Here is a 50,018-nt window from a genome sequence, read left to right as displayed (position 1 = left end):
GGGGGGGGGGGGGGGGGCCGGGCCGCCCCCCCCCCCCCCCCCCACGGGGAGGGACGAACCGGAGTGGGTCGACGGACCAGGAGCACCAGGCTCCCCGTGCGGGAAGTCGGTTCGGCCGACTTCCCACACGGGTCCCAGGTGAAGGGGGCGGGTCAGTGCTGCTCGCGCCAGCCGTCGTGGGAGGCGGCGACGGTGTCGAGGGCGTGGAGGTGGGCCGTGGTCCAGCCGTGCTCGGGGGGTTCCACGACCACCAGCCACTGGGCGTCCTCGGCGTCGTCCTCCCCGGCGAGGGCGTCCCGGACGATCTCCGGCTCGCCGAGGTCGGGGTGGTCCGCGCCGAGCTTCTCGGCGGCCTCCTCGGCGGCATCGCGGTCGGGCAGGACGAGCAGCTGCCGGGCGTGCGGGTCGAAGTCGTCCCGCGGGTCGGTGGTGGGGTCTTCGGTCACCCGCCCATTCTCCAGTGCGGCCGGAGCTGTCCGTGCCCCGTGGGATGCTGGTAGGCGATGGCCAGGAAGAGTGCACCCGACGACCTGCTCGCCCCGCTGACCCTCGCGGTCGGCCAGGAGGAGCTGCTGCTGGACCGCGCGGTGGCCCAGGTGGTGGCCGCGGCGAAGGCCGCCGACCCGGACACCGATGTGCGGGACCTCCCGCCCGGCGGCCTGCAGCCCGGCAGCCTGGCCGAGCTCACCACGCCCTCGCTCTTCGCCGAGCGCAAGGTCATCGTGGTCAGGGCCGCGCAGGACCTCTCCGCCGACTCCGTGAAGGAGGTCAAGGCGTACATCGAGGCCCCGGTCGAAGAAGTGATCATGGTCCTGGTGCACGCGGGCGGCGCCAAGGGAAAGGGTCTGCTGGACGCGGGCCGCAAGGCCGGCGGTCGCGAGGTGGCCTGCGCCAAGCTCGCCAAGGCGGGCGACCGGCTGGCCTTCGTGAAGGGCGAGTTCCGCACGCTCGGCCGCGCGGCGACGCCGGAGGCCTGCCAGGCACTGCTGGACGCGCTCGGCAGCGACCTGCGCGAGCTGGCGGCGGCGTGCAGCCAGCTGACCTCCGACGTCGAGGGCACCATCGACGAGACCGTGGTGGCCCGCTACTACAGCGGTCGGGCCGAGGCCACCGGCTTCGAGGTCGCGGACCTGGCGGTCACCGGCCGCGCCGCCGAGGCGCTGGAGCGCCTGCGCTGGGCCCTGGCGGTCGGCCAGCCGCCGACCGGCATCACCTACGCGCTGGCGTCCGGCGTGCGGAGCATCGGGCGACTGGCGACGGCCGGGCGGAACATGCGCCCGGGGGATCTGGCCCGCGAGCTGGGCATGCCGCCGTGGAAGGTGGAGCGGGTCCGCCAGCAGATGCGCGGCTGGACGGGCGACGGCGTGGCCGTGGCCCTGACGGCGATCGCGCAGGCGGACGCCGCCGTCAAGGGCGGCTCCGACGACCCGGCGTTCGCCCTGGAGCGCGCCGTGGTCGCCGTGGCGAGGGCCGCCAGGGCCGGTTCCCGGCAGCCCTCTTACTGAGCCCGCCCCGGCTACGGGCCGCCGATCGCCTTGAGCATGTCCCGGGTGTCGTCGAGCATGGCCTTGCGCACGGTCTCCCGGTCCAGGGTGTGGTTCTCGCCGACCTGGTAGTTGTCCGTCCAGTACAGCGAGTACGTCATGCCGCCGTCCCGGACCTGCAGGTGGTAGTTGATGTCGTGGAAGGTCTTGTCCGAGCTGGTCGGTTCGTCACCGTAGGCGAGGTAGGCCTCCTCGCCGAGGCCCGGTACGGCGGTGATCTCGTACTTCTGCTGCTCGAAGTACTGTCGCAGGGCGGCGAACTCCGGGGCCGAGTCGACGGCCCGGTGCAGTTCGGCCCGGATGTCGAGGGTGGCGTAGTCGGTGGTCTCGCTGTCGGCCGGGGTGCGCTTCATCAGCGCGTAGCAGCGCATGACGTCCATGGAGTCGGTGCGGCCGACGTGTTCCAGCGGGTAGTTGTCCACCATCTTGTACTTGCCGCGGAACGCCGTGAGCTTTCCGGCGTCGCAGATCCGGTCGACCGCGTGGTAGCCGCGCAGGCTCTTCGCCGCGGACCCGTCGTCGACGAGGCCGGGCACCACGAGCACGGTGCCGGTCCAGACCGCCGAGGCGAGGATCGCGCCGACGAATGCCCAGGTCGCGTTGCGCCGCAGTCCACCGCTCCGGCGGCCGCCCGGGGCGGGGGCGCCGGCCACCGCCGCCGAGCCGGGCACCGCGGGCGCACCCGGTGCGCCGGGTGCGCCGGGCGCGCTGGGGAGGCCGGGCGGCGGCCCGAAGCCGGGCGGGCTGTTAGGCGCCGGCGGCGGCTGCGGGAAGCCGGCGAAGCCGGGTCCGTTCTGCGGTGAAGGTGAAGATGAAGGCGCCGGTGAAGGTGATGACGGCGGCGGCGGTGTCCCCAATGTGTGCCCCCCTCGGGCCTGCGACGTGGGTGCCGGAGCCCCGACCCTATCGGCCGGACCGGGTGACCGTTCGAGGAAAGCGACGGCGGCCGGCCCGCCCCGGTTCCCGTCCCGCCGGGCCACCGCACGCGGGCCCGGAAACGCCGACTGCCCGCCCGGTGTGTACCGGGCGGGCAGTGGCGGGAAGTCCTGCGGGCAGGTACTTCCGGTCGTTCTCTGTGCACCGCACCCGCGTGGCGAACGCAGGCCGCGTGCGGTGCGAAGTCTGTTGTGCGCCTCGGGGGTTCCGGGTAGAGGGCCGGGCGTCCCGAGGGGTGGGGCCGTCGTGCGGCCCCGGGGGCGTCAGGCCTGGACGGCGGTGTTGACGCGCTTGGTGATGGCCGACTTCTTGTTGGCGGCCTGGTTGGCGTGGATGACGCCCTTGCTCACGGCCTTGTCCAGCGCCTTGGAGGCGGCGCGGGCCAGCTCGGTGGCCTTCTCGGTCTCGCCGGCGGCAGCGGCCTCACGGGCCTTGCGCAGAGCGGTCTTCAGCGAGGACTTGACGGCCTTGTTGCGCAGGCGCGCCTTCTCGTTGGTCTTGTTGCGCTTGATCTGGGACTTGATGTTCGCCACGAAAGTGCCTCAGTCTGTGAAATTGGTTCTGGGGGTCCCCCGGCCGGAGGCTGGGAGGGCTGCACCAGCGGCGCTCGGACCAGCTGAGAGGGCATGCCGGGGCCAGGTGCAGCCGCCCACGCTACCAGGGCCGACGGGCCCGGCCCAAACCGGCCGGGCGCGGAGTGGGCGCGCGGTGGAGCGGGCGCCGGGCGCGGGTGCCGGTCAGGCCCGCAGGAGCGGCTCGCCGTAGTGCTCGACCTCGGGGAACGGCCGGTAGAAGTGGTGCAGCAGCGCGCGCCACTGCTGGTACTCGGGGGAGCGGCGGAACCCCTCGGTGTGGTCGGTGAGGTGCTCCCACTCCACCTGGAGCAGGAACCGGGAGCCGCGCCCCTCGTCCAGGCAGCGGCGCAGGGCCAGGGAGCGGAAGCCGGGCCGGCCGGCGATCAGGGGCCGGGCCTCGGTGAAGGCGGCGAGGAATTCCTCCTCCTGGCCGGGCAGGACGTCGAGCAGGGCGCTTTCGAGGATCATGGCCCGCTATCCTGCCCCGCCGACCGCCCGTGCGGCCCCGGCGCACCCCTCGGCGCACCCCCGGGCACCCCTCGGCGCGGCCCCCGCGGGCTCCCGGGGCGGCCCGAAGCGGACGGGCGGCGCGCGGTCCGCCCGCCGGAGGTGGGAAGATGGGAGGAACTATCTCGATCGGACGACCGTCCGGTCGCCCGGGAAGCCGGTCAGCGATGATCCGGACACCCCCGGCCCCCGGACCAACGGAGAATCGGACCAAGGTGCCCGCGACCCCCAGCAATGTGCCAGAGCCCAGCCGTACCGACCCGGCGCTGATCCGCAACTTCTGCATCATCGCCCACATCGACCACGGCAAGTCGACCCTCGCCGACCGGATGCTGCAGATCACCGGTGTGGTCGACCCGCGGCAGATGCGCGCCCAGTACCTCGACCGCATGGACATCGAGCGCGAGCGCGGCATCACGATCAAGTCGCAGGCCGTCCGTCTCCCGTGGGCGCCGAGGACCGGTCCCCACACCGGGAACACGCACATCCTCAACATGATCGACACCCCGGGCCACGTGGACTTCACGTACGAGGTGTCGCGTTCCCTCGCGGCGTGCGAGGGCACCGTCCTGGTCGTCGACGCGGCCCAGGGCATCGAGGCGCAGACCCTCGCCAACCTGTACCTGGCGCTGGAGAACGACCTCACGATCGTCCCGGTGCTGAACAAGATCGACCTGCCGGCCGCGCAGCCGGAGAAGTACGCCGCGGAGATCGCCCACATCATCGGCTGCGACCCGTCCGACGTGCTCCAGGTCAGCGCCAAGACCGGTCTCGGCGTCGAGGACCTGCTGGACCACATCGTCAACACCGTCCCGGCCCCGGTCGGCGTCAAGGACGCCCCGGCCCGCGCGATGATCTTCGACTCGGTGTACGACTCCTACCGCGGCGTGGTCACCTACGTCCGTGTCGTGGACGGCCAGCTGACCAAGCGCGAGCGCATCGCGATGATGTCCACCGGCGCCACCCACGAGCTGCTGGAGATCGGCGTCATCTCGCCGGAGCCGAAGGTCGCCGACGGCCTGGGCGTCGGCGAGGTCGGCTACATCATCACCGGTGTGAAGGACGTCCGGCAGTCCAAGGTCGGTGACACCATCACGTCGATGCACAAGGGTGCCACCGTGGCGCTCGGCGGCTACAAGGACCCGCGCCCGATGGTGTTCTCCGGCCTGTACCCGCTGGACGGCTCGGACTACCCGCTGCTGCGCGACGCCCTCGACAAGCTGCGCCTGAACGACGCCGCGCTGGTCTACGAGCCGGAGACCTCGGTCGCCCTCGGCTTCGGCTACCGCTGCGGCTTCCTCGGCCTGCTGCACCTGGAGATCATCCGGGAGCGCCTGGAGCGCGAGTTCAACCTCGACCTGATCTCCACCGCCCCGAACGTGGTCTACCGCGTCGTGATGGAGGACGGCACCGAGCACACCGTCACCAACCCCAGCGAGTTCCCGACCGGGAAGCTCGCCGAGGTCTACGAGCCGGTCGTGCGCGGCACCATCCTGGCGCCGAACGAATTCGTCGGCGCCATCATGGAGCTCTGCCAGGCCCGTCGCGGCAACCTCCAGGGCATGGACTACCTCTCCGAGGACCGGGTCGAGCTGCGCTACACCCTGCCGCTCGCCGAGATCGTCTTCGACTTCTTCGACCAGCTGAAGTCCAAGACCCGCGGTTACGGCTCCTTCGACTACGAGCCCATCGGCGAGCAGACCGCCGACCTGGTCAAGGTCGACATCCTGCTGCACGGCGACGCGGTGGACGCGTTCTCCGCGATCGTGCACAAGGACAAGGCCTACGGCTACGGCGTGATGATGGCCGGCAAGCTGCAGAAGCTGATCCCGCGCCAGCAGTTCGAGGTGCCGATCCAGGCGGCGATCGGCTCCCGGGTGATCGCCCGTGAGACCGTCCGCGCCATCCGCAAGGACGTCCTCGCCAAGTGCTACGGCGGTGACATCTCCCGTAAGCGGAAGCTGCTGGAGAAGCAGAAGGAGGGCAAGAAGCGGATGAAGATGGTCGGCCGGGTGGAGGTCCCGCAGGAGGCCTTCATCGCCGCGCTGTCCACCGACGCCGAGACCCCCAAGGGCGAGAAGAAGTAGCCGGGGGAGGAGCGGCCGGGGAGACCCGGCCGCCGGCCTCCGCCACGAGGGGCCCGGGACGCGCACCGCGTCCCGGGCCCCGCGTGCGTCGCCGGGCGGGGCCCTCACCTGTGCGGGCGGACCCCCGCGTGTGCGTCAGCGCAGCGACATGACGACGCTCTTGAGGATCGCGGCCTTGACCAGCCGCCCGGTCCGGCCGGTCAGCACGGCGGGCCGCATCGAGTCGTCGCCGTGGATCAGCTGGACCAGTCCGTCGCGCCGGCCGAGGCTCAGGCACTGCACGACGTAGCGGAAGGCGAACGGCTTGTCGGTGCGCCCGGCGAGCACCTTGCCGAGGTACTGGCCCTGCGGCAGGGCGGTGGCGCAGCCCATCCGCAGGGTGCCGGTGCCGGGGACGGTGACCTCGGCGGCGTCGCCGATCACGTACACCTCGGGGTGCGAGACCGACCGCAGGTGGCCGTCGACGATCGCCCGGCCGGCCGGGGTGACGGCGAGGCCGGCCTCGGCGGCGAGCGGGTTCGGCTCCATCGAGGCGGCCCAGACGACCAGGTCGGCGTCGATCCGGCCGCCGGTGGTGGTGAGGCCCTCGGCGTCGACGGCGGTGACGGCGGTGTGCTCGTGGATCGCGACGCCGAGACCGCCCAGTACCCGGTGGACATGGCCGCGGCCCTTGGCCGAGAACCAGCCGCCGACCTGGTCGGCGGCGACGATCCGCACCGTCCAGCGGGGGTGGGCCTCGGCGAGTTCGGCGGCCAGCTCGATGCCGGTGGCGCCGCCGCCGACCACGGCGACGGTGCCGGGGCGGTCGGCGGCGCGCAGCCGTTCGGCGATCCCGGCCGCGTGTTCGGCGGCGTAGGCGTGCTCGGCGGCGCCGGGGACGTCGTGCCAGGCGGTGCGGCTGCCGAGGGCGTGGACGAGGGTGTCGTAGGCGACCACCTCGCCGTTGTCGAGGGTGATCCTGCGGCCGGCGAGGTCGATCCCGGTGGCGCGGGCCGCGATGTGGCGGACGGCGCGCCCGCGCAGCAGCTCGGCGACGGCGGGCCGGTGCCCGGGGTGCCCGGCGGCCGTCTCGTGCTGCCGGATGCGATGCAGGATCCGCTGCTCGGGGGCGATCAGGGTGACCTGGCCGCGCTTCCCGGCGCGGGTGGCGGCGGCGAGGCCCGCGTAGCCGGCACCCAGTACGACGATCTGCTTCTCGGTCATGTCGTCCCGCTCCTTCTTGGCGCCGTCGGCGGCGTCCGGTCGCGGCGCCCCCGGGGTGGCCGGGGAGCGCTCTCCGCGTGTTCGGAAGGGGGACGGCGGAGCCCGTCGGAGTGTGACCGTGGTCCGCGTCACACCGCCGGACGGGTGGCGGCGGGGTTGAGGTGGGCGAGCTTCTCCGGGTTGACCACGGTGTAGGCCGAGGTGATCCGGCCGTCGGCGACGGTGAAGCCGACCACGCCGCCGACCAGGCCCGGCTGCTGGTACCAGACCAGGCCGGGTTCGCCGTTGACCAGGGCGAACCCGATGACGGTGTCGGGTGTGCCCCACTTGGCGACCATGCCGGCGACGAGCCGGGAGACCTTGTCCGCGCCGAACACCGGGCGGGCGCCGGCGGTGACGAGGCCGCCGCCGTCGGAGTGCCAGGCCACCTCGGGGTCGAGGACGGCGAGCAGGCCCTCGATGTCGCCGCGGGCGGTGGCGGCGGCGAACGCCTCGACGGCCTGCCGGTGCTCGGCGGGGTCGGCGGTGGCCCGGCGGGCGCCGTCCTTGATCCGGCGGCGGGCGCGGGAGGCGAGCTGGCGGGCGGCGTCGGGGCTGCGGTCGAGGGAGGTGGCGATCTCGTCGAAGCCGACGGCGAAGACGTCGTGCAGGACGAAGGCGGCGCGTTCGGCGGGGGTGAGCTGTTCGAGGACGGCGAGCAGGGCCAGCGAGACGGATTCGCCGAGTTCGGCGAGTTCGGCGGGGGAGGCGGGGCCGCTCTGGTAGGAGACGGACGGCTCGGGCAGCCATTCGCCGAAGTAGGACTCGCGGCGGGCCCGGGCGGAGCCGAGCTGGTCGTAGCAGAGGCGGGTGACGACGGTGGTGAGGTAGGCGCGCGGGTCGGCGACGTCGTCGCGGTCGGCGGCGCGCCAGCGCAGCCAGGCTTCCTGGAGCACGTCCTCGGCGTCGGTGAAGGAGCCGAGCATCCGGTAGGCGACGGAGCCGAGGTAGCGCCGGTTGGCCTCGAAGGCGTCCGGGGCGGTGCGGCCGGTGGTGGCCGCGCCGGTGCTGTCGGTGCTGTCGGTGCTGCCGGGGCTGGGCGCGGCGGTGGTCGCCGACGGGTCGTCACTCACGGCTCCACGGTAGCGTTCCGCCCCCTGGCCCGGCCCGGCGGGACGGCCCGCGGGACGGCCCCGGACGTGCGGGAACCCGGGGCGGCCGGCCGGCTGTCGGGCCGGACGCCCCGGGTTCGAGGAGAGGTGCGCGGAGATGTTCGAGGAGAGGTGCGCAGAGATGTTCGCGGAGAGGCGCGCGGAGGTGTTCGCGGCGAGAGGCCCGCCGGGATGTGCGCGCGACCGCGCCGGGGGCTACTCGACCTCGGCGACCGCCTCGGCGAACTGCGCCTGGTAGAGCCTGGCGTAGGCCCCGTCGGCGGCGATCAGCTCGTCGTGGCCGCCCTGCTCCACGATGGAGCCGTTCTCCATCACCAGGATCACGTCGGCGTCCCGGATGGTGGAGAGCCGGTGGGCGATGACGAAGCTGGTGCGGCCGGTGCGCAGCCGGGCCATGGCCCGCTGGATGAGCACCTCGGTGCGGGTGTCGACGGAGCTGGTGGCCTCGTCGAGGACCAGGATCGACGGCTGGGCGAGGAAGGCGCGGGCGATGGTGATGAGCTGCTTCTCGCCGGCGCTGACGCCGGCGCCGTCGTCGTCGATGACCGTGTCGTAGCCGTCCGGCAGGGTGCGGACGAAGCGGTCGACGTGGGCCGCCCGGGCGGCCTCGACCACCTGGTCGCGGGTGGCTCCCTGGGCGCCGTAGGCGATGTTGTCGGCGATGGTGCCGCCGAACAGCCAGGTGTCCTGGAGGACCATGCCGATCCCGGAGCGCAGTTCCTCGCGGGACATGGCGGCGATGTCGACGCCGTCGAGGGTGATCCGTCCGGCGCTGACCTCGTAGAACCGCATCAGCAGGTTGACCATGGTGGTCTTGCCGGCGCCGGTGGGGCCGACGATGGCGACGGTCTGGCCGGGTTCGACCTTGAGCGAGAGGTCGTCGATGAGCGGCTTGCCGGGGTCGTAGCGGAACGCGACGTCCTGGAAGACGACCCGGCCGCGCAGGGTGTCGGGGCGTTCCGGCATGGCCGGTTCGGGGGTCTGCTCGGTCGAGTCGAGGAGTTCGAAGACGCGTTCGGCGGAGGCGACGCCGGACTGCACCAGGTTGGCCATGCTGGCGACCTGGGTGAGGGGCTGGCTGAACTGCCGGGAGTACTGGATGAACGCCTGGACGTCGCCGATGGACAGCGCGCCACTGGCCACCCGCAGGCCGCCGACGACGGCGATGAGCACGTACTGGAGGTTGCCGATGAGCATCATCGCGGGCTGGATGATGCCGGAGATGAACTGGGCCTTGAAGCTGGAGGCGTAGAGGGCCTCGTTGTGCTCGCGGAAGGTGGCGGCGGACTCCTGCTGGCGGCCGAAGACCTTGACCAGGGTGTGGCCGGTGTACATCTCCTCGATGTGCGCGTTGAGCTGCCCGGTGGAGCGCCACTGCTGGACGAACTGGGGCTGGGCGCGCTTGCCGACCCGGGTGGCGACGACGACGGACAGCGGGACGGCGATCAGCGCGATCAGGGCGAGCAGCCAGGAGATCCAGAACATCATGGCGAGTACGCCGATGACGGTGAGCAGGGAGTTGATCACCTGGCCGGTGGTCTGCTGCATGGTCTGGCTGATGTTGTCGATGTCGTTGGTGACCCGGCTGAGGACCTCGCCGCGGGGCTGCTTGTCGAAGTAGCTGAGCGGCAGCCGGGCGAGCTTGGCCTCGGTGTCCTGGCGCAGCCGGTAGCCGACGCGCTGGATGGCGCGGGCGGCGAGGCGGCCCTGGATGACGCCGAAGACGGCGGAGGCGACGTAGATGGCGAGGACCCCGAGCAGGATGCTGCCGATGGCGTCGAAGTCCATGCCCTGGCCGGGGGTGAAGTCGACCGAGGAGATCAGGTTGGCGAGGTCGCCGTCGCCGCGGGCGCGCATGGCGTCGACGATCTGCTGCTTCGAGGAGCCGGCCGGGAAGCGGGTGCTGACGACGCCGGCGAAGATGAGGTCGGTGGCGTGGCCGAGGATCTTGGGGCCGACGATGGCGGCGCCGATGCTGAGGACGCCGAGGCCGAGGACGCCGGCGATCAGGGCGCGTTCGGGGCGGAGCAGTTTGAGCAGCCGCTTGCCGGAGGTCTTGAAGTCCATGGACTTCTCGGCGCCCTGACCGCCCATGAAGCGGCCGGGGCCGGCGGGGCCGCGGCGGGCGGCGGCGGACTGGGAGTCACCGGCCGGCGCGGGGGGGCCTCCGGGGCCTCCGGGGCCGCCCGGCCGTCCACCGGGTGCCTTGGCGAAGTCCGGCCGTCCTCCCGGCGCCTTGGCGAAGTCCGGCCGTCCGCCGGGTGCTTTGTCGGACCCGGGTGCGGGCCTGTCGGGGCTGGTCACGCCGCCTCCTGCTCGGTGAGCTGGGAGAGCACGATCTCCCGGTATGTCGGGTTGCCGGCCATGAGCTCGCCGTGGGTGCCGGTGCCGACCACGGCGCCCTCGTCGAGGACGATGATCCGGTCGGCGTCGCGGATGGTGGAGACGCGCTGGGCGACGATCACGACGGTCGCCTCGGTGGTCTCGCGGGCGAGCGCCTTGCGCAGCTTGGCGTCGGTGGCGTAGTCGAGCGCGGAGAAGGAGTCGTCGAAGAGGTAGATGTCGGGTCGGCGCACCAGGGTGCGGGCGATGGCGAGGCGCTGGCGCTGGCCGCCGGAGACGTTCCCGCCGCCCTGGGCGATGGGCGCGTCCAGGCCCTCGGGGAACTTCTCGACGAACTCCTTGGCCTGAGCGATCTCCAGCGCCTGCCAGAGTTCTTCGTCGGTGGCGTCGGGCCGGCCGTAGCGGAGGTTGCTGGCGACGGTGCCGGAGAACAGGTAGGGCTTCTGCGGGACGAGTCCGACGCTGTCCGAGACGGCGCCGGGGTCGAGTTCCCGGACGTCGACGCCGCCGAGCAGGACCTGGCCGGAGCTGACGTCGAAGAGCCGGGGGACGAGGCCGAGCAGGGTGGACTTGCCGCTGCCGGTGGAGCCGATGACGGCGGTGGTCTCGCCGGGGCGGGCGGTGATGTCGATGCCGCGCAGTACGGAGGCCTCGGCCCCGGGGTAGCGGAAGTCGACCTCGCGCAGTTCGAGGTGGCCGCGGCGCAGCACCTCGGTGACGGGGTTGACGGGCGGGACGACGCTGGAGTCGGTGTCGAGCACCTCCTGGATGCGTTCGGCGCAGACCTCGGCGCGCGGCACCATCATGAACATGAAGGTGGCCATCATGACGCTCATCAGGATCTGCAGCAGGTAGGAGAGGAACGCGGTGAGTGCGCCGATCTCCATGTCGCCGCTGTTGATCCGGTGGGCGCCGAACCACAGGACGGCGACGCTGGAGATGTTGACGACCAGCATCACGCTCGGGAACAGGTAGGCCATCAGTTTGCCGACCTGCAGCGAGACGCCGGTGAGGTCCTCGTTGGCGTCGGCGAACCGGTTCTGCTCGTGGTCGTCCTTGACGAAGGCGCGGATGACCCGGATGCCGGTGATCTGCTCGCGCAGCACCCGGTTCACGGTGTCGATCTTGTCCTGCATGCTGCGGAAGCGCGGGCGGAGCTGGCGGACGAGCACGGCGACCACGACGGCGAGGGCGGGGACGACCGCCAGCAGCAGGCCGGAGAGCGGCACGTCCTGGTTGAGGGCCATGATGATGCCGCCGACGCACATGATCGGCGCCGCGACCATCATGGTGAACGACATCAGGACCAGCATCTGGACCTGCTGGACGTCGTTGGTGGTGCGGGTGATCAGGGACGGGGCGCCGAACTGGCCGACCTCGCGGGCGGAGAAGCCCTGGACGCGGTCGAAGACGGCGGCGCGGATGTCCCGGCCGACGGCCATGGCGGTGCGCGCGCCGTAGTAGACGGCGCAGATCGAACAGAGGGTCTGGAGGACGGTGACGCCGATCATTACGGCGCCCACCTGCAGGATGTAGCCGGTGTCCCCCTTGATCACGCCGCTGTCGATGATGTCGGCGTTGAGTGTGGGCAGGTAGAGAAGCCCGAGGGTGGACACCAGCTGGAGCAGCACCAGCAGGGTGATCGGTCGGGAGTAGGGGCGGAGGTACGCCCTTAGCAGTCTGATCAGCACTGGCTCACTCTTGTCGTCGGCGGCGGCTTTGGCATCCCAATTCTCGTTGTTCGGGGGGCTCGTACAGTCGATTCCGGGCAAGCGAGCCGGATCTTTGTCCGGCTCTTTGCCGAACGTTCCGGGCGGCGGGGTGGTGCCGTGCACCGATGGTTCGGGAGGGTGCCAGCTCGGCCCGCCCTCTTACGGAATGACCGGTTTCCCCCTAGGCTGCTGACAGCCCCCTTGTTACTCACTGGTACCGGCCCGGTTTTCGCCAGGCGGGCCGGCGACCGCCCCCACGGTCGCCGCGCGTCCCGTCCGCGGTGCCGGTCCCAGCCGCAGACCGTCCCTCCACGTCCATCGGACGGCCACCCGCCCCCGGAGGTCCTCGTTGAGTTCCGCGCAGTCCCTGATCGACTCCGGCCGTCCCGACCTCGTCGCCGGGCGTCCCACCTCCGTCGCCCACCTGTTCCAGGAGCGGGTCGCGCTGACGCCCGGCGGTGAGGCCTACCGCCACCCGGTGCCGGTGGACGAGCAAGCGGCGGACAGCACCCCCGGCGCCGAGCAGTGGCGGTCGCTGACCTGGGCGCAGGCCGCGACCCGGGTGTACGCGGTGGCGGCGGGGCTGCTGTCGCTGGGGATCGAGGCCGAGGACCGGGTCGCGCTGGCCTCCTCCACCCGGCTGGAGTGGGTCCTGGCCGACCTCGGCAACATGTGCGCGGGCGCGGCCACCACGGCCGTCTACCCGAGCACCAACGCCGACGAGACCGCGTTCATCCTCTCCGACTCCGGCTCCCGGGCCATGTTCGCCGAGAACACCGCCCAGCTGGACAAGGTGGTCGCGGAGCTGGACCGGCTGCCCGCGCTGGAGACGGTGGTCCTCTTCGACGCGCCCGACGGGCCGCTCGAGGCCGGCCGGCTGAAGGTGCTCTCCTTCACCGAGCTGGAGCGGCTCGGCGCCGAGCACCTGGCCGCGCACCCGGACGCGGTCGAGAAGGCGATCGCCGCGCTCGACAAGGAGCAGCTGGCGACCCTGATCTACACCTCCGGCACCACCGGCCGTCCGAAGGGCGTGCGGCTGGTGCACGACTGCTGGGCGTACGAGGGGCGGGCCCAGGAGGCCAGCGGGCTGCTGGCCGCCGACGACGTGCAGTTCATGTGGCTGCCGCTGTCGCACGTGTTCGGCAAGACGCTGATCTCGGGGCAGATCGCCACCGGGCACGTGATGGCGCTGGACGGCCGGGTGGACCGGATCATCCACAACCTCCCGGTGATCCGGCCGACCGTGATGGCCTCGGCGCCGCGGATCTTCGAGAAGGTCTACAACGGCATCGCCGGCAAGGCCAGGGCCGAGGGCGGCGCCAAGTACAAGATCTTCCTGTGGGCGGCGCGCACCGCCCGCGACCACGCCCGCGCGGTGCAGGAGAGCCGGGTGGCGACCGGGGTGGGCACCGCCCCGGCCGGGCTGCGGCTGAAGCACGCGATCGCCGACCGGCTGGTGTACTCGAAGATCCGGGCCGCGTTCGGCGGCCGGCTGCGCGGCGCGGTGTCGGGCAGTGCCGCGCTGGCGCCCGAGATCGGCTACTTCTTCGTCGGCGCGGGCGTGCCGATCCTGGAGGGCTACGGCCTGTCCGAGACCAGCGCCGGCTCCTGCGTCAACCGGGCCGAGGACATCCGGGTGGGCACGGTGGGCCGTCCGCTGCCGGGCACGGAGGTGCGGATCGCCGAGGACGGCGAGATCCTGCTGCGCGGCCCCGGGGTGATGCGCGGCTACCACAACCTGCCGGAGAAGACCGCCGAGGTGCTGGAGTCGGACGGCTGGTTCCACACCGAGGACATCGGCGAGCTGTCCCCGGACGGCTTCCTGCGGATCACCGACCGCAAGAAGGACCTGTTCAAGACCTCCGGCGGCAAGTACGTCGCGCCGAGCGAGGTGGAGGGCAAGTTCAAGGCGGTCTGCCCGTTCGTCAGCAACATCCTGGTGATCGGCAACGGCCGCAACTTCTGCACCGCGCTGATCGGCCTGGACGAGTCCGTGATCATGCCGTGGGCCGCCGAGCACGGGATGGCCGGCAGCTCCTACGCCGAGGTGACGGCCGACCCGCGGACCCACGAGCTGATCGAGGGCTTCGTGCGGCGGCTGAACGGCTCGCTGCAGCGCTGGCAGACGATCAAGCGGTTCCACCTGCTGCCGCGCGACCTGGACATCGAGCACGGCGAACTCACCCCGAGCCTGAAGATCAAGCGCCCGGTGGTGGAGCGGACCTACGCGGACGAGGTCACCGCGATGTACTCGGGTGCCAACGAGGCCTGAGCCCGGCCCCGCGCCACTGCGTTCCGCTCTTTCTCGTCCCGTCCCGTACGGCCCGGAGGGATCACTCCGGCCGTACGGGACAATGGGGTCATGCCCTCCGCACTCCCCGACGGTGAACCGGTGCCGTCCGACGGATCCCTGCCCGCGCACGCCCTCGACGGGCTGGGCTCACGGCCGTTCGGCTTCTACCTGCACGTGCCGTACTGCGCCAGCCGCTGCGGCTACTGCGACTTCAACACCTACACCGCCACCGAGCTGCGCTCCTCCGGCACGGTCGCCTCCCAGGAGACCTACGCGGACAACGTGGTCGCCGAGGTCCGGCTGGCCCGCCGCGTGCTCGGCGACGCCGCGCCGCCGGTGCGCACCGTCTTCCTGGGCGGCGGTACCCCGACCCTGCTGCCCGCCCGCGACCTGGTGGCGATGCTCGCCGCGATCCGCGAGGAGTTCGGGCTCGCCGAGGGGGCCGAGGTCACCACCGAGGCCAACCCGGAGTCCGTGGACCCGGCCTACCTGGCGGAGCTGCGCGAGGGCGGCTACAACCGGATCTCCTTCGGCATGCAGTCGGCCCGCCCGCACGTGCTGAAACTGCTCGACCGCCACCACACCCCCGGCCGGCCCGAGGCCTGCGTCGCCGAGGCGCGCGCGGCGGGCTTCGAGCACGTCAACCTCGACCTCATCTACGGCACCCCCGGCGAGTCCGACGACGACTGGCGGGCCTCCCTGGACGCCGCGATCGGCGCCGGCCCGGACCACGTCTCCGCCTACTCGCTGATCGTCGAGGAGGGCACCCGGCTGGCCGCCCGGGTGGGGCGCGGCGAACTGCCGATGATCGACGACGACGTGCACGCCGACCGCTACCTGATCGCCGAGGAGGCGCTGGCCGCGGCCGGCTACTCCTGGTACGAGGTCTCCAACTGGTCCACCACCCCCGAGGGCCGCTGCCGCCACAACGAGCTGTACTGGACCGGCGGCGACTGGTGGGGCGCGGGCCCCGGCGCGCACAGCCACGTCGGCGGCGTCCGCTGGTGGAACGCCAAGCACCCCGCCGCCTACGCCCGCGCCCTCGCCGAGGGCCGCACCCCCGCCCAGGGCCGTGAGCGCCTCACCGCCGAGGACCGCCGGGTCGAGCGGATCCTGCTGGAGCTGCGTCTGGCCGAGGGCATCCCGCTGGACCTGCTGACGGAGACCGGCCTGAAGGCGGCGCGGCAGCACCTGGCCGACGGCCTCCTCGCCCCGGAGCCCTGGGCCGGCGGCCGCGCCGCCCTCACCCTCCGGGGCCGCCTCCTGGCGGACGGGGTGGTGCGTGACCTGGTGGACTGAGACTCCTTAACGTGGTGTCAGCCGTCGGAGGGGGCGCGCAATGACCGCCGTCGATGACCGGACGACTGGGAGCTTCGAGAAACTCGACACCTCGGAGTTCCGGCCCTACTCCTGACCCGGCAGGCTCACGAAGTCGATCAGCTCCTCGACCTTGCCCAGCAGCTCGGGCTCCAGGTCCCGGTAGGAGTCCACCTTGGACAGGATCCGCTTCCACGCGGCCGGGGTGTCCTCGGGCCAGCCCAGGCGGCGGCAGGTGCCGAGCTTGAAGTCCTCGCCCCTGGGCACGGCGGGCCAGGCCGGGATGCCCACGGAGGACGGCTTCACGGCCTGCCAGACGTCGATGTAGGGGTGGCCGACGACCAGGACGTGCGGGCCGGTGACCCGGGCGGCGATGCGGTGCTCCTTGGTGCCCGGGAGCAGGTGGTCGACCAGGACGCCGAGGCGGCGCTCCGGGCCGGGGGCGAACTCGGCGACGATCGCGGGCAGGTCGTCGACGCCCTCCAGGTACTCGACGACCACGCCCTCGATCCGCAGGTCGTCGCCCCAGACCCGCTCCACCAGCTCGGCGTCGTGCCGGCCCTCGACGTAGATCCGCGACTCGCGGGCCACCCGGGCCCGGGCGCCGGGGACGGCGACCGAGCCGGAGGCGGTGCGGGCGGGGGTGCGGGCCGGGGCCGGGCCCGAGGGCCGGACCAGGGTGACCGTCCGGCCCTCCAGCAGGAATCCGCGCGGGGCCAGCGGGAACACCCGGTGCTTGCCGAACCGGTCCTCCAGGGTGACGGTGTACCCCTCGGCGGTCTTCTCGCAGCGCACCACCGCCCCGCAGAAGCCGGTCGACGCCTCCTCGACCACGAGGTCCCGCTCGGCCGGTACCTCGGGGGCGGGCGTCTCCCGCTTCCACGGCGGGGTCAGGTCCGGTCCGTACTGGCGGCTGCGCATTCCCCGGAGTCTACGGGGCGTCAGCCGGTGAACGGCGAGTTCACCACCAGCAGCTCGGCGATCCGCGCGCGCAGGGCGGCGGAGTGCGGCAGCGGCACCGGCACGCCGCCGCGTTCCATCCGGACGCCCCGGTCGGCGAGCACGTAGACGGCCCGCAGGGTGCGCAGGGTGTTGGAGACGACGGCGGGGACGGCGCCGGCGGTAGCGGAGGAGCGGCGCGGCGGCCGGTCGCCGATCGGGTCGAGCCAGCCGAGGGCCTGGCGCTCGGTCAGCTCCGGCCGGGTGAGGATCTGGGCGACCGCGCGGCCGAGCCGGTCGTCCTCCATGGCGTCCAGCACGTGGTCGGTGGGGGCGAGCAGCCGGGCGGTGACCAGGTCCAGCAGCGGGGTCGGGTCGGCGACCAGCGGGCCGCGGCCGAGGGCGGCCAGCAGGTCGGCGCCGTGGGCGACCGCGTGCAGCCAGCCGAGCCGGGGGTCGAAGCCGCGCAGGTCGCTCTCGCCGACGTACCAGCGGGCGAAGGCCTCCAGCCAGGCCGGGCGGTGGGCGCCGTGGTCGGCGAGCTCGGCGAGGACCAGCGGGGCGAAGGTGCGGGCCTGGATCTCGGCGTCGTCGAGGCGTTCGGCCATCTCGTCGCCGAGCGCGAGGCGCTGCTCGGGCGTGAGCAGGGGCACCCAGCGGCACAGCTGCTCGAGGGCGAGGCTGTCGCGGACGTGCGGGTCCGGCGAGCGCAGCGCGGCGCTGACGGCGGCGAGGGTGTCGGGGGTGGGGGCGGCGGATTCGAGTGCGGTCCAGTTGATCACGGGCGGACCCTAGGGGCGGGAGCGGCCGAGGGCCACCGAATTACCGGTGATGCCGGTAGTACCGATCGGCTGATATCCGGTCGCCGTGCCCGCCGGGCGCCCGGTTCACAGCCCCGGCGCGCCCCAGACCGGGAACCAGCGGGTGAGGTCCTTCTCCAGCCGCAGGTCGTTGCCGAGCATCGCGTTGACCTCCAGCTCCAGCGGGTTGTCGCGCTTCTCCCCGCCGCCGGGCACCGGTGCGAAGGGGTAGAAGGTGCCGCGCTTGTACAGGTAGACGAGGGCGAGCGGCCGCCGTCCCTCGGCGTCGCGGAAGCCGACCAGGGAGCAGAGCAACTGGGGGCCGAAGCCGTGCGCCTCGAGTTCGCTGTTGACGGCGTGCAGGTCGTTGACCAGTTCGGGGAGTTCGCCGGGCGCGTGCCGGGCGAGCAGCCAGGAGTAGCCGTAGGAGTCCTTGGACGCCTCGACGGGGACGCCGCCGCGTTCGGTGTCGGCGTCGAGCAGGTCCCGGACCTGCCGTTCGACCTCGTCGAAGGCGCCGCCCTCGACGGAGGCGAAGCAGACCGAGCCGAGCCCGGTGGGCCGGAAGCCGGCCGCGGCCTCCAGGGTGAGGGCGGCGGACGGTACGCCGAACAGCTGGTCGAGGTCGGGTTGGACGGGCTTGGTGCGGCCGAACAGCGAGTCCAGGATGCCCACGGCGGTCCTTCCGGTCAGAGGTTCGGGGGCGGGTCGGTGCGGTGCCGACGCGGTGCGGGGTCGATGCGGGGTCGGTGCGGTGCCGGATACGGGCGGAGCGGGCGGGCGGGGCGGGCGGTCGGGGCCGAACGGGCGGCTCAGCGGCCGAGGTCGGAGGAGATCTTCGCCAGCTGGGCCAGCCGCTGCTCCAGCGACGGGTGGGTGGAGAACAGCTGGGTGGCGGCCTCCCGGGCGCTGAGCGCCGGCGCGAAGTAGAACGCGTTGTAGGCCTGCGACTGGCGCAGGTCCCGGGTCGGGATGGCGGCGATCTGGCCGGTCACCTTGGTGAGTGCCGAGGCCAGCGCGCTGGGCCGCCCGGTGAGCTGGGCGGCGGCCCGGTCGGCGGCCAGCTCCCGGTAGCGGGAGAGCAGCCGGGTCAGCAGGAAGCTGATCGCGTAGACGGCGATCGACACCAGCGGGATCACCAGGGCGGCGATCGCGGCGTTGGAGTCGTTGTTGTTGCGCCCGCCGCCCATGAAGCCGCCGTACATGGCGATCCGGGTCATCGCGCCGGCCAGGACGCCGAGGAAGCCGGCCACCGTCATCACGGCGACGTCCCGGTGGGCGACGTGCGACAGCTCGTGGGCGAGCACGCCCTCCAGTTCCTCGGGCTCCAGCCGGCGCAGCAGGCCGGTGGTCACGCAGACCACCGCGTTCTGCGGGTTGCGGCCGGTGGCGAAGGCGTTCGGCATGTCGTTGTCGGCGACCGCCACCCGGGGTTTGGGCATGTCGGCGAGCGCGCAGAGCCGGTCGACGGCGCCGTGCAGTTGCGGGTACTGCTCCGGGGTGACCCGGTGGGCGCCCATCGCCCGTTCGGTGATCCGGTCGCTGAACCAGAACTGGGCGACGAACAGGCCGCCCGAGATCAGCACGATGATCGGCCAGGCGCCGCGCAGCAGCACGATCAGCAGACCGGTGAATCCCACGTACAGCAGCCCGATCAGGAACATCGTCCCCACCATGCGGCCGGTCAGGCCGCGGTCGGGGGCGAAGCGGGTGTGCTGGCCCGAGCTCGACATCGCTGCTCCTCCGTTTGCCGTCCGATTCCGATGCTGCCACCGGGCGGGCCCCGCGGCATCACCCGCGCGCCGCGGACAGCGAGCAGGATCACCCCGGCCGGGCCGTTCCTGCCGTCGGACCCGGGCCTTACACTGGCAGGTACGGTTCTGGCACTCGTGTGTTCAGAGTGCCAAGGCCGGGCCCCGCGGGGTCGGACCGGACAGCTCGAACACGGACACATGCCACGACGGTGTGACACAACGGACAACGCGTGAAGACGGAGGTGCGTGCCCATGGCCGGTGAGGTCCGCCAGCTCGACGACCGCAAACTCGCGGTGCTTCGCGCGATCGTCCAGGACTACGTGGGGACGGAGGAGCCGGTCGGCTCCAAGGCCCTGGTCGAACGCCACAACCTCGGGGTCTCCCCGGCCACCGTCCGCAACGACATGGCGGCGCTGGAGGAGGAGGGCTACATCCACCAGCCGCACACCAGCGCCGGGCGGATCCCCACCGACAAGGGCTACCGGCTGTTCGTCGACAAGCTGGCCGAGGTCAAGCCGATGAGCGCGCCCGAGCGGCGGGCGATCCGGCACTTCCTCGACGGCGCGGTGGACCTCGACGACGTGGTCGCCCGCACGGTGCGGCTGCTCGCCCAGCTGACCCGCCAGGTCGCGGTGGTGCAGTACCCCTCGCTGAGCCGCTCCACGGTGCGGCACATCGAGCTGGTCGCGCTGGCCCCGGCCAAGGTGATGCTGGTGCTGATCATGAACACCGGCCGGGTCGAGCAGCGGCTGGTGGACTGCCCGGGCACGGTCGGCGAGACCGTGCTGGCGGACCTCCGGGGCCGGATCAACGCCCGGGCCGCCGGACAGCGGCTCCCGGACGTCCCGGGGCTGCTGGAGGACCTGCCCGGGCTGTTCGAGGCGGCCGACCGGCCGACCGTGTCGACGGTGCTGGCGACGCTCTTCGAGACCCTCGCCGAGCAGCGCGAGGAGCGGATCATGCTGGCCGGCACGGCCAACCTGACCCGCTTCGGCCACGACTTCCCGCTGACCATCCAGCCGGTGCTGGAGGCCCTGGAGGAGCAGGTCGTCCTGCTCCGCCTGCTGGGTGAGACCGCGGACGCCGGGATGACGGTCCGGATCGGGCGGGAGAACGCCTACGAAGGGCTGAATTCCACCTCGGTCGTCTCGGTCGGTTACGGTTCGGGCGACGAGAGCGTGGCCAAACTGGGAGTGATCGGTCCGACCCGGATGGACTACCCGGGCACAATGGGGGCGGTGCGAGCGGTGGCACGGTACGTGGGCCAGATTCTGGCCGAGTCGTAGGAACGGCCGTCGTCGGACAGCCGACGGCGCCCTAAGTCGCAAGCACTCACACAGGCGGAACAAGCGGAGCAATTGGTGGCCACGGACTACTACGCGGTACTCGGCGTCCGACGGGATGCGGGGCAGGACGAGATCAAGAAGGCGTTCCGGCGCCTGGCACGCGAACTGCACCCGGACGTCAACCCGGACCCGAAGACGCAGGAGCGGTTCAAGGAGATCAACGCCGCCTACGAGGTGCTCTCCGACCCGCAGAAGCGTCAGGTCTACGACCTCGGCGGCGACCCGCTCTCGCCGAACGGCGGGGGCGGCGCGGGCGGCTTCGGCGCGGGCGCGGCGGGCTTCGGCTTCTCCGACATCATGGACGCCTTCTTCGGCGCCGCCTCCGGCCAGCGCGGACCGCGCTCCCGGACCAGGCGCGGCCAGGACGCCATGATCCGGCTGGAGATCACCCTGGAGGAGGCCGCGTTCGGCACCACCAAGGAACTCCAGGTCGACACCGCCGTCACCTGCACCACCTGCAGCGGCGAGGGCGCCGCGCCCGGCACCTCCGCGCAGACCTGCGACATGTGCCGCGGCAAGGGCGAGGTCTCCCAGGTCACCCGGTCCTTCCTGGGCCAGGTCATGACCTCCCGCCCCTGCCCGCAGTGCCAGGGCTTCGGCACCGTCGTGCCGACCCCGTGCCCGGAGTGCGCGGGCGACGGCCGGGTCCGCGCCCGCCGCACCCTGACCGTCAAGATCCCGGCCGGTGTCGACAACGGCACCCGGATCCAGCTGGCCGGCGAGGGCGAGGTCGGCCCCGGCGGCGGCCCGGCCGGCGACCTGTACGTCGAGATCGCCGAGACCAGCCACCCGACCTTCCAGCGGCGCGGCGACGACCTGCACTGCACGGTCACCATCCCGATGACGGCGGCCTCGCTCGGCACCCAGGTGCCGCTGCAGACCCTGGACGGGATCGAGGAGGTCGACATCCGGCCCGGCACCCAGTCCGGCCAGTCGATCCCGCTGCACGAACGGGGCATCACCCATCTGCGCGGCGGCGGCCGCGGTGACCTGATAGTGCATGTCGAGGTGCAGACGCCCACCAAGCTCGACGCCGAGCAGGAGGAGCTGCTGCGCCGCCTGGCGGTGCTGCGCGGCGAGGAACGGCCGTCCGGCCAGTTCGCGCCCGGGCAGCAGGGGCTGTTCTCCCGGCTCAAGGACGCCTTCAACGGCCGGTAGCCGTCCCGCGCGGGGGTGCCGAGGCTTCCTCGGCACCCCTTTCGCGTTCCCGTCCCCGTTCCCACCCCGGAGGTTCCCCGCATGACCGCGCCCGTGTTCGTCGTCGACACCGAGCGGATCGCCGCCGCCGCGCCGGGCGCGTCCGTCCGGCTGGACGGGCCGGAAGGCCGGCACGCCGCCGCGGTGAAGCGGCTGGAACCGGGCGAGGCCGTCACCCTGGCCGACGGCCTCGGCCTCGGCGTGGACGGCACCGTCGCGGCGGTGCACGGCAAGGACGCGATCGAGGTGACGGTGACGGCCGTGCGCCGCGAGCCGGAGCCCTCGCCGCGGATCGTCGTCGTGCAGGCGCTGCCCAAGGGCGACCGGGGCGAGCTGGCGGTGGAGACCATGACCGAGGTCGGCGTGGACGTGGTGATCCCCTGGGCGGCCTCGCGCTGCATCACCCAGTGGAAGGGCGAGCGCGGGGCCAAGGCGCTCGCCAAGTGGCGGGCCACCGCGCGGGAGGCCGGCAAGCAGTCCCGGCGGCTGCGCTTCCCCGAGGTCCGCGAGGCGATGACCACCCGGCAGCTGGCCCCGGTACTGGCCGGCGCCGCGTTCGCCGCCGTGCTGCACGAGGAGGGCGCCGAACCGCTGGCCGCCGCCGCCCTGCCGGCGGCCGGGGACCTGGTGCTGGTGGTCGGCCCGGAGGGCGGCGTCTCCCCGGAGGAGCTGGCCGCCTTCGCCGAGGCCGGCGCGAAACCGCACCGGCTCGGCCCCTCGGTGCTGCGCACCTCCACGGCCGGGGTGGCGGCCGGCGCGCTGCTGCTGGGCCGCACCGGCCGCTGGACCTGACGCCGTCCCCCGCAGGGGTTCGCGGTCCGCGAATCGCGGGCGCGCCGCGCCCCCGCTTGCCTAGGGTGGCGACCGTGAGCGAACCCGAGAGCACCCCCGAGGGCGCCTACCTGCGCCACCCGCACCTGCACGGCGACCTGATCACCTTCGTGGCCGAGAACGACGTGTGGCTCGCCCCGCTGGACGGCGGCCGGGCCTGGCGGCTGACCGCCGACCACCGTCCGGTCCGCCGACCGATGTTCTCCCCGGACGGCCGCCACGTCGCCTTCACCTCCACCCGGGACGGCGCCCCCGAGGTGCACCTGGTCCCGGTGGACGGCGGGCCGTCCCGGCGGCTGACGCACTGGGGCGACGCCCAGACCCAGCTGCGCGGCTGGACGGCCGACGGCCGGCCGATCGCCACCACCGCCGCCGGGCAGGCCTCGCTGCGCCGCACCTGGGCGCGGGCGGTGCCGCTGGACGGTGGCGAGGCGGCCCGGCTGCCGTACGGCCCGATCGGCGGACTGGCCTTCGAGCCCGGCGGCGACCGGGTGCTGCTGGTCTCCGCCTACGGCACCGAGCCGGCCTGGTGGAAGCGCTACCGGGGCGGGCGGACCGGCCGGCTGTGGATCGGCGCCGACCGCTTCGAGCGCGTCCACCAGGAGCTCGCCGGGAACATCGAGTCGCCGCTGTGGGTGGGCGGGCGGATCGCCTTCCTCTCCGACCACGAGGGCGTCGGCGCGCTGTACTCCAGCCTCCCGGACGGCTCCGACCTGCGCCGGCACGGCATCTCGCCGGAGGGCTTCTACGCCCGCAACGCCACCACCGACGGGAGCCGGGTGGTCTGGCACGGCGCCGGCGACCTGTGGCTGCTGGAGGACCTGGACGGCGCCGAGCCGCGCCGCCTGGACGTCCGTCCGGCCGGCCCGCGCACCGGCCGCCGCCCCCGCCCGGTGTCCGCCGCGCACTGGCTGGAGGGCGCCGCCCCGGACCGCACCGGGCGGGCCGGGGCCGTGGTGGTCCGCGGCTCCGTGCACTGGCTGACCCACCGGGAGGGCCCGGCCCGGGTGCTGGACGAGACGCCGGGCGTGCGCGGCCGGCTGGCCCGGGTGGTGCCGGGACCGGCCGGCGAGGACGCCGCGCAGGGCGTGGTCTGGGTGACCGACGCCGAGGGCGAGGACGCGATCGAGTACGCGCCCGCGGTGCTCGGTACCGAGCGCCGCCGACTGGCCGCCGGGCGGCTGGGCCGGGTCCGCTCGCTGCTGGTCTCCCCGGACGGCAAGCAGCTGGCGGTCGGCGCGCACGACGGCCGGGTGCTGCTGGTCGGCCTGGCCGACGGCGCCGTCCACGAGCTGGCGCACAGCACCGACGGCGAGGTCAGCGGGCTGGCGTTCAGCCCGGACTCGGCCTGGCTGGCCTGGTCGCAGCCGACCCTCGGCGCGTGGTCGCTGCGCCAGATCGTGCTGGCGAACCTGGCCACCCGGACGGTCTCCGAGGCGACCCCGCAGCGGTTCGTCGACACCTCCCCGGCGTTCACCGCCGACGGCCGGCACCTGGCGTTCCTCTCGGTGCGCAGCTTCGACCCGGTGTACGACTCGCACGTCTTCGACCTGTCGTTCCCCAACGGCTGCCGCCCGTACCTGATCACGCTGGCCGCCGACACGCCGTCGCCGTTCGGGCCGCGCCGGGCGGGCCGGCCGGCCGGCGGGGAGGAGGACGAGCCGAAGGGCCGCCGGGCGGACGGCGAGGAGGGCGCGGCCGAAGCGCCGCCCGCGACCCGGGTCGACCTGGACGGCATCGCCGACCGGATCGTGCCGTTCCCGGTGGAGGGCGGCCGGTTCGGCGTCCTGCGGGCCGCCAAGGACGGCGTGCTGTGGACCAGGCTCCCGCTGGTCGGCGAGCTGGGCGACGAGGCCGCCTCGCTGGAGGACGAGCGCCCGCGGCCGACCCTGGAGCGCTTCGACTTCCGCAAGCGCCGGGCGGAGCAGCTCGTGGACGGCCTGGACGCGTTCGCGGTGAGCGGGGACGGCACCCGGCTCACCGTGCTGGACGAGGGCGAGCTGCGGATCGTGCCCGCCGACCACAAGGCGTCCGGCGAGGACGACGAGGTCGACGTCGACCTGGACCGGCTGCGGGTGACGGTCGACCCGGCGGCCGAGTGGCGGCAGATGTACGACGAGAACGGCCGGCTGATGCGGGACAACTTCTGGCGTCCCGACCTCGGCGGGGTGGACTGGGCCGGGGTGCTGGCCCGCTACCGGCCGCTGGTGGAGCGGCTCGGTTCGCACGACGACCTGGTGGACCTGCTCTGGGAGGTGCACGGCGAGCTGGGGACCTCGCACGCGTACGTGGTGGCGCACGGGGTGCACACCGAGCCGGCCCGCCGGCAGGGCCTGCTGGGCGCGGACCTGGTCAGGGACGGCGAGGTGTGGCGGGTCGCGCGGATCCTGCCGGGGGAGTCCTCCGACCCGCGGGCGCACTCGCCGCTGGCCGCCCCCGGCGCGGCCGTCCGCCCCGGGGACGCGGTGCTGGCGGTCAACGGCCGCCCGGTGGACCCGGTGACCGGCCCGGCGCCGCTGCTGGCAGGCACCGCCGGGCAGCCGGTCGAGCTGACGGTGGCCGGCAAGGACGGCACCGACCAGCGGCACCCGGTGGTCGTCCCGCTCGCCGACGACGAGGCGCTGCGCTACCACGACTGGGTGGCCGGGCGGCGGGCCGCCGTCCGGGGGCTGTCCGACGGCCGGCTCGGCTATCTGCACATTCCCGACATGCAGACCACCGGCTGGGCGCAGATCCACCGCGACCTGCGGGCGGAGATGGCCAGGGACGGCGTGGTCGTCGACATCCGGGGCAACCGGGGCGGGCACACCTCGCAGCTGGTGGTCGAGAAGCTGGCGCGGCGGATCGTCGGCTGGGGCGTGGCCAGGGACGTCGCCAATCCCGCGCCGTACCCGGAGGACGCGCCGCGCGGTCCGGTCGTCGCCCTGGCCGACGAGTACTCGGGCTCGGACGGCGACATCGTCAACGCGGCGATCCAGGCGCTCGGGATCGGCCCGGTGGTCGGTACCCGCACCTGGGGCGGGGTGATCGGCATCGACAGCCGCTACTCGCTGGTGGACGGGACCCTGGTGACCCAGCCGAAGTACGCGTTCTGGTCGGAGCGGCGCGGCTGGGGCCTGGAGAACCACGGGGTGGACCCGGACGTGGAGGTGCCGTTCCCGCCGCACGCCTGGGCGGCGGGGGAGGACCCGCAGCTCGCCGAAGCGGTGCGGATCGCCCTGGCGGCGCTCGCGGAGCGGCCGGCCAGGACCCCGCCGGAGCTGCCCTGGGAGCGGTAGCCGGGCGGTGGCGGGAGGCCGGACCCGGATCCGGCCTCCCGCTCCGGCGGCGCCCGCCTGGCGTGATCCGAAAGAGAGGGCCTAGCATGCCGCCGTACGCTCCCACCAGACCAGCAGCAGCATCCCGCGAGGAGATCCCGATGGCCGGCGAGCCGCAGCCCGACTGCCTGTTCTGCAAGATCGTGGCGGGCGAGATCCCGGCCACCGTGGTCCGCAAGACCGACCGGACCCTCGCCTTCCGCGACATCGCCCCGAAGGCCCCGGTGCACGTCCTGGTGATCCCGCACGCCCACTACCCGAACGCGGCCGCGCTGGCCGACGCGGAGCCCGACGTCGCCGGCGAGCTGCTCGCCGAGGCGGGCCGGGTCGCCGCGGACGAGGGCGTCGAGGACTACCGGCTGATCTTCAACACCGGCGCCGGCGCGGGCCAGACCGTCTTCCACGCGCACGTCCACCTGCTCGGCGGCACCTCGATGACCGAGCGCATGGTCTAGGCAGTGTCGCAGCGCGAACTCGTCGTCCTCGGGACCGCGAGCCAGGTCCCGACCCGGCACCGCAACCACAACGGCTACCTGCTGCGCTGGGACGGCGAGGGCCTGCTGTTCGACCCCGGCGAGGGGACCCAGCGGCAGATGCTGCGCGCCGGGGTCTCGGCCACCCAGCTCACCCGGATCGCCGTCACGCACTTCCACGGCGACCACAGCCTGGGCCTGGCCGGGGTGATCCAGCGGATCAACCTGGACCGGGTCCCGCACCCGGTGGACATCTACTTCCCGGCCTCCGGCGAGGTGTACTTCGAGCGGCTGCGGTACGCCACCGCCTACCACGAGACGGCCGTGCTGCGGCCCCGCCCGATCGAGGCGCCGGGCCCGCTGCCCGCGCCCGGCGCCCGCTTCGCGCTGGAGGCGGTCCGGCTCTCGCACCCCGTCGAGTCCTTCGGCTACCGCCTGAGCGAGCCGGACGGCCGCCGGCTGGTGCCCGAACGGCTGGCCGCCCTGGGCATCGCCGGCCCCGACACCGGCCGGCTCCAGCACCGGGGCGCGATCGAGGTGGACGGCCGGCGGGTCCTCCTGGAGGAGGTCAGCGAGCCGCGGCCCGGACAGCGGTTCGCCTTCGTCATGGACACCCGGCTCTGCGAGGGCGTGTACGAGCTCGCCGAGCGCGCCGACCTGCTGGTCGTCGAGGCCACCTTCTCCGACGCCGACGCCGGGCTCGCCGAGGACCACGGCCACCTCACCGCCGGCCAGGCCGCCAAGGTCGCCGCGGAGGCGGGCGTCCGCACCCTGGTGCTGACCCACTTCTCGCAGCGCTACCCCGACCTCGGCCAGCACCTCGCCGACGCCCGCAAGCATTTCGACGGGCCGATCGTGCTTGCCGAGGACCTCGCCCGGGTACCAGTACCGCCCCGGCACAGATGAGGCGCCCACCCGTCAGGGCCGCGGTGAACAGCGTGGAAAACCGCTCGCGCCGCCGGGCGTTCTGCCGCAGCATCGTCGGGTGCGGCCCCGCCGCCCGCCGCGGCGATCACATGCGCGGCGTACCCTGGTGCCCCGGAAGGACCGAGCGGCACACGAGACACGGATGGGATGAGGCAGGCCCCAGCGCCGACCTATGAGTGACACATCGCAGACCCGTTCCCACGGACGGCCGCGCCCCGAACCGGCCGAGGACGGCCGTGTCAGCGCCCGGATCGTCATCCCCGAGAAGCATCCGATGGTCACCCTGCTCGGTGCCACCGACTCGCTGCTGCGGGTGATCGAGCAGGGCTTCCCCGCCGCCGACATCCACGTCCGCGGCAACGAGGTGACCGCGACCGGCGAGCGCGCCGAGGTGGCCCTCGTCAAGCAGCTGTTCACCGAGATGATGCTGGTGCTGCGCACCGGCCAACCCCTCACGGAGGACTCCGTGGAGCGTTCCATCGCCATGCTCCGCAGCGCCGTCGACGACCCGGACAGCCCGGCGCCGTCGCAGGTGTTCACCGCGAACATCCTGTCCAACCGCGGCCGGACCATCCGTCCGAAGACCCTCAACCAGCAGCGCTACGTCGACGCCATCGACAAGCACACGATCGTCTTCGGCCTCGGCCCGGCCGGCACCGGCAAGACCTACCTCGCGATGGCCAAGGCCGTCCAGGCCCTCCAGGCCAAGGAGGTCAACCGGATCATCCTGACCCGCCCGGCCGTCGAGGCGGGCGAGCGGCTCGGCTTCCTGCCCGGGACCCTCTTCGAGAAGATCGACCCGTACCTGCGGCCGCTGTACGACGCGCTGCACGACATGATGGACCCCGACTCCATCCCGCGGCTGATGGCCGCCGGGACCATCGAGGTCGCGCCGCTCGCCTACATGCGCGGCCGCACCCTCAACGACGCCTTCATCATCCTCGACGAGGCCCAGAACACCTCGCCCGAGCAGATGAAGATGTTCCTCACCCGCCTCGGGTTCAACTCCCGGGTGGTCGTCACCGGCGACACCAGCCAGATCGACCTCCCGGGCGGCACCCGCAGCGGCCTCAAGGTCGTCCAGGAGATCCTGGTCGACGTGCCCGACATCCACTTCTCCGTCCTCACCAGCACCGACGTGGTCCGCCACAAGCTGGTCGGCCGGATCGTGGACGCCTACGAGCGCTGGGACGCCGACCAGGAGGCCCAGGAGACCGAGGAGCGCCGCCTCCCGGTCAAGTCCGCCCAGCGGCGCGGCTCACGCGCACCCCGACAGTCCCACCGCACCGAAAGCTGAGTAACCAGCCCGTCATGTCGATCGACATCGCCAATGAGTCCGGTTGGGACGTCGACGAGGAGTCCGTCCTCGCCGTCGCCCGCTACGCCCTGGACAAGATGCGGATCCACCCGCAGTCCGAACTGTCCGTGATCCTCGTGGACGGGGCGGCGATGGAGGAGCTGCACATCCAGTGGATGGACCTCCCGGGCCCCACGGACGTGATGTCCTTCCCCATGGACGAGCTGCGCCCCGGCAAGGAGGGCGAGGAACTGCCGCAGGGGCTGCTCGGCGACATCGTGCTCTGCCCCGAGGTCGCCGAGCAGCAGGGCAAGGAGGCCCCGTCCAAGCACTCGATGGACGAGGAGCTGCAGCTGCTCACCGTCCACGGCGTGCTGCACGTGCTCGGTTACGACCACGAGGAGCCGGACGAGGAGGAGGAGATGTTCGGCCTCCAGAAGGCGATCCTGGACGGCTGGCGGGCCGAGCGGGGCCTCGGCGGCATCTCCCCGGCCCCCACCACCCACTGAGCGCGGAGCCCGAACCCCAGTGAGTGGTGAAAGTACGAGTTTCATCCTCGGCGCGGTCGCGCTGGTCGTGCTCGGCTGGCTGGCCGCGTGCGCCGAGGCGGGCATCTCCCGGGTGTCCCGGTTCCGGGCCGAGGAAGCGGTCCGGTCCGGGCGCAGGGGCTCGGCCCGGCTGCTGGCGCTGGCCTCCGACCCGATCCGCTACCTCAACCTGGCCACCCTGATCCGGGTGGCCAGCGAGATGGCGGCGGCGGTGCTGGTCACCGTGGTGTGCGTGCGCAACATCGACACGACCTGGCAGGCCGTGCTGCTGGCGTTCGGCGTGATGGTGCTGGTGTCCTTCGTGGCGGTGGGGGTCTCCCCGCGCACGATCGGCCGCCAGCACCCCCTCACCACCGCCACCGCGGCCTCCTTCGTGCTGCTGCCGCTGGCCCGGATCCTCGGCCCGATCCCGAGGCTGCTGATCCTGCTCGGCAACGCCCTCACGCCCGGCAAGGGCTACCGGGAGGGCCCGTTCGCCTCCGAGGCGGAGCTGCGGGCCCTGGTCGACCTGGCCGAGAAGAACGACGTCATCGAGGACGAGGAGCGCCGGATGGTGCACTCCGTCTTCGAGCTGGGCGACACCATCGTCCGCGAGGTGATGGTGCCGCGCACCGACCTGGTGATGATCGAGCGGCACAAGACCGTCCGCCAGGCGCTGACCCTGGCGCTGCGCTCGGGCTTCTCGCGGATACCGGTGGTCGGCGACAACGAGGACGACGTGGTCGGCATCGTCTACCTCAAGGACCTGGTGCGCCGCACCCACATCAACCGGGACTCCGAGTCGGACGAGGTCGGCGCCGTGATGCGCCCGGCGGTGTTCGTCCCGGACTCCAAGCCCGCCACCGACCTGCTGCGCGAGATGCAGAAGATGCGCTCGCACGTGGCGATCGTGATCGACGAGTACGGCGGCACGGCCGGCCTGGTCACCATCGAGGACATCCTGGAGGAGATCGTCGGCGAGATCACCGACGAGTACGACCGGGAGATCGCGCCGGTGGAGGACCTCGGGGACGGCTCGTACCGGATCACCGCCCGGCTGCTGGTCGAGGACCTGGGCGAGCTGTTCGGGATCGAGCTGGAGGACGAGGACGTCGAGACGGTGGGCGGTCTGCTGGCCAAGCACCTGGGCCGGGTGCCGATCCCCGGCTCCTCCTGCGCGATCCCGCTGCCCGAGGAGGTCCCGGGCGGCCTGACCGCCATCCGCCTGACCGCCGAGAGCTCCGCCGGCCGCCGCAACCGCATCGGCTCCGTCGTCGCCGCCCCGGTGCGGGCCGCGGCGGATCCGGCGCACGGGGCCGACGAGTAGCGGTCGGGTACGTCCGGGGCGACCATGGAAGGCATGAGTCACCAACTTCGCGCGGAGTACGGCCCGCAGGGGGCGGCGGGCGGGGTCAAGGTCTGGCACGTCGTGCGGGAGGGGGATCCGGCCGTGGCGCTGTGCGGCCGGAACATGCCCGCCGAGGTGGAGACCCGGCCGGAGCAGGAGTGGGGGACCGGGCTCCGGTGCTGTCAGCAGTGCGGTTCGCTGTACATGCACGAGGTGCCGCACATGCAGGGGAGCCATCCCTACAGCTAGGCGGGGCCAGGGCCCGACAACAAGAAGCCGAGGCACTACGACCGAGTCGGAGGTCGCCATGAAGTTGCAGGACGAATTGCCCGTCGACCACAGGCTGCTGCTGGTGTGGCGGATCGGGGCGGGGCTCGGCGGGGTCTTCCTGATCGTGTTCGGCTGCCTGGGGCTGGCCGACCACCCGGGATTCCTGTCCACCGAGGGCAACGACGTCGCGGGTATGTCCACCAACGGCGCGCTGAGCGTCCTGTCCATCGTGATGGGCGGGGTCCTGGTGGTCGCCGCGGTCATCGGCGGCAACGTCGCCGCCAATGTGAACATGGCGGTCGGCGTGCTGTTCGTGCTGTCCGGGTTCTACGGGCTGACCGTGCTCGGCCGCTCGGACGCCAACATCCTGAACTTCGGGATCCACAACGTGATCTTCGCCTTCGCCTTCGGCGTGGTGATCACCACCTTCGGGATGTACGGACGGGTCAGCAGCCACCTGCCGCACGACAACCCGTACTGGCGCAAGCGGGCGGCGGACGAGGAGCCGATGCCCTCCGGTCCCAAGACCTTTGTGAAGGTGATCCGGCCCGGTCCGCCCAACCCGGTCGGCCACTGAGGGCCCCGGTCGGTCATTGATACTGAGGGCCCCGGTCGGACATTGATTGAGGGCCCCGGACGGTCACTGAGGGCCCCGGTCGGCGGGGCCTATGCTCCTGGGCATGAGTGACATCGTCGAGCTGGACCCCGAAGACAAGAAGATCATCACCCTGGCCCGCTCCGCTCGCGCCCGCAACGGCGTCCCGGAGGGGGCCGCGGTGCGTGACGAGACCGGCCGGACCTACGTGGCCGGGACGGTCGCGCTGGAGTCGCTGCGGCTGAGCGCGGTGCAGACGGCGGTGGCGATGGCGGTCGCCAGCGGTGCGAAGTCGCTGGAGGCGGCGGCCGTGGTGTCCGAGGCCGAGCAGCCCGCCGAGGCCGACCTCGCGGCCGTGCGGGACCTCGGCGGCGCGGGTACCCCGCTGCTGCTGGCCGGGCCGGACGGGGTGCTGCGGGTCTCGGTCGAGGCCCGCTGAACGCTCGCGGCACGGCCGGTGCCCGGGGTTCGCGCCCCGGGCGCCCGTGCGTTCGGACACCCTCGGGCCGGGCGGATAATCTCACCGGGGACGGGCGGGGAGCCCGCGCGGTGAGGGGGCTGGGCGATGGGGCCGTACGCGTTCTTCGCGGGACTGCTGCTGGGTGTGATGGGCATGGGGAAGTGGCAGGAGACCGGCTCGCCGTTCTGGCTCTGGGGCTCGGTCTCCTTCCTGCTGATCGTCCTCGGCTGGGGGCTGGGCTCGCTGTTCGGCGGTAAGAAATGACCGGCCCGGACGCCGGTGGCGGTCCCCTCGCGGGTGATCAGGGAGAATGGGGTCCATGAGTGCCCCTTCCTCCTCGTACCGCTCCGGCTTCGCGTGTTTCGTCGGCCGGCCCAACGCGGGCAAGTCGACCCTGACCAACGCTCTGGTGGGGACGAAGGTCGCGATCACCTCCGACCGCCCGCAGACCACCCGGCACACCGTTCGCGGCATCGTGCACCGCCCGGACGCCCAGCTGGTGCTGGTCGACACCCCCGGCCTGCACAAGCCGCGCACCCTGCTCGGCGAGCGCCTCAACGACCTGGTCCGCAGCACCTGGGCCGAGGTCGACGTGATCGGCTTCTGCCTGCCCGCCGACCAGAAGCTCGGCCCCGGCGACAAGTTCATCGTCAAGGAACTCGCCGAGATCAAGAAGACCCCCAAGATCGCCATCGTCACCAAGACCGACCTGGTCGACTCCAAGCGGCTCGCCGAGCAGCTGATCGCCGTCCACCAGCTCGGCGCCGAGCTGGGCTTCGAGTGGGCCGAGATCATCCCGGTCTCCGCGGTCGGCGACAAGCAGGTCGACCTGGTCGCCGAGCTGATCACCAAGCTGCTCCCGGAGGGCATGCCGCTCTACCCGGACGGCGACCTCACCGACGAGCCCGAGCAGATCATGGTGGCCGAGCTGATCCGCGAGGCCGCCCTGGAGGGCGTCCGCGACGAGCTGCCGCACTCGCTGGCCGTCGTGGTCGAGGAGATGCTGCCGCGCGAGGGCCGACCGGCCGACCGGCCGCTGCTCGACATCCACGCCAATGTGTACATCGAGCGGCAGAGCCAGAAGGCGATCGTCATCGGCGCCAAGGGCGCCCGGCTCAAGCACGTCGGCACCACCGCCCGCAAGCACATCGAGGCGCTCCTCGGCACTCCGGTCTACCTGGACCTTCACGTCAAGGTGGCGAAGGACTGGCAGCGGGACCCGAAGCAGCTGCGCAAGCTCGGGTTCTGACCGGCGGCGGGTTCGGTGCGACGGCGGGTGCCCGGCCGACGGCGGGTTCCCGCCCGACGGCGGGGCGGGGCGGCGAGGGGGCGGGGATGAAGCTGAACACGCGTGAGTGGGGCACCGGCGACCGGGTGGCGCTGCTGGTCCACGGGATCATGTCCGACCACCGCAGCTGGCGGTCGGTCGGCCCGGCACTGGCCGGGCTCGGCTACCGGGTGATCGCGGTCGACCTGCGCGGCCACGGCGCCAGCCCGCGCGGGGAGGGCGCCGCCCCGGTGGACCGCTACGGTCCCGAGCACTACGCCCAGGACCTGGTGGACACCCTGCCGGCGGGCGCGGACCTCGCGATCGGCCACTCCCTCGGCGCCCTGACCCTGCTGCACGCGGTGGACCGGCTCCGGCCGGCCCGGGTCGTCTACTCCGATCCGGCCTGGCGGTTCGTCCGGCCCGGCCTGTTCGACCCGGCCGTGTTCACCCAGTTCAAGGCGGCCACCCGGGAGCAGATCGGCGCGCTCAGTCCACGCTGGGCCGCGGCGGACGTCGAGGTCGAGCTGTCCACCCTCGCCGCCTGGGACCCGGACACCGCGCTGGCCCTCTCCGCCCTCGCGGACCGGGCCGCGCTGCCCGGCGCCCCGGTGGTGCCGTCCCTGGTGCAGCTGGCCGACAACAGCTGGCTGATCGGGCCCGAGGACGCCGCGACGCTGCGCGGCCTGGGCTACGAGGTCCGTACGGTGCCCGGTGCCGGGCACACCATCCACCGGGACGACCTCCCGGGTTTCCTGGCCTCGCTCGACGGCTGGCTGTGACGACCGTGCTGACGGCCGTGGTGACGGCCGTGGTGACGGTCGTGGTGATGGCTGTGCTGATGGTCGTGGTGATGGCCGGCTTCCCCGGCCGTGGTGCCGACCGGGCGGAGGCCGGTCAGGCGCCCTCGCGCAGGACCAGCGAGACCAGTTCCCGCTGGGACTCGGTGAGCTTGGGGTCCGCGCAGTGCACCGTGCGCCCGTCGACGGTGATCGCGTAGTGGTAGCCGTCCGGCACCCCGTAGGAGGGCGCGCGCAACCCGCCCGCGACGGCCTCGCGGGCGAGCGCGTGCACGTGCGGGGCGTCCACCCGCTCGGTGGTGTCGAGCTCAGCGCGGCGGACGTGTCCCGCGAGGCCGCCGGTCCGGGTCACCTGGATACGCATGGTGTCCATGGTGCTACCCAGGGATGGCGTTTGCCGGTGTTTTTCCGGACCTTGACCCAATCGGCACTCAGGTCGGGCTGATGCCGACCTTCGCCCAGGACGCGGTCACCGTGTCGGCGACCTCCGGCTCCGGGTAGCGGGCCCTGGCGGCCGCCACGGTGGCCCGGGCGAAGGCCGTGAAGTCGGCGTCGGCGGGCAGTCGCCGGCCGGTCAGCGCGTCGTACCAGATCTGGCCCGCGCGCTCCCAGGACCGGCCGCCGAGCGCGGTGGCGAGCAGGTAGAACGCGTGGTTGGGGATGCCCGAGTTGATGTGCACGCCGCCGTTGTCCTGGCCGGTGCGCACATAGTCACGCATGTGCGCGGGCTGGGGGTCCTTGCCGAGCCGGGGGTCGTCGTACGCGGTGCCCGGCTCCTTCATCGAGCGCAGCGCCACGCCCTGCACCCCGGGGGCGAGCAGGCCCGCGCCGATCAGCCAGTCCGCCCCGGCGGCGTCCTGGAGCAGCGCGTACTGCTTGACCAGGGAGCCGAAGACGTCGGAGACCGACTCGTTGAGCGCGCCGGGCTGGTCCCGGTACTCCAGGCCCGCGGTGAACTGGGTGACGCCGTGGGCGAGCTCGTGGCCGATGACGTCGATACAGGCGGTGAAGTCGCCGAACACCTCGCCGTCACCGTCGCCGAAGACCATTCGCCGGCCGTCCCAGAAGGCGTTGTCGTAGTCCTGGCCGTAGTGGACGGTGGCGTCCAGGCGCAGGCCCAGGTCGTCGATGGAGTGCCGGCCGTAGACGGCGGAGAACAGGGTCCAGGTCGCGCCGAGGCCGTCGTAGGCGTGGTTGACGGACTGGTCCGGGACGGCGCCCTCGCCCTCCCGGCGGACGGTACGGCCGGGCAGGCGCTCGCGGTGCGCGGCGTCGGAGACCACCCGCTCCAGCCGGTCGGCGGCGGCCCGGGCGGGCAGGGCGGCGGTGAGCCGCGCGGCCCGGTGCGCGGCGTCGAGGGCGAGGGAGCGGGAGGCGGGCTCGTGACCGTCTTCGGCGAGACGGTCCAGGACGTACGGCGGAACGATCGCGCAGAGCGTCGGTTCGGCTGTCATGTGGCCCAGGGTGAGGCATTGATGACGTGTTGTCACCGGCGCGGACCGGGATTTCGCGCCGCTCGGGCCCGGCCGCGCGCCGCCGGGGGCCGTCTCAAGGGGTGGGAAGACCGCCCGGGCCGCTTCGGGGTCGTACGGCGCTGGGCTAGGCTGGACCGCATCATGCGCATCGGGCTGCTTCTTCTTAGCTGCCGCGTCGAGGGCCTGTAGTCCACCAAGGGCCGGCTTCCCTCGCCGCGGGGACTGTGCTGCGCGCTGATTTCGGGCGATCCGGGAACGGGTCGTGAGCGGCAGCAGGCCGGCCGAGTCGGGTGACACCTCACCCCGACCCGCCCGCACCACGCATCACAGGAAGCCGAGACTCACCTCCATGACCGAGCAGAGTTCCGCCGCGCCCATCCCTGCCGCTCGCGCCTTCGTCGACCGTCCGACCCCGATCACCGCCGCCTCGGTACGCCAGCGGCCGTCCGGGATGCGGCACGGCCGCTACCTGCCGTTCGGCGCCGTCGACCTGCCGGACCGCACCTGGCCGGACCAGGTGATCACCAAGGCGCCGCGCTGGCTGTCCACCGACCTGCGGGACGGCAACCAGGCGCTGATCGACCCGATGTCCCCGGCCCGCAAGCGCAAGATGTTCGACCTGCTGGTGGCCATGGGCTACAAGGAGATCGAGGTCGGCTTCCCGTCGTCCGGGGCCACCGACCACGCCTTCGTGCGCTCGCTGATCGAGGAGGGGGCGATCCCGGAGGACGTCACCATCTCGGTGCTGACCCAGGCGCGTGAGGAACTGATCGAGAAGACCGTCGAGTCGCTGGTCGGGGCGCCGCGGGCGACCGTGCACCTGTACAACGCGACCGCGCCGCTGTTCCGCCGGGTGGTGTTCCGCAACGACCGGGCGGCGACCAGGGCGATCGCCGTCGACGGCACCCGGCTGGTGATGGAGTACGCCGAGAAGCTGCTGGGCGACGACACCGCCTTCGGCTACCAGTACTCGCCGGAGATCTTCGTCGACACCGAGCTGGACTTCGCGCTGGAGGTCTGCGAGGCGGTGATGGACGTCTGGCAGCCGGGCGAGGGCCGCGAGATCATCCTGAACCTGCCGGCCACCATCGAGCGGGCCACCCCGAACGTCCAGGCCGACCAGTTCGAGTGGATGTCGCGCAACCTGTCGCGCCGGGAGTTCGTCTGCCTGTCGGTGCACCCGCACAACGACCGGGGCACCGCCGTGGCCTCCGCCGAACTGGCCTACATGGCCGGCGCCGACCGGATCGAGGGCTGCCTGTTCGGGCAGGGCGAGCGGACCGGCAACGTCGACCTGGTGACCCTGGGCATGAACCTGTTCTCGCAGGGCGTCGACCCGCAGATCGACTTCTCCGACATCGACGAGGTCCGCCGCACCGCCGAGTACTGCAACCAGATGGAGGTGCACCCGCGCCACCCGTACGCCGGTGACCTGGTGTACACCTCCTTCTCCGGCTCCCACCAGGACGCCATCAAGAAGGGCTTCGACGCCCTGGAGGCGGACGCCGCCGCCGCGGGCGTGCCGGTCGGGCAGCACACCTGGGGCGTGCCGTACCTGCCGATCGACCCGAAGGACGTCGGCCGCACCTACGAGGCGGTCATCCGGGTCAACAGCCAGTCCGGCAAGGGCGGGGTGGCGTACGTCCTGAAGAACGACCACAAGCTGGACCTGCCGCGCCGGATGCAGATCGAGTTCTCCCGGATCATTCAGGCCAAGACCGACGCCGAGGGCGGCGAGGTCACCCCGGCCGAGATCTGGCGGGCCTTCGAGGACGAGTACCTGCCGACCACGGACAACCCGTGGGGCCGGATCTCGCTGACCGGTTCGCGCTCCCTGACCACCGAGGACGGCCGGGACGAGCTGACCGCCCACGCGGTGGTGGACGGGGCGACGGTCAGCCTGGCCGGCACCGGCAACGGCCCGGTCTCGGCCTTCGCGAACGCGCTGGCGCAGATCGGCGTGGACGTCCGGGTGCTGGACTACGCGGAGCACGCGCTGAGCGAGGGCGGCGACGCCCAGGCCGCCGCGTACGTGGAGTGCGCGGTGGACGGCCGGGTGCTGTGGGGCGTCGGGATCGACGGCAACACCGTGCTGGCCTCGCTGAAGGCGATGATCAGCGCTGTCAACCGGGCGCAGCGCGGTTAGTTCGTACGGGTAAAAGTGGTCGGGCCGTCCCTGCGGGGCGGCCCGGCGGCGTTCCCGGACGTCGCGGGGCGGTCGTCCGGCCGGGGGCGCTCCGGCTGTGTCCTGCGCCACATTTTTTGCCGGATCGGGCCGTTCGAGGTACTGACACGTGTCGGCAACCGTGGCAACATCGTCCCACCGGTAAGCCGGGTCGGTGGGACGGCCCGGTGGCCGGTCGCGTGACCTGCCCATTGTTGTGCAGGCCGCCTGCCATGTCTGGGGAGTGGCGCCGTGACAGGGATGTGGGGTGTTCGCCCGAGGTGGCGGACCGATGTTCTCGGTGACTTCTTCTGCCCGGGCTGCGGCGGGGACCGCAACTACCGCCGGCAGCACGGCCGGCGGTGGCTGCGGCTGCTGGGGACCCCGGTGCTTCCGCTCGGACCGGTGATCGGCAGCGTGCAGTGCACCAGCTGCCACGGCCGGTTCGGGGTGGAGAGCCTGGAGCAGCCCACCTGCGTGCGCCTGGGCGGGATGCTGCGCGACGCGCAGTACACCGTCGCGCTGTCCATGCTGGCGGCCGGTGGCACCGCCCACCGGGCGGCCCGTGAGGCGGCCTGCGGGGCGGTCCGGGACGCCGGCTTCGAGGACTGCGGCGAGGCGCAGGTGCTGGCGGCCCTGGCCGCGCTGTCCGGTCTCGGCGGCGAGCTGTACGACGCGCACGGCATGTCGGGCGGGCTGGCCGTGGAGCTGCACGCGGCCCTGGAGCCGCTGGCGCCGCACCTGGCCCGGCCGGGCCGGGAGCGGCTGCTGCTGCAGGGGGCGGCGATCGCCCTGGCCGACGGCCGGTACCGCCCGCAGGAGCGGGAGGCGCTGGCCGCGATCGGGCGCTGTCTGGACCTGCCGCACGCGCGGGTCGGGGCGCTGCTGGAGGCGGCGACCCGGGCGCCGTACTAGCGTTCCGGTCCGGTCGTCCCTGCTCCTCTGATCCTTCCGGCGGATCCGTTCGCCGGACGCACCCACCGAACCTGTCCGCCGAACGCACCCGCCGAACCCATCCGCCGGACCCGTTCGCCGGACACCCCGGCGACTCCTCGCTCCCCTCTCCGTCGACACCTCCTCCCCCTGACCCCCACAACCGGGCCCCCTCCGCCCCCGGCCCCGCCCGGCGGCGTCCCCACGGCCGGGGCCCGCCGTGACCCGCACCGCTCGGCGAGCCCCCACCGCCCCGGTGCGGGCACACGGCTGTCCGCCGCTGGGGGACAATGGTGGGATGTCCACACTGTTCCAGGCCCGCCGCGGCGGTGAGGCGGGCGCATGAGTCTCTTCCGCGACGACGGCGTGGTCCTCCGGGCGCAGAAGCTCGGCGAGGCGGACCGGATCATCACCCTCCTCACCCGCCACCACGGCAAGGTGCGCGCGGTGGCGCGCGGGGTGCGCAAGACCAAGTCGAAGTTCGGCGCGCGCCTGGAGCCGTTCTCGCACGTGGACGTGCAGTTCTTCAGCCGGAACAGCGAGCTGATCGGCCGCGGCCTGCCGCTCTGCACCCAGGTGGAGACGATCGCCCCGTACGGCGGCTCGATCGTCACCGACTACGGCCGGTACACCGCGGGGACGGCCATGCTGGAGACGGCGGAACGGTTCGCCGAGAACGAGGGCCAGCCGGCCGTCCAGCAGTACCTGCTGCTGGTCGGCGGCCTGCGCACGCTGGCCGCCGGGGTGCACGAGTCGCACCTGGTGCTGGACGCCTTCCTGCTGCGCTCGCTGGCGGTGAACGGGTACGGCGCGACCTTCGACGACTGCGCCAAATGCGGGATGGAGGGACCCAACCGGTTCTTCTCGCTGCAGGCCGGCGGCGTGCTCTGCCCGGACTGCCGCGTGCCCGGATGTGCCGTACCCTCCCCTGAGACACTGGTACTGCTCGGCGCGTTGTTGTCAGGGGACTGGCAGACGGCGGACGCCTGCGAGCCGAGGTACTGGCGGGAAGGCAGCGGACTGGTCGCGGCCTATCTGCAGTGGCACCTGGAGCGGGGTATCCGCTCGATGAGATACGTGGAGAAGTGAGCACATGGCAGCGCGACGGCTCTTCGGCGGCGGCAAGCAGAGGGAGTACCTCCCCCCGACCCCGCACCCCAGCGGCGCCCGGCCCCCGAAGATCCCCGGTGAGCTGGTCCCGGGCCATGTCGCGATCGTCATGGACGGCAACGGCCGTTGGGCCAAGGAGCGCGGGCTGCCGCGCACGGAGGGCCACAAGGTCGGCGAGTCCGTCGTGCTGGACGTGCTCAAGGGCGCGATCGAGCTCGGCGTGAAGAACATCTCGCTCTACGCGTTCTCCACCGAGAACTGGAAGCGCTCACCCGACGAGGTGAAGTTCCTGATGAACTTCAACCGCGACGTCATCCACCGCCGCCGCGACGAGATGGACGCGATGGGTGTGCGGGTGCGCTGGGCCGGCCGGATGCCCAAGCTGTGGAAGAGCGTCGTCCAGGAACTCCAGGTCGCCGAGGAGCAGACCAGGGACAACGACGCCGTCACGCTGTACATGTGCGTCAACTACGGCGGTCGGGCCGAGATCGCGGACGCCGCGGCGGCGATCGCGGCCGATGTCGCGGCGGGCCGGCTGGACCCGAAGAAGGTCAACGAGAAGACCCTCACCAAGTACCTGTACCACCCGGACATGCCGGACGTGGACCTGTTCCTGCGTCCCAGCGGCGAGCAGCGGACGTCGAACTTCCTGCTCTGGCAGTCGGCCTACGCGGAGTTCGTGTTCCAGGACGTGCTCTGGCCCGACTTCGACCGCCGTGACCTGTGGCGGGCCTGTGAGCAGTACGCGAGGCGCGACCGGCGGTTCGGCGGGGCGCTCCCGAACGAGGCGTCGGCCGAGCTGGGTACCGAGGTGCCGGCGCAGCGTTGAGTGGGGCGCGGCGTTGATTCGGCGCTGTGTTGAGTGGGTGCGGCGCTGAGTCGGCGCTGTGTTGAGCCGGTGTGAAGGCGAGCCGGTGTGTGCGGAGAAGGGCCCGTGGGAGGTGACTCCCCGCGGGCCCTTCGGCGTACCGATGCTCAGACCTTCGCGGCGCACTCCGCGCAGGTGCCGAAGATCTCCAGGGTGTGCGCGATGTCGCTGAACCCGTGCTCGGCGGCGACCGAGTTGGCCCAGCGCTCGACGGCCGGACCCTCGACCTCCACGGTGGCGCCGCACTGGCGGCAGACCAGGTGGTGGTGGTGCCCGCTGCTGCACCGGCGGTAGACGGCCTCACCGTCGGCGGTGCGCAGGACGTCCACCTCGCCGGCGTCGGCGAGCGACTGGAGCGTCCGGTAGACGGTGGTCAGACCGACCGAGTCCCCCCGGTGCTTCAGCATGTCGTGGAGCTCCTGGGCGCTGCGGAAGTCCTCGATCTCGTCCAGGACCGCCGAGACGGCGGCGCGCTGCCGGGTCGATCGGGCTCGCGGCGACGGGCCTGCGGTGGTCACCGTGGGTCCTCCTGCTGGTGTGGGCGACTGGCACCTCATTGTGCCAGCCCCGCACCGGGCGCCGGAGTGGTCGCGTCGACCCGCTCCGGACCGGGCAGTCGGACGTCGCAGACCTGCGGTCCCAGCTCCGGGGTGTCGCGGTGGCGGCGGCGCGCGAGGGGTGCGGCGATCGCGCCGAACACCGCGAACACGATGATGGCCAGCAGCACGATGGCCGGGCCCGAAGGCACGTCCAGCTGGTAGGAGCCGGTGACGCCGGCCAGGGCGACGAGCACGCCGACGGCGATCGAGCCGGCCTGGGTGGCGGCGAAGGAGCGGGTGAGCTGCTGGGCGGCCGCGACCGGAACCACCATCAGGGCGCTGACCAGCAGCAGGCCGACCACCCGCATGGCGACGGTGACGGTGACCGCGGCCATCACCGCGAGCAGTAGGTTGAGCAGGCGCACCGGGACGCCGGTGACCCGGGCGAAGTCCTCGTCCTGGCAGATCGCGAACAGCTGGCGGCGCAGGCCGAGGGTGACGGCGACGACGACGGCGCCGAGCGCGCCGATGGTGGCCAGGTCGGCGGGGGAGACGGTCAGGATGGAGCCCCAGAGGTAGCTCTCCAGCGAACCGGCGCCGGCCTGGGCGGACTTGGAGACCAGCAGTTTGCCGCAGGCCATGCCGCCGTAGAAGAGCATCGCGAGGGCGATGTCGCCGCGCTGGTTGCCGCGCGCGCGGACCAGTTCCATGGTGACGGCGCCGAGCACGCAGACCACCACGGCCATCCAGACCGGGCTGGTCTGGAAGATGAAGCCGAGGCCGACGCCGGTCATCGCGACGTGGCCCATGCCGTCGCCCATCAGTGCCTGCCGCCGCTGCACCAGGTAGATGCCGACGGCGGGGGCGGTGATGCCGACCAGCACGGCGGCTATCAGCGCCCGCTGCATGAAGTCGTAGCTGAGCATCTCGGTCATGACAGCAGTCCCCGGGGTCGGTCGTGTTCGTGGCCGTGGTCGGCGTGCGGGTGGACGTGGTCGTGGCCCGGAAGGGCGTGCAGACCGGTGTTGGGAACGGGCGGGCCGTCGTGCGCGACGCAGCCGTCGCGCAGCACCACGGCCCGGTCGATCAACGGTTCCAGCGGCCCGAGTTCGTGCAGCACCAGCAGGACGGCGGCGCCGCGCGCGACCTCGGCGCGCAGGGTGTCGGCGAGCACCTGCTGGCTGGCGGCGTCCACCCCGGCCATCGGCTCGTCCATGATCAGCAGATCGGGGGCGCCGGCCAGGGCGCGGGCGATCAGCACTCGCTGCTGCTGGCCGCCGGAGAGGTCGGCGACCCCGTCCCGGGCCCGGTCGAGCATGCCGACGGCGGTCAGCGCGCGGTCCACGGCGGCGCGGTCCGCGCGGCGGAACGGCAGCAGCCGGTGCAGGGGCAGCCGGCCGGTGGAGACGACCTCCCGGACGGTGGCCGGGACGCCGGAGGCGGCGGTGGTGCGCTGCGGCACGTAGCCGATCCGGTGCCAGGCGCGGAACCGGGCGAGCGGGGTGCCGAACAGTTCGAGCGTGCCGCGCTCCAGCGGGACGGCCCCGGTGACGGCCTTGACGGTGGTGGACTTGCCGGAGCCGTTGGCGCCGAGCAGGGCGACCACCTCGCCGGGGCGGACGGTGAGGTCGACGCCGCGCAGCACCGGCCGTCCGCCGCGCGAGGCGACGGCGTCGTGGAGGCGGACGGCCGGGTGGGCCGGGGTCGTCGGGCGGGCCGGGGGTGTCGGGGAGGTCATGCCGGTGGTCCCGTCAGCTGATGGGTGCGGCGGGCGCGGTCGGCGCGTCGGTGCCGAGGGCGGTCCGTAGGTTGGCCAGGTTCTGCCGCATGACCGAGAGGTAGTCGTCCTTGGCCGGGTCCTTGACACCCTCCAGCGGGTCGAGGACGGCGGTCCTGAGGCCGAGGTCCTTGGCGACGGTGTCGGCGAGCTTGGGGCTGACCAGGGTCTCGAAGAAGATCGTGGTGACGCCGTTCTCCTTGGCGGCCTTCTGGACGTCGGCGAGGCGGGCCGGGGTGGGCTCGGACTCGGGGTCGACGCCGTTGATGGCGACCTGGGTGAGGCCGTAGGCCCCGGCGAGGTAGCCGAAGGCGGCGTGGCTGGTGACGAACGTGCGGTTGCGGACGTCCTTCAGTCCGTCCTTGAACTCCTGGTCCAGGGCGGTGAGCCGGCCGACCAGCTCGTCGGTGTTCTTCCGGTAGTCCTCGGCGTGGGCCGGGTCGGCCTTGGCGAACTCGGCGCCGACGCTCCTGGCCACCGCCGCGTAGCGGGTCGGGTCGAGCCAGATGTGCGGATCGCCGGCGGCCCCGTCGTGGTCGTGGCCGTCGTGGCCGTCGTGCCCGTCGCCGCCGTGGTCGTGCCCGTCGGCCTCGGTGTGGCCCTCGGCGAGGTGGTGGTCCTCCAAGGGGGCGGCCGCGGTGGCGTCGACCTTGTGCTGGGAGCCGGAGCCGGCGACCGCCTTGTCGACGGTGGGCTGCAGGCCCTTGAGGTAGACGATCGCGTCGGCCTTCTTGACCGCCCCGACCTGCTTGGCGGTGAGTTCGAGGTCGTGCGGCTCGACGCCGGCGGCGGTGAGGTCGGTGACCTTCACGTGCTCGCCGCCGATCCGGCCGGCGAGGAACTCCATGGGGTAGAAGGACGCGACGACGTTCAGCTTGCCCGCCGCGCCCTGGGCGCCGCCACTGCTGCCGCAGGCCGTCAGCGTGAGGCCCGCGGTGAGGGCGGTGGCGGTCAGGGCTATGGCGCCGCGAGTACGTCGTCGGATCATCATGACAACCATTCTCAGATTAGATGGAAATGATTGTCAAATCACTCGGACGGGTGAACGAGTGGTGACGGTGAGTGGGCCGGTGCCGGAGATACCGATTTGAACCGCGTACCCATATGGCCGGTAACCTGAGGTATTCGGGTACGCGCAACCAGCCGTGCCCTGACCGTGCCGTACGTACTGAAGAGAGCACTGTGGCAGCCGACAAGATCGAGACGATCGTCAGCCTGAGCAAGCGCCGTGGCTTCGTCTACCCCTGCAGCGAGATCTACGGCGGCACGCGTGCCGCCTGGGACTACGGTCCGCTGGGCGTCGAACTCAAGGAGAACATCAAGCGCCAGTGGTGGCGTGCGATGGTCCAGGCCCGTGAGGACGTCGTCGGACTCGACTCGTCGGTGATCCTGGCCCGCGAGGTCTGGGAGGCCTCCGGCCACGTCCAGACCTTCAACGACCCGCTGACCGAGTGCCTCTCCTGCCACAAGCGCCACCGGGCCGACCACCTGGAGGAGAAGTACGAGGCCAAGCACGGCTTCCCGCCGCCGAACGGCCTCCAGGACATCAACTGTCCGGACTGCGGCACCAAGGGCCAGTTCACCGAGCCCAAGGACTTCTCGGGCATGCTGAAGACCCACCTCGGTGTCACCGAGGAGGCGAGCGGCCTGGCCTACCTGCGCCCGGAGACCGCCCAGGGCATCTTCACCAATTTCAAGGCCGTCCAGACCACCTCGCGCAAGAAGCCGCCGTTCGGCATCGCCCAGGTCGGCAAGAGCTTCCGCAACGAGATCACCCCCGGCAACTTCATCTTCCGGACGCGTGAGTTCGAGCAGATGGAGATGGAGTTCTTCGTCAAGCCGGGCGAGGACGAGCAGTGGCACGAGTACTGGCTCCAGCAGCGCTGGGACTGGTACGTCGGCCTCGGCCTGCGCACCGACAACATGCGCCTGTTCGAGCACCCGAAGGAGAAGCTCTCCCACTACGCCAAGCGCACGGTGGACATCGAGTACCGCTTCAACTTCGGCGGCACCGAGTTCTCCGAGCTGGAGGGCATCGCCAACCGCACCGACTACGACCTCACGGTGCACAGCGAGGCCTCCGGCCAGGACCTCAAGTACTTCGACCAGGAGTCCGGCGAGCGGTACTTCCCGTTCGTCATCGAGCCGGCGGCGGGCCTCAACCGCGCCATGCTGGCCTTCCTGATCGACGCCTACTTCGAGGACGAGGCGCCGAACGCCAAGGGCGTCCTGGAGAAGCGCGTCGGCATGCGGCTCGACCCGCGGCTGGCCCCGGTCAAGGTCGCGGTGCTGCCGCTGTCGCGCAACGCCGACCTCTCGCCGAAGGCCCGCGGCCTGGCCGCCGACCTGCGCACCGCCTGGAACGTCGAGTTCGACGACGCCGGTGCCATCGGCAAGCGCTACCGCCGCCAGGACGAGATCGGCACGCCGTTCTGCGTGACGGTCGACTTCGACACCCTGGAGGACAACGCGGTGACCGTGCGCGAGCGCGACACCATGACGCAGGAGCGCGTCTCGCTCGACCAGGTGAAGTCCTACCTGGCGGCGCGACTCATCGGCTGCTGACGTCGGCGGGCCCGTGCCCGCGGTCTTCCGTGCGAACCCCCGTTCGCCCCGGTTTCCCCGGGGCGGGCGGGGGTTCCGCGTTCGGGGGTGCTGATTCCGGAGCGCCGGCCCCGGAGTCGCCGCTTCGGGTCCGGCCGCCGTGACGATCGGCTAATCTCCGCTCCGGGCCGTCGGACCGGCCCCGGCTGCGGGGAGGCAGGGATGGCAGATCCATGGGCGATCGCGTCGGGTGTCGGTGCCCTGGCTTCGGTCGCGGGGGCCTGGGCGGTCTACCGGGGACAGACCCGGCAGGTGGACTTCGAACTCGCCCGGACGCTCCACCTCGACCTGACGAGCGGTGAAGTGGCGCTGGCCCGCTACGTCCTGGTGTCCTTCCGCCGGGGGCAGCACCCGTACGGGCCCGAGGTGCTCGCGGCCTACTTCACGATGCTCTGGTGCTTCGAGCGCGTCCTCCAGGGCCGGCGGTCCATGATCCGGTCGCCGCTCGACCGGGTCCGGCGCAGCTCTCCCGTGCGCTTCCTCGACGAGGCCCTCGCCATGCACGTGGCGAGTTGGGAGAGGAACCTGCCGGAGATCCGGCGCCGGCTGAACGAGGCCCTGGCCGAGGCGCACGGGGACGAGCTGCGCGACCGGGGCCTCACCGCCAAGTTCGAGGCGCTCGCCCGGGCGCTGCGCTCGGCCGGCGTCATGCCGCCGCCGGTCCCCGTCGCCCTTCCCCCGCAGGGGGAGTCCGCCCCGGCCTCGTGAGGGGTTTCGGCACCCGCCCCGAGCGATCGGCCTTGCTCGCTCGATCGGGGGCGGGTGCGGGTGCGTGTGCGGGTGCTGGACGGGCGGGGCAGGTGCCTCCGATCGGGCCGGCCCGGGTCTCAGCGGCGGCCCCAGCGGGAGCGGGGGCGGTTGGCCAAGGTGGTGGGAAGACCGGCGGTACGGAGCGCGGCGAGGGTGGTGCGGTGCTGCCCGGGGTCCGCGAGCAGCGGTGTGAGCAGCGCCTCGTAGAGGTCGGTCCGACCGGCCAGCGCGCCGGCCAGCCGGACCAGTTCGGCCGGTGGGCGCAGCGTCGCCAGCTCGCCCAGCAGCAGGGCGGGCAGGGGTGCGGGCAGCGTGGTGGCCAGGGCGGTGAGGTCGCCGGTGGGACGGCCGGCGGCCTGGCGCAGCAGGGTGCGGGCGTCGGCGGCGCGGTCCGCCCGGTGCAGGGCGGTGGCGAGGGCGGCCAGCTCGGCGGTCGGGGCGGAACCCCATTCCCAGAGCAGGGTGGCGCCGTCGGCGTGCTGCCCGGCCCGTTCCAACCCGTCCAGCAGGGCAGGCAGGTCGGCGGCCGGGCAGGAGCGCAGCGCGTTGAACAGGTCCCCGGCCTCCTCGGCGAGCCCGGTCCGGCGCAGTTCGGCGAGGGTGGCGGCGGCGTGGTGGGGGCTGCCGTGGACGGCGCTGCGGGCGAGGTGGAGGGAGGCGCTGGTCGGTCCCCGGTGGGCGAGCCGGGCGGCCAGCGCGGCGGTGTCCTCCGGGGTGAGGTGCTCGGCGGCCTGGCCGAGGATGTCGGCGGCCTCGGTCGGGGACGCGTTCCGGTACAGGCCGGTGATGCGCTCGGCGAGGGCGGCGAGCTCACCGGGGGAGCGGTGGCGTGGCGGTGCGGGTGCGGGTGCGGGTGCGGGTGCGGGTGCGGGTGCGGGTGCCGGGGACGGTGCCGGTGCAGGCCCGGGTGCGGACGTGGGCCCGGCTGAGGGGGCGGGGCCGGTGGGTGTGGGGTAGGCGCTGCCGTCTGCCGGGGCTTGGCCGATGTCGTGGTGGACGGGGTGGTGAACGTCGTAGTGAACGTTGTTCTGGCCGCCGTTCGCGGTGCCCGCGCCGGTGTCGGTGGTGAAGCCGTCCATGGCCGGGTGGGCCGAGCCCGCTCCGGGCCGGTCCTCGCCCTCGATCCGTGGCGACGGCTGCCGCAGCTGGTCTTCCAGGGACTTCAGCCGGTCGCTCAGTTCCAGGCAGCGTGCACCCAGCCCTTCGCGCAGCGTCCGCGCCTGCGCCAGCTGCCGCAGCAGCTCGCCGTCCACCCGTTGCCGGTCGGGCAGCGACCGGACGGCTTCGGCGAGCCGCCGCTCGCGTTGTACCGCGTACTGTCTGGCACGCAGTAATTCGTCCAACTGGCCTCTGAGTTCGAGAGCGTCCTGCTCGCTCGCGCCGATGCCCGCGTCCGGGACGGGGGGCTGTTCCGTGTGCCGTGTACGCATGATCACCGCAACCTGTCCAACTTGACCCTGACGGCCAGTCATCCTGGCGTTGGAATACGGCGCTGGAGTTACGGCAGTGCGTCCACAGTCTTGCGAGTGGTGTCCGGGGGCGCATGGGGCGCACGGATCGTAGGCGACCCGGCGCGCGCTCGCTATCCGTGCGCCCCATGGCCGGAGGCGCCGACCAGGCTCACTGCTCGGTCGCGGCGAGCCGGGCGCGGGCCTCCATGAGGGCGAAGCCGAGCAGGTTCTCGCCGCGCCACTCGGCGGGCCGCTCGGCGCGCTCGTTCTCCGCGCCGAGGCCGATGCCCCAGATCCGGTCGAGCGGACTGGCCTCCACCAGGACCCGCCGGGCGGTCGACAGCAGGTAGGTGCGGAGCCCGGCGTGGCCACCGAACTTGGCGACGTTGCCCGTGACGACCAGTTCGAAGCGGCCCGCACGCCAGACGGCGTCGTCGAAGCCGCGGACCTGGCGGCCCAGCTTCTTCGCCTCGGCTGCGCTCGGCGCGGCCAGGATCAGGGCGAGCGTCCCGCTGTCGTCGAACATTCGGGCCTTGCCCGCCATCATCCAGTGCTCGGCGGTCCGGTACTCCACGCCGTCGACGGTGAACGGGTGGTCGGGCCACCACTGGCTCAGTACACCGGGGCCGAACGACCCGTCCGGCTGCGGCTGATGACCCCAGAACAGCAGCCACTTGGTCGGCGCGCCGGCCGTCACGGCTGCGGTCAGGGTGGCGCGGTCGCGGGCGTCTACGGGATCGATCGTGAGTTCGTCGCTCATATCGTCATGCTGACACAAAGGGGTCGGCCGCGGCGAGCGGGTTTCCCGTCGGGGAGCGGGGCGATCCGCGGTGATCGCTGTCCGGCGTGAAGGCGACAAGCGCAGGTCCAGCGCGGGGTGGGCACTGATGTCGCCGGTCCTGAAATGAAGGCGGGGCCATCGCAGTTGTCGGTGGGGTCGCCTTCCGCTTTCCGCCAGAGGAGCCGAAATGTCCCAGCCGTCCGAGACCTCTCCCGCCGTGCGTGAACTCCGCCTGGTGGTCACGGCCGCCGACTACGAGCAGGCGCTGCACTTCTACCGCGACGTCCTCGGCCTTCCCGAACGAGCCGCCTTCGCCTCGCCCGACGGGCGGGTCACCATCCTGGAGGCCGGTCGCGCGACCCTGGAGATCGCCGACCCGGGCCACGCCGACTTCATCGACGAGGTAGAGGTCGGCCGACGCGTCGCAGGCCACCTGCGGGTCGCCTTCCAGGTCGACGACTCCGCCGCGACCACCGCCGAGCTCGCCGCCGCCGGCGCCCAGGTGATCGCCGAACCCGTCCGCACCCCCTGGAACTCCCTAAACTCCCGCCTCGAAGCGCCCGGCGCCCTCCAGCTCACCCTTTTCACCGAACTCGGCGACAGCGGCGAGGCCGGTGGAGGCGGCGGGATCAGTGGAGGCGGCGCGGTCGGCGCCCCGGCCACGGAGTGACCTCCGGTCGCGAGGGGTGAATCCTTTCCGGGGGTCGCCGCCTCTTATGAACGGCTTCGGTGAGGACCGGGGCGGACGAGGAGGTTGTGACGATGATCTGGGCGGCTGTGGCGGTCGGTGTGCTGCTGGTCGGGGCGTGCAGCGTGACGGTGCTGCGGAAGTGGGGGCGGCGGCGTGGCTGAGGTGCGGGAGTGGCCGACGAGTTCGGTGGTGGCCGCGGCGCAGGACGGTGATGTGGAGGCGATCGCCGCGCTGGTCTCGGGGGCGCATCCGCATGTGCGGCGGTTCGCGCGGTCGCTCTGCGCCACGCCGGAGGACGCCGAGGACGCGGCGCAGGAGGCGCTGATCATCCTCTACCGGAAGATCGGAATGCTGCGGGCGACCGGAGCGCTGGCCTCGTGGATGTTCCGGATCGTGCGGAACGAGTGCCTGCGGCGGGCGCGTTCGGCGCTGTGGGAGCGTCCGGCGGCCGGGGTGGCGCCGTACCGGTCGGCCGAGGACGAGGTGCTGGGGCGGCTGGAGGCCGCGCGGGTGGCGGAGGCGATCGCGGCGTTGCCGGAGGATCAGCGGCGGGTGCTGGTCATGCGGGACGTCCAGGGGCTCAGCGGGCGGCTGGTCGCCGATGTGCTGGGACTGAGCACCGCGGCCATGAAGTCGCGGTTGCACCGGGCGCGCGCGGCGGTCCGGGCGGTCACCGTCGGAGGGGAGTGGTGAAGGGCGACGCTTCGGGGTACGCCAGTCGGACGGTGGCCGGGCATCTGGTGCGGGGCGGGGTCGGATTCGGCGCGCTGGTGGGGGCGTTCGTGCTGCTGCCGTTCGCCGGACCGGTGGCGCTGCTGCTGTTGCCGCTCGGGCTGGTCGCCCTGCGCGGGTGTCCGACCTGCTGGGTGATCGGGCTGCTGGAGACGGTGTCCCGGGGGCGGCTGCGGCGTGAGTGTGTCGACGGGCGGTGCGAGTTGCGTCCCGCCGGGACCGACTAGGCCCGGGGGGGGGGGGGGGGGGGGGGGGGGGGGGGGGGGGGGGGGGGGGGGGGGGGGGGGGGGGGGGGGGGGGGGGGGGCGGGGGGGGGGGGGCGGGGG

48 protein-coding genes are annotated in these 50,018 nt (G+C 72.8%); 28 read left to right on the top strand and 20 right to left on the bottom strand.

The window, feature by feature from the left end; genetic code table 11:
- Positions 1-152 precede the first annotated feature (152 nt).
- Positions 153-446, bottom strand: a complete 294-nt coding sequence (locus SM793_RS29360; protein ID WP_320441329.1) for a hypothetical protein — start codon at positions 444-446, stop codon at positions 153-155.
- Positions 447-503: 57 nt separating this feature from the next.
- Between SM793_RS29360 and holA the strand changes: the two genes are divergently transcribed.
- Positions 504-1,505 carry a DNA polymerase III subunit delta gene (holA, locus tag SM793_RS29355; protein ID WP_320441328.1) on the top strand — a complete coding sequence of 334 codons (1,002 nt, stop codon included), beginning with the start codon at positions 504-506 and terminating at the stop codon, positions 1,503-1,505.
- Positions 1,506-1,516: 11 nt separating this feature from the next.
- On the opposite strand, the gene SM793_RS29350 is transcribed toward holA, so the two are convergent.
- The 3 genes from SM793_RS29350 to SM793_RS29340 all read right to left on the bottom strand — a co-directional run bounded on the left by SM793_RS29350 (position 1,517) and on the right by SM793_RS29340 (position 3,523).
- Positions 1,517-2,215, bottom strand: coding sequence for a hypothetical protein (locus SM793_RS29350; RefSeq protein ID WP_320441327.1), 699 nt, complete (start codon positions 2,213-2,215; stop codon positions 1,517-1,519).
- A gap of 528 nt (positions 2,216-2,743) precedes the next feature.
- Positions 2,744-3,013: a 30S ribosomal protein S20 gene (gene rpsT, locus SM793_RS29345; protein WP_030309778.1), complete on the bottom strand. Its 270-nt coding sequence runs from the start codon at positions 3,011-3,013 to the stop codon at positions 2,744-2,746.
- Between the two features lie 204 nt (positions 3,014-3,217).
- Positions 3,218-3,523 carry an antibiotic biosynthesis monooxygenase gene (locus SM793_RS29340; RefSeq protein ID WP_320441326.1) on the bottom strand — a complete coding sequence of 102 codons (306 nt, stop codon included), beginning with the start codon at positions 3,521-3,523 and terminating at the stop codon, positions 3,218-3,220.
- A 254-nt stretch (positions 3,524-3,777) separates the two neighbouring features.
- On the opposite strand from SM793_RS29340, the gene lepA reads away from it, so the two are divergent.
- The gene (gene lepA, locus SM793_RS29335; protein WP_320441325.1) at positions 3,778-5,649 is read left to right on the top strand and encodes a translation elongation factor 4; all 1,872 of its coding nucleotides are present in this window, start codon (positions 3,778-3,780) and stop codon (positions 5,647-5,649) included.
- 135 nt (positions 5,650-5,784) lie between these two features.
- Here lepA and SM793_RS29330 read toward each other — a convergent pair whose 3' ends face one another.
- The 4 genes from SM793_RS29330 to SM793_RS29315 all read right to left on the bottom strand — a co-directional run bounded on the left by SM793_RS29330 (position 5,785) and on the right by SM793_RS29315 (position 12,037).
- Positions 5,785-6,852 carry an NAD(P)/FAD-dependent oxidoreductase gene (locus SM793_RS29330; RefSeq protein WP_320441324.1) on the bottom strand — a complete coding sequence of 356 codons (1,068 nt, stop codon included), beginning with the start codon at positions 6,850-6,852 and terminating at the stop codon, positions 5,785-5,787.
- Positions 6,853-6,980: 128 nt separating this feature from the next.
- Positions 6,981-7,964 (bottom strand): RNA polymerase sigma factor SigJ, encoded by a 984-nt coding sequence (gene sigJ / locus SM793_RS29325; RefSeq protein WP_320441323.1) that lies wholly within the window; start codon positions 7,962-7,964, stop codon positions 6,981-6,983.
- Between the two features lie 234 nt (positions 7,965-8,198).
- On the bottom strand, positions 8,199-10,097 hold the full coding sequence (locus SM793_RS29320) for an ABC transporter ATP-binding protein (RefSeq protein WP_320441332.1): 1,899 nt from the start codon (positions 10,095-10,097) through the stop codon (positions 8,199-8,201).
- A gap of 206 nt (positions 10,098-10,303) precedes the next feature.
- Positions 10,304-12,037, bottom strand: coding sequence for an ABC transporter ATP-binding protein (locus SM793_RS29315; protein ID WP_320441322.1), 1,734 nt, complete (start codon positions 12,035-12,037; stop codon positions 10,304-10,306).
- A gap of 370 nt (positions 12,038-12,407) precedes the next feature.
- Here SM793_RS29315 and SM793_RS29310 point away from each other — a divergent pair, with 370 nt between their 5' ends.
- Both SM793_RS29310 and hemW read left to right on the top strand, forming a co-directional pair.
- The gene (locus SM793_RS29310) at positions 12,408-14,330 is read left to right on the top strand and encodes a long-chain fatty acid--CoA ligase (RefSeq protein ID WP_320441321.1); all 1,923 of its coding nucleotides are present in this window, start codon (positions 12,408-12,410) and stop codon (positions 14,328-14,330) included.
- 90 nt (positions 14,331-14,420) lie between these two features.
- Positions 14,421-15,650: a radical SAM family heme chaperone HemW gene (gene hemW / locus SM793_RS29305; protein WP_320441320.1), complete on the top strand. Its 1,230-nt coding sequence runs from the start codon at positions 14,421-14,423 to the stop codon at positions 15,648-15,650.
- Positions 15,651-15,755: 105 nt separating this feature from the next.
- Here the strand turns inward: hemW and SM793_RS29300 are convergent, their stop codons facing one another.
- The 4 genes from SM793_RS29300 to htpX all read right to left on the bottom strand — a co-directional run bounded on the left by SM793_RS29300 (position 15,756) and on the right by htpX (position 19,140).
- Positions 15,756-16,589 carry a DUF3097 domain-containing protein gene (locus tag SM793_RS29300; RefSeq protein WP_320441319.1) on the bottom strand — a complete coding sequence of 278 codons (834 nt, stop codon included), beginning with the start codon at positions 16,587-16,589 and terminating at the stop codon, positions 15,756-15,758.
- A gap of 20 nt (positions 16,590-16,609) precedes the next feature.
- Positions 16,610-17,389 carry a DUF2785 domain-containing protein gene (locus tag SM793_RS29295; protein ID WP_320441318.1) on the bottom strand — a complete coding sequence of 260 codons (780 nt, stop codon included), beginning with the start codon at positions 17,387-17,389 and terminating at the stop codon, positions 16,610-16,612.
- A gap of 105 nt (positions 17,390-17,494) precedes the next feature.
- Positions 17,495-18,082, bottom strand: a complete 588-nt coding sequence (pspAB, locus tag SM793_RS29290; RefSeq protein WP_320441317.1) for a PspA-associated protein PspAB — start codon at positions 18,080-18,082, stop codon at positions 17,495-17,497.
- A gap of 137 nt (positions 18,083-18,219) precedes the next feature.
- Positions 18,220-19,140 (bottom strand): zinc metalloprotease HtpX, encoded by a 921-nt coding sequence (gene htpX / locus SM793_RS29285; RefSeq protein ID WP_320441316.1) that lies wholly within the window; start codon positions 19,138-19,140, stop codon positions 18,220-18,222.
- Positions 19,141-19,413: 273 nt separating this feature from the next.
- On the opposite strand from htpX, the gene hrcA reads away from it, so the two are divergent.
- The 15 genes from hrcA (at position 19,414) to SM793_RS29210 (ending at position 33,799) form a co-directional block, all read left to right on the top strand.
- The gene (hrcA, locus tag SM793_RS29280) at positions 19,414-20,448 is read left to right on the top strand and encodes a heat-inducible transcriptional repressor HrcA (RefSeq protein WP_320441315.1); all 1,035 of its coding nucleotides are present in this window, start codon (positions 19,414-19,416) and stop codon (positions 20,446-20,448) included.
- A 75-nt stretch (positions 20,449-20,523) separates the two neighbouring features.
- On the top strand, positions 20,524-21,666 hold the full coding sequence (gene dnaJ / locus SM793_RS29275) for a molecular chaperone DnaJ (RefSeq protein ID WP_320441314.1): 1,143 nt from the start codon (positions 20,524-20,526) through the stop codon (positions 21,664-21,666).
- 81 nt (positions 21,667-21,747) lie between these two features.
- Entirely contained in the window at positions 21,748-22,497 is a 750-nt protein-coding gene (locus SM793_RS29270; RefSeq protein WP_320441313.1) for a 16S rRNA (uracil(1498)-N(3))-methyltransferase, read from the top strand.
- Positions 22,498-22,571: 74 nt separating this feature from the next.
- On the top strand, positions 22,572-25,814 hold the full coding sequence (locus SM793_RS29265) for a S41 family peptidase (RefSeq protein WP_320441312.1): 3,243 nt from the start codon (positions 22,572-22,574) through the stop codon (positions 25,812-25,814).
- A 140-nt stretch (positions 25,815-25,954) separates the two neighbouring features.
- Entirely contained in the window at positions 25,955-26,308 is a 354-nt protein-coding gene (locus tag SM793_RS29260) for a histidine triad nucleotide-binding protein (protein WP_320441311.1), read from the top strand.
- Between the two features lie 3 nt (positions 26,309-26,311).
- Positions 26,312-27,232 (top strand): ribonuclease Z, encoded by a 921-nt coding sequence (locus SM793_RS29255; RefSeq protein WP_320441310.1) that lies wholly within the window; start codon positions 26,312-26,314, stop codon positions 27,230-27,232.
- A 295-nt stretch (positions 27,233-27,527) separates the two neighbouring features.
- Positions 27,528-28,550: a PhoH family protein gene (locus SM793_RS29250; RefSeq protein ID WP_320441331.1), complete on the top strand. Its 1,023-nt coding sequence runs from the start codon at positions 27,528-27,530 to the stop codon at positions 28,548-28,550.
- Positions 28,551-28,564: 14 nt separating this feature from the next.
- Positions 28,565-29,059, top strand: a complete 495-nt coding sequence (gene ybeY / locus SM793_RS29245) for an rRNA maturation RNase YbeY (RefSeq protein ID WP_320441309.1) — start codon at positions 28,565-28,567, stop codon at positions 29,057-29,059.
- Between the two features lie 19 nt (positions 29,060-29,078).
- Entirely contained in the window at positions 29,079-30,404 is a 1,326-nt protein-coding gene (locus tag SM793_RS29240; protein WP_320441308.1) for a hemolysin family protein, read from the top strand.
- A gap of 33 nt (positions 30,405-30,437) precedes the next feature.
- On the top strand, positions 30,438-30,674 hold the full coding sequence (locus SM793_RS29235) for a hypothetical protein (protein WP_320441307.1): 237 nt from the start codon (positions 30,438-30,440) through the stop codon (positions 30,672-30,674).
- A gap of 58 nt (positions 30,675-30,732) precedes the next feature.
- A complete protein-coding gene (locus SM793_RS29230) occupies positions 30,733-31,272 on the top strand; it encodes a DUF4383 domain-containing protein (RefSeq protein ID WP_320441306.1) in 540 nt (179 codons plus the stop codon).
- A gap of 103 nt (positions 31,273-31,375) precedes the next feature.
- The gene (locus SM793_RS29225) at positions 31,376-31,729 is read left to right on the top strand and encodes a cytidine deaminase (protein WP_030395781.1); all 354 of its coding nucleotides are present in this window, start codon (positions 31,376-31,378) and stop codon (positions 31,727-31,729) included.
- A 126-nt stretch (positions 31,730-31,855) separates the two neighbouring features.
- Entirely contained in the window at positions 31,856-32,014 is a 159-nt protein-coding gene (locus SM793_RS29220) for a hypothetical protein (RefSeq protein WP_157855342.1), read from the top strand.
- Between the two features lie 55 nt (positions 32,015-32,069).
- Positions 32,070-32,999, top strand: a complete 930-nt coding sequence (gene era / locus SM793_RS29215) for a GTPase Era (RefSeq protein ID WP_320441305.1) — start codon at positions 32,070-32,072, stop codon at positions 32,997-32,999.
- A gap of 86 nt (positions 33,000-33,085) precedes the next feature.
- Entirely contained in the window at positions 33,086-33,799 is a 714-nt protein-coding gene (locus SM793_RS29210) for an alpha/beta fold hydrolase (RefSeq protein ID WP_320441304.1), read from the top strand.
- Between the two features lie 115 nt (positions 33,800-33,914).
- Here SM793_RS29210 and SM793_RS29205 read toward each other — a convergent pair whose 3' ends face one another.
- Both SM793_RS29205 and SM793_RS29200 read right to left on the bottom strand, forming a co-directional pair.
- Entirely contained in the window at positions 33,915-34,181 is a 267-nt protein-coding gene (locus SM793_RS29205; RefSeq protein ID WP_030395784.1) for a protealysin inhibitor emfourin, read from the bottom strand.
- Positions 34,182-34,248: 67 nt separating this feature from the next.
- Complete coding sequence (locus tag SM793_RS29200) at positions 34,249-35,271, bottom strand: M4 family metallopeptidase (RefSeq protein WP_320441303.1); 1,023 nt, start codon at positions 35,269-35,271, stop codon at positions 34,249-34,251.
- 370 nt (positions 35,272-35,641) lie between these two features.
- Here SM793_RS29200 and leuA point away from each other — a divergent pair, with 370 nt between their 5' ends.
- From leuA to SM793_RS29180, 4 genes are all read left to right on the top strand, one after another.
- Positions 35,642-37,438, top strand: a complete 1,797-nt coding sequence (leuA, locus tag SM793_RS29195) for a 2-isopropylmalate synthase (protein WP_320441302.1) — start codon at positions 35,642-35,644, stop codon at positions 37,436-37,438.
- Between the two features lie 279 nt (positions 37,439-37,717).
- Positions 37,718-38,371, top strand: a complete 654-nt coding sequence (locus tag SM793_RS29190) for a TerB family tellurite resistance protein (protein ID WP_320441330.1) — start codon at positions 37,718-37,720, stop codon at positions 38,369-38,371.
- A 360-nt stretch (positions 38,372-38,731) separates the two neighbouring features.
- Positions 38,732-39,478, top strand: a complete 747-nt coding sequence (gene recO, locus SM793_RS29185) for a DNA repair protein RecO (protein ID WP_045938468.1) — start codon at positions 38,732-38,734, stop codon at positions 39,476-39,478.
- Positions 39,479-39,482: 4 nt separating this feature from the next.
- Positions 39,483-40,328: an isoprenyl transferase gene (locus SM793_RS29180; RefSeq protein ID WP_320441301.1), complete on the top strand. Its 846-nt coding sequence runs from the start codon at positions 39,483-39,485 to the stop codon at positions 40,326-40,328.
- 146 nt (positions 40,329-40,474) lie between these two features.
- Here SM793_RS29180 and SM793_RS29175 read toward each other — a convergent pair whose 3' ends face one another.
- From SM793_RS29175 to SM793_RS29160, 4 genes are read right to left on the bottom strand one after another with little or no spacing between them, the layout of a single operon-like run.
- Positions 40,475-40,885 (bottom strand): Fur family transcriptional regulator, encoded by a 411-nt coding sequence (locus SM793_RS29175; RefSeq protein ID WP_045938470.1) that lies wholly within the window; start codon positions 40,883-40,885, stop codon positions 40,475-40,477.
- A 35-nt stretch (positions 40,886-40,920) separates the two neighbouring features.
- Positions 40,921-41,841: a metal ABC transporter permease gene (locus tag SM793_RS29170; protein WP_320441300.1), complete on the bottom strand. Its 921-nt coding sequence runs from the start codon at positions 41,839-41,841 to the stop codon at positions 40,921-40,923.
- Complete coding sequence (locus tag SM793_RS29165; RefSeq protein ID WP_320441299.1) at positions 41,838-42,644, bottom strand: metal ABC transporter ATP-binding protein; 807 nt, start codon at positions 42,642-42,644, stop codon at positions 41,838-41,840. The genes SM793_RS29170 and SM793_RS29165 overlap by 4 nt, the downstream gene beginning before the upstream one ends.
- Positions 42,645-42,657: 13 nt before the next feature.
- Complete coding sequence (locus tag SM793_RS29160; RefSeq protein WP_320441298.1) at positions 42,658-43,674, bottom strand: metal ABC transporter substrate-binding protein; 1,017 nt, start codon at positions 43,672-43,674, stop codon at positions 42,658-42,660.
- 191 nt (positions 43,675-43,865) lie between these two features.
- Between SM793_RS29160 and SM793_RS29155 the strand changes: the two genes are divergently transcribed.
- Together SM793_RS29155 and SM793_RS29150 are read left to right on the top strand one after the other, a co-directional pair.
- Entirely contained in the window at positions 43,866-45,248 is a 1,383-nt protein-coding gene (locus SM793_RS29155; RefSeq protein ID WP_320441297.1) for a glycine--tRNA ligase, read from the top strand.
- A 201-nt stretch (positions 45,249-45,449) separates the two neighbouring features.
- Positions 45,450-45,995: a hypothetical protein gene (locus tag SM793_RS29150; protein ID WP_320441296.1), complete on the top strand. Its 546-nt coding sequence runs from the start codon at positions 45,450-45,452 to the stop codon at positions 45,993-45,995.
- A 119-nt stretch (positions 45,996-46,114) separates the two neighbouring features.
- On the opposite strand, the gene SM793_RS29145 is transcribed toward SM793_RS29150, so the two are convergent.
- A complete protein-coding gene (locus SM793_RS29145) occupies positions 46,115-47,467 on the bottom strand; it encodes a hypothetical protein (protein WP_320441295.1) in 1,353 nt (450 codons plus the stop codon).
- Between the two features lie 190 nt (positions 47,468-47,657).
- On the bottom strand, positions 47,658-48,248 hold the full coding sequence (locus SM793_RS29140) for an NADAR family protein (RefSeq protein WP_320441294.1): 591 nt from the start codon (positions 48,246-48,248) through the stop codon (positions 47,658-47,660).
- 208 nt (positions 48,249-48,456) lie between these two features.
- On the opposite strand from SM793_RS29140, the gene SM793_RS29135 reads away from it, so the two are divergent.
- The 3 genes from SM793_RS29135 to SM793_RS29125 all read left to right on the top strand — a co-directional run bounded on the left by SM793_RS29135 (position 48,457) and on the right by SM793_RS29125 (position 49,919).
- Positions 48,457-48,939 carry a VOC family protein gene (locus tag SM793_RS29135; protein ID WP_320441293.1) on the top strand — a complete coding sequence of 161 codons (483 nt, stop codon included), beginning with the start codon at positions 48,457-48,459 and terminating at the stop codon, positions 48,937-48,939.
- 174 nt (positions 48,940-49,113) lie between these two features.
- Entirely contained in the window at positions 49,114-49,653 is a 540-nt protein-coding gene (locus SM793_RS29130) for an RNA polymerase sigma factor (RefSeq protein WP_320441292.1), read from the top strand.
- Positions 49,650-49,919 (top strand): hypothetical protein, encoded by a 270-nt coding sequence (locus SM793_RS29125; RefSeq protein ID WP_320441291.1) that lies wholly within the window; start codon positions 49,650-49,652, stop codon positions 49,917-49,919. The genes SM793_RS29130 and SM793_RS29125 overlap by 4 nt, the downstream gene beginning before the upstream one ends.
- The last annotated feature ends 99 nt before the right edge of the window (positions 49,920-50,018 follow it).

The organism is Kitasatospora purpeofusca (assembly GCF_034043715.1).
Taxonomy (GTDB): domain Bacteria; phylum Actinomycetota; class Actinomycetes; order Streptomycetales; family Streptomycetaceae; genus Kitasatospora; species Kitasatospora purpeofusca_A.
This window is presented reverse-complemented; position numbering and strand designations above follow the sequence as displayed.

Coding starts and splice junctions, on each gene's coding strand:
- holA (WP_320441328.1), top strand. CDS start 504: ATGGCCAGGAAGAGTGCACCCGACGACCTGCTCGCCCCGCTGACCCTC.
- SM793_RS29340 (WP_320441326.1), bottom strand. CDS start 3,523: ATGATCCTCGAAAGCGCCCTGCTCGACGTCCTGCCCGGCCAGGAGGAG.
- SM793_RS29330 (WP_320441324.1), bottom strand. CDS start 6,852: ATGACCGAGAAGCAGATCGTCGTACTGGGTGCCGGCTACGCGGGCCTC.
- SM793_RS29320 (WP_320441332.1), bottom strand. CDS start 10,097: ATGGGCGGTCAGGGCGCCGAGAAGTCCATGGACTTCAAGACCTCCGGC.
- hemW (WP_320441320.1), top strand. CDS start 14,421: ATGCCCTCCGCACTCCCCGACGGTGAACCGGTGCCGTCCGACGGATCC.
- SM793_RS29300 (WP_320441319.1), bottom strand. CDS start 16,589: ATGCGCAGCCGCCAGTACGGACCGGACCTGACCCCGCCGTGGAAGCGG.
- htpX (WP_320441316.1), bottom strand. CDS start 19,140: ATGTCGAGCTCGGGCCAGCACACCCGCTTCGCCCCCGACCGCGGCCTG.
- hrcA (WP_320441315.1), top strand. CDS start 19,414: ATGGCCGGTGAGGTCCGCCAGCTCGACGACCGCAAACTCGCGGTGCTT.
- SM793_RS29270 (WP_320441313.1), top strand. CDS start 21,748: ATGACCGCGCCCGTGTTCGTCGTCGACACCGAGCGGATCGCCGCCGCC.
- SM793_RS29260 (WP_320441311.1), top strand. CDS start 25,955: ATGGCCGGCGAGCCGCAGCCCGACTGCCTGTTCTGCAAGATCGTGGCG.
- SM793_RS29250 (WP_320441331.1), top strand. CDS start 27,528: ATGGTCACCCTGCTCGGTGCCACCGACTCGCTGCTGCGGGTGATCGAG.
- ybeY (WP_320441309.1), top strand. CDS start 28,565: ATGTCGATCGACATCGCCAATGAGTCCGGTTGGGACGTCGACGAGGAG.
- SM793_RS29235 (WP_320441307.1), top strand. CDS start 30,438: ATGAGTCACCAACTTCGCGCGGAGTACGGCCCGCAGGGGGCGGCGGGC.
- SM793_RS29230 (WP_320441306.1), top strand. CDS start 30,733: ATGAAGTTGCAGGACGAATTGCCCGTCGACCACAGGCTGCTGCTGGTG.
- SM793_RS29225 (WP_030395781.1), top strand. CDS start 31,376: ATGAGTGACATCGTCGAGCTGGACCCCGAAGACAAGAAGATCATCACC.
- SM793_RS29220 (WP_157855342.1), top strand. CDS start 31,856: ATGGGGCCGTACGCGTTCTTCGCGGGACTGCTGCTGGGTGTGATGGGC.
- era (WP_320441305.1), top strand. CDS start 32,070: ATGAGTGCCCCTTCCTCCTCGTACCGCTCCGGCTTCGCGTGTTTCGTC.
- SM793_RS29210 (WP_320441304.1), top strand. CDS start 33,086: ATGAAGCTGAACACGCGTGAGTGGGGCACCGGCGACCGGGTGGCGCTG.
- SM793_RS29205 (WP_030395784.1), bottom strand. CDS start 34,181: ATGCGTATCCAGGTGACCCGGACCGGCGGCCTCGCGGGACACGTCCGC.
- SM793_RS29200 (WP_320441303.1), bottom strand. CDS start 35,271: ATGACAGCCGAACCGACGCTCTGCGCGATCGTTCCGCCGTACGTCCTG.
- leuA (WP_320441302.1), top strand. CDS start 35,642: ATGACCGAGCAGAGTTCCGCCGCGCCCATCCCTGCCGCTCGCGCCTTC.
- SM793_RS29190 (WP_320441330.1), top strand. CDS start 37,718: ATGTGGGGTGTTCGCCCGAGGTGGCGGACCGATGTTCTCGGTGACTTC.
- recO (WP_045938468.1), top strand. CDS start 38,732: ATGAGTCTCTTCCGCGACGACGGCGTGGTCCTCCGGGCGCAGAAGCTC.
- SM793_RS29180 (WP_320441301.1), top strand. CDS start 39,483: ATGGCAGCGCGACGGCTCTTCGGCGGCGGCAAGCAGAGGGAGTACCTC.
- SM793_RS29170 (WP_320441300.1), bottom strand. CDS start 41,841: ATGACCGAGATGCTCAGCTACGACTTCATGCAGCGGGCGCTGATAGCC.
- SM793_RS29165 (WP_320441299.1), bottom strand. CDS start 42,644: ATGACCTCCCCGACACCCCCGGCCCGCCCGACGACCCCGGCCCACCCG.
- SM793_RS29160 (WP_320441298.1), bottom strand. CDS start 43,674: ATGATGATCCGACGACGTACTCGCGGCGCCATAGCCCTGACCGCCACC.
- SM793_RS29150 (WP_320441296.1), top strand. CDS start 45,450: ATGGCAGATCCATGGGCGATCGCGTCGGGTGTCGGTGCCCTGGCTTCG.
- SM793_RS29145 (WP_320441295.1), bottom strand. CDS start 47,467: ATGCGTACACGGCACACGGAACAGCCCCCCGTCCCGGACGCGGGCATC.
- SM793_RS29140 (WP_320441294.1), bottom strand. CDS start 48,248: ATGAGCGACGAACTCACGATCGATCCCGTAGACGCCCGCGACCGCGCC.
- SM793_RS29135 (WP_320441293.1), top strand. CDS start 48,457: ATGTCCCAGCCGTCCGAGACCTCTCCCGCCGTGCGTGAACTCCGCCTG.